The 57,671-nt window shown below is 64.5% G+C and carries 49 protein-coding genes and 2 pseudogenes (1 of these 51 running past the window's edge); 17 read left to right on the plus strand and 34 right to left on the minus strand.

The genetic code is table 11. From position 1 onward, the window contains the following. From GM910_RS13550 to bhcA, 9 genes are all read right to left on the minus strand, one after another. The coding region (locus tag GM910_RS13550; RefSeq protein WP_159588093.1) for a BapA prefix-like domain-containing protein at positions 1-690 on the minus strand (690 nt) is incomplete at its 3' end. Between the two features lie 348 nt (positions 691-1,038). Then, the gene (locus GM910_RS13555) at positions 1,039-2,247 is read right to left on the minus strand and encodes an HlyD family type I secretion periplasmic adaptor subunit (RefSeq protein WP_159588094.1); all 1,209 of its coding nucleotides are present in this window, start codon (positions 2,245-2,247) and stop codon (positions 1,039-1,041) included. Position 2,248: 1 nt separating this feature from the next. Further along, complete coding sequence (locus tag GM910_RS13560) at positions 2,249-4,447, minus strand: type I secretion system permease/ATPase (protein WP_159588095.1); 2,199 nt, start codon at positions 4,445-4,447, stop codon at positions 2,249-2,251. Beyond that, positions 4,444-5,808, minus strand: a complete 1,365-nt coding sequence (locus tag GM910_RS13565; RefSeq protein ID WP_159588096.1) for a TolC family protein — start codon at positions 5,806-5,808, stop codon at positions 4,444-4,446. Before GM910_RS13565 ends, GM910_RS13560 begins: the two co-directional genes overlap by 4 nt. Positions 5,809-6,463: 655 nt before the next feature. Then, positions 6,464-6,742 carry a hypothetical protein gene (locus tag GM910_RS13570; protein ID WP_159588097.1) on the minus strand — a complete coding sequence of 93 codons (279 nt, stop codon included), beginning with the start codon at positions 6,740-6,742 and terminating at the stop codon, positions 6,464-6,466. Positions 6,743-6,938: 196 nt separating this feature from the next. After that, positions 6,939-7,904, minus strand: a complete 966-nt coding sequence (gene bhcD / locus GM910_RS13575; RefSeq protein ID WP_159588098.1) for an iminosuccinate reductase BhcD — start codon at positions 7,902-7,904, stop codon at positions 6,939-6,941. Between the two features lie 9 nt (positions 7,905-7,913). Further along, positions 7,914-9,068: a DSD1 family PLP-dependent enzyme gene (locus tag GM910_RS13580; RefSeq protein WP_159588099.1), complete on the minus strand. Its 1,155-nt coding sequence runs from the start codon at positions 9,066-9,068 to the stop codon at positions 7,914-7,916. Between the two features lie 31 nt (positions 9,069-9,099). Further along, entirely contained in the window at positions 9,100-10,053 is a 954-nt protein-coding gene (gene bhcB / locus GM910_RS13585; RefSeq protein ID WP_159588100.1) for a beta-hydroxyaspartate dehydratase BhcB, read from the minus strand. 15 nt (positions 10,054-10,068) lie between these two features. Then, positions 10,069-11,271, minus strand: coding sequence for an L-aspartate--glyoxylate aminotransferase BhcA (gene bhcA / locus GM910_RS13590; RefSeq protein ID WP_159588101.1), 1,203 nt, complete (start codon positions 11,269-11,271; stop codon positions 10,069-10,071). Between the two features lie 229 nt (positions 11,272-11,500). On the opposite strand from bhcA, the gene bhcR reads away from it, so the two are divergent. Beyond that, a complete protein-coding gene (bhcR, locus tag GM910_RS13595; protein ID WP_159588102.1) occupies positions 11,501-12,325 on the plus strand; it encodes an HTH-type transcriptional regulator BhcR in 825 nt (274 codons plus the stop codon). 33 nt (positions 12,326-12,358) lie between these two features. Here bhcR and GM910_RS13600 read toward each other — a convergent pair whose 3' ends face one another. The 6 genes from GM910_RS13600 to GM910_RS13625 form a co-directional block, all read right to left on the minus strand. Next, positions 12,359-13,651, minus strand: coding sequence for an NCS2 family permease (locus GM910_RS13600; protein WP_159588103.1), 1,293 nt, complete (start codon positions 13,649-13,651; stop codon positions 12,359-12,361). A gap of 552 nt (positions 13,652-14,203) precedes the next feature. Beyond that, a complete protein-coding gene (locus GM910_RS13605) occupies positions 14,204-15,058 on the minus strand; it encodes a sugar phosphate isomerase/epimerase family protein (RefSeq protein ID WP_159588104.1) in 855 nt (284 codons plus the stop codon). A gap of 2 nt (positions 15,059-15,060) precedes the next feature. Continuing rightward, positions 15,061-15,834, minus strand: coding sequence for an ATP-binding cassette domain-containing protein (locus GM910_RS13610; RefSeq protein WP_159588105.1), 774 nt, complete (start codon positions 15,832-15,834; stop codon positions 15,061-15,063). Then, positions 15,831-16,823, minus strand: a complete 993-nt coding sequence (locus GM910_RS13615) for an ABC transporter permease (RefSeq protein ID WP_159588106.1) — start codon at positions 16,821-16,823, stop codon at positions 15,831-15,833. Before GM910_RS13615 ends, GM910_RS13610 begins: the two co-directional genes overlap by 4 nt. 57 nt (positions 16,824-16,880) lie before the next feature. After that, the gene (locus GM910_RS13620; RefSeq protein ID WP_246226102.1) at positions 16,881-17,846 is read right to left on the minus strand and encodes a sugar ABC transporter substrate-binding protein; all 966 of its coding nucleotides are present in this window, start codon (positions 17,844-17,846) and stop codon (positions 16,881-16,883) included. 43 nt (positions 17,847-17,889) lie between these two features. Beyond that, on the minus strand, positions 17,890-18,990 hold the full coding sequence (locus GM910_RS13625) for a LacI family DNA-binding transcriptional regulator (protein WP_246226104.1): 1,101 nt from the start codon (positions 18,988-18,990) through the stop codon (positions 17,890-17,892). Positions 18,991-19,113: 123 nt separating this feature from the next. On the opposite strand from GM910_RS13625, the gene GM910_RS13630 reads away from it, so the two are divergent. Both GM910_RS13630 and GM910_RS13635 read left to right on the plus strand, forming a co-directional pair. Next, complete coding sequence (locus tag GM910_RS13630; RefSeq protein WP_159588108.1) at positions 19,114-20,145, plus strand: hydroxyacid dehydrogenase; 1,032 nt, start codon at positions 19,114-19,116, stop codon at positions 20,143-20,145. Between the two features lie 237 nt (positions 20,146-20,382). Beyond that, complete coding sequence (locus GM910_RS13635) at positions 20,383-21,492, plus strand: NAD(P)/FAD-dependent oxidoreductase (RefSeq protein WP_159588109.1); 1,110 nt, start codon at positions 20,383-20,385, stop codon at positions 21,490-21,492. 117 nt (positions 21,493-21,609) lie between these two features. On the opposite strand, the gene GM910_RS13640 is transcribed toward GM910_RS13635, so the two are convergent. The 3 genes and pseudogenes from GM910_RS13640 to GM910_RS13650 all read right to left on the minus strand — a co-directional run bounded on the left by GM910_RS13640 (position 21,610) and on the right by GM910_RS13650 (position 25,384). Beyond that, the gene (locus GM910_RS13640) at positions 21,610-22,689 is read right to left on the minus strand and encodes an ABC transporter ATP-binding protein (RefSeq protein WP_159588110.1); all 1,080 of its coding nucleotides are present in this window, start codon (positions 22,687-22,689) and stop codon (positions 21,610-21,612) included. Then, positions 22,677-24,380: an ABC transporter permease gene (locus GM910_RS13645; RefSeq protein WP_159588111.1), complete on the minus strand. Its 1,704-nt coding sequence runs from the start codon at positions 24,378-24,380 to the stop codon at positions 22,677-22,679. Before GM910_RS13645 ends, GM910_RS13640 begins: the two co-directional genes overlap by 13 nt. 12 nt (positions 24,381-24,392) lie before the next feature. Next, positions 24,393-25,384, minus strand: a pseudogene (locus tag GM910_RS13650) (ABC transporter substrate-binding protein). A 208-nt stretch (positions 25,385-25,592) separates the two neighbouring features. On the opposite strand from GM910_RS13650, the gene GM910_RS13655 reads away from it, so the two are divergent. The 5 genes from GM910_RS13655 (at position 25,593) to GM910_RS13675 (ending at position 30,970) form a co-directional block, all read left to right on the plus strand. After that, positions 25,593-26,111 carry a MarR family winged helix-turn-helix transcriptional regulator gene (locus GM910_RS13655; protein WP_246226106.1) on the plus strand — a complete coding sequence of 173 codons (519 nt, stop codon included), beginning with the start codon at positions 25,593-25,595 and terminating at the stop codon, positions 26,109-26,111. Positions 26,112-26,121: 10 nt separating this feature from the next. Continuing rightward, positions 26,122-27,834 (plus strand): thiamine pyrophosphate-requiring protein, encoded by a 1,713-nt coding sequence (locus tag GM910_RS13660; RefSeq protein ID WP_159588112.1) that lies wholly within the window; start codon positions 26,122-26,124, stop codon positions 27,832-27,834. Between the two features lie 208 nt (positions 27,835-28,042). Next, entirely contained in the window at positions 28,043-29,080 is a 1,038-nt protein-coding gene (locus GM910_RS13665; RefSeq protein ID WP_159588113.1) for a TRAP transporter substrate-binding protein, read from the plus strand. After that, positions 29,077-29,643 (plus strand): TRAP transporter small permease, encoded by a 567-nt coding sequence (locus GM910_RS13670; RefSeq protein WP_246226108.1) that lies wholly within the window; start codon positions 29,077-29,079, stop codon positions 29,641-29,643. Before GM910_RS13665 ends, GM910_RS13670 begins: the two co-directional genes overlap by 4 nt. Positions 29,644-29,647: 4 nt before the next feature. Next, a complete protein-coding gene (locus GM910_RS13675) occupies positions 29,648-30,970 on the plus strand; it encodes a TRAP transporter large permease (protein WP_246226110.1) in 1,323 nt (440 codons plus the stop codon). Here GM910_RS13675 and GM910_RS13680 read toward each other — a convergent pair. Then, positions 30,964-31,869 carry a LysR family transcriptional regulator gene (locus GM910_RS13680; protein WP_159588114.1) on the minus strand — a complete coding sequence of 302 codons (906 nt, stop codon included), beginning with the start codon at positions 31,867-31,869 and terminating at the stop codon, positions 30,964-30,966. The two genes, GM910_RS13675 and GM910_RS13680, sit on opposite strands and share 7 nt — an antisense overlap. 258 nt (positions 31,870-32,127) lie before the next feature. On the opposite strand from GM910_RS13680, the gene GM910_RS13685 reads away from it, so the two are divergent. Continuing rightward, positions 32,128-33,072, plus strand: coding sequence for a DMT family transporter (locus tag GM910_RS13685; protein ID WP_246226112.1), 945 nt, complete (start codon positions 32,128-32,130; stop codon positions 33,070-33,072). A 32-nt stretch (positions 33,073-33,104) separates the two neighbouring features. Next, entirely contained in the window at positions 33,105-33,743 is a 639-nt protein-coding gene (locus GM910_RS13690) for an NAD(P)-dependent oxidoreductase (RefSeq protein ID WP_159588115.1), read from the plus strand. A 16-nt stretch (positions 33,744-33,759) separates the two neighbouring features. Here the strand turns inward: GM910_RS13690 and GM910_RS13695 are convergent, their stop codons facing one another. Together GM910_RS13695 and rocF are read right to left on the minus strand one after the other, a co-directional pair. Next, positions 33,760-34,839, minus strand: coding sequence for an ornithine cyclodeaminase (locus GM910_RS13695; protein ID WP_159588116.1), 1,080 nt, complete (start codon positions 34,837-34,839; stop codon positions 33,760-33,762). A 5-nt stretch (positions 34,840-34,844) separates the two neighbouring features. Beyond that, complete coding sequence (gene rocF, locus GM910_RS13700) at positions 34,845-35,765, minus strand: arginase (RefSeq protein ID WP_159588117.1); 921 nt, start codon at positions 35,763-35,765, stop codon at positions 34,845-34,847. A gap of 132 nt (positions 35,766-35,897) precedes the next feature. On the opposite strand from rocF, the pseudogene GM910_RS13705 reads away from it, so the two are divergent. After that, positions 35,898-36,310, plus strand: a pseudogene (locus tag GM910_RS13705) (Lrp/AsnC family transcriptional regulator). 25 nt (positions 36,311-36,335) lie between these two features. After that, on the plus strand, positions 36,336-38,084 hold the full coding sequence (locus GM910_RS13710; RefSeq protein WP_159588153.1) for a M14 family metallopeptidase: 1,749 nt from the start codon (positions 36,336-36,338) through the stop codon (positions 38,082-38,084). A 21-nt stretch (positions 38,085-38,105) separates the two neighbouring features. Here GM910_RS13710 and xylB read toward each other — a convergent pair whose 3' ends face one another. From xylB to GM910_RS13740, 6 genes are all read right to left on the minus strand, one after another. Further along, positions 38,106-39,590 carry a xylulokinase gene (gene xylB / locus GM910_RS13715; protein ID WP_159588118.1) on the minus strand — a complete coding sequence of 495 codons (1,485 nt, stop codon included), beginning with the start codon at positions 39,588-39,590 and terminating at the stop codon, positions 38,106-38,108. Positions 39,591-39,597: 7 nt separating this feature from the next. Continuing rightward, entirely contained in the window at positions 39,598-40,587 is a 990-nt protein-coding gene (locus tag GM910_RS13720) for a sugar-binding transcriptional regulator (protein ID WP_159588119.1), read from the minus strand. Beyond that, on the minus strand, positions 40,584-41,381 hold the full coding sequence (locus GM910_RS13725; protein WP_159588155.1) for an HAD-IIB family hydrolase: 798 nt from the start codon (positions 41,379-41,381) through the stop codon (positions 40,584-40,586). Before GM910_RS13725 ends, GM910_RS13720 begins: the two co-directional genes overlap by 4 nt. Then, the gene (locus GM910_RS13730) at positions 41,381-42,211 is read right to left on the minus strand and encodes a carbohydrate ABC transporter permease (protein ID WP_159588120.1); all 831 of its coding nucleotides are present in this window, start codon (positions 42,209-42,211) and stop codon (positions 41,381-41,383) included. The genes GM910_RS13725 and GM910_RS13730 overlap by 1 nt, the downstream gene beginning before the upstream one ends. A 3-nt stretch (positions 42,212-42,214) precedes the next feature. After that, positions 42,215-43,141 carry a carbohydrate ABC transporter permease gene (locus GM910_RS13735; RefSeq protein ID WP_246226115.1) on the minus strand — a complete coding sequence of 309 codons (927 nt, stop codon included), beginning with the start codon at positions 43,139-43,141 and terminating at the stop codon, positions 42,215-42,217. Between the two features lie 245 nt (positions 43,142-43,386). Beyond that, positions 43,387-44,730, minus strand: a complete 1,344-nt coding sequence (locus GM910_RS13740; RefSeq protein ID WP_159588121.1) for an ABC transporter substrate-binding protein — start codon at positions 44,728-44,730, stop codon at positions 43,387-43,389. Between the two features lie 139 nt (positions 44,731-44,869). On the opposite strand from GM910_RS13740, the gene GM910_RS13745 reads away from it, so the two are divergent. Genes GM910_RS13745 through GM910_RS13760 form a run of 4 tightly spaced genes read left to right on the plus strand, consistent with a single transcriptional unit; the run spans position 44,870 to position 48,847 of the window. Then, positions 44,870-46,018, plus strand: coding sequence for an ABC transporter ATP-binding protein (locus tag GM910_RS13745; protein ID WP_201285498.1), 1,149 nt, complete (start codon positions 44,870-44,872; stop codon positions 46,016-46,018). 1 nt (position 46,019) lies between these two features. Continuing rightward, positions 46,020-47,435, plus strand: a complete 1,416-nt coding sequence (locus GM910_RS13750; RefSeq protein ID WP_159588123.1) for a sn-glycerol-1-phosphate dehydrogenase — start codon at positions 46,020-46,022, stop codon at positions 47,433-47,435. A 25-nt stretch (positions 47,436-47,460) separates the two neighbouring features. Next, positions 47,461-48,024: a 6-phospho-3-hexuloisomerase gene (gene hxlB / locus GM910_RS13755; RefSeq protein WP_246226116.1), complete on the plus strand. Its 564-nt coding sequence runs from the start codon at positions 47,461-47,463 to the stop codon at positions 48,022-48,024. A gap of 52 nt (positions 48,025-48,076) precedes the next feature. Next, on the plus strand, positions 48,077-48,847 hold the full coding sequence (locus GM910_RS13760) for an SDR family NAD(P)-dependent oxidoreductase (protein WP_159588124.1): 771 nt from the start codon (positions 48,077-48,079) through the stop codon (positions 48,845-48,847). A 92-nt stretch (positions 48,848-48,939) separates the two neighbouring features. Here the strand turns inward: GM910_RS13760 and GM910_RS13765 are convergent, their stop codons facing one another. Next, complete coding sequence (locus GM910_RS13765) at positions 48,940-49,857, minus strand: polysaccharide pyruvyl transferase family protein (protein WP_159588125.1); 918 nt, start codon at positions 49,855-49,857, stop codon at positions 48,940-48,942. Positions 49,858-50,125: 268 nt separating this feature from the next. Between GM910_RS13765 and GM910_RS13770 the strand changes: the two genes are divergently transcribed. Further along, positions 50,126-50,947 (plus strand): metallophosphoesterase, encoded by an 822-nt coding sequence (locus tag GM910_RS13770; protein ID WP_159588126.1) that lies wholly within the window; start codon positions 50,126-50,128, stop codon positions 50,945-50,947. Here the strand turns inward: GM910_RS13770 and GM910_RS13775 are convergent. From GM910_RS13775 to GM910_RS13800, 6 genes are all read right to left on the minus strand, one after another. After that, entirely contained in the window at positions 50,926-53,205 is a 2,280-nt protein-coding gene (locus GM910_RS13775) for a Wzz/FepE/Etk N-terminal domain-containing protein (RefSeq protein WP_343032989.1), read from the minus strand. The two genes, GM910_RS13770 and GM910_RS13775, sit on opposite strands and share 22 nt — an antisense overlap. Before the next feature lie 75 nt (positions 53,206-53,280). Next, a complete protein-coding gene (locus GM910_RS13780) occupies positions 53,281-54,177 on the minus strand; it encodes a UTP--glucose-1-phosphate uridylyltransferase (protein ID WP_159588128.1) in 897 nt (298 codons plus the stop codon). Between the two features lie 16 nt (positions 54,178-54,193). Then, positions 54,194-55,165, minus strand: coding sequence for a glycosyltransferase family 2 protein (locus GM910_RS13785; protein ID WP_159588129.1), 972 nt, complete (start codon positions 55,163-55,165; stop codon positions 54,194-54,196). Beyond that, the gene (locus GM910_RS13790; protein WP_159588161.1) at positions 55,155-56,099 is read right to left on the minus strand and encodes a glycosyltransferase family 2 protein; all 945 of its coding nucleotides are present in this window, start codon (positions 56,097-56,099) and stop codon (positions 55,155-55,157) included. The genes GM910_RS13785 and GM910_RS13790 overlap by 11 nt, the downstream gene beginning before the upstream one ends. A gap of 14 nt (positions 56,100-56,113) precedes the next feature. Continuing rightward, a complete protein-coding gene (locus tag GM910_RS13795) occupies positions 56,114-57,082 on the minus strand; it encodes a glycosyltransferase family 2 protein (RefSeq protein ID WP_281354898.1) in 969 nt (322 codons plus the stop codon). Between the two features lie 56 nt (positions 57,083-57,138). Then, positions 57,139-57,671, minus strand: the 3' portion of a protein-coding gene (locus tag GM910_RS13800) for a glycosyltransferase (protein ID WP_159588131.1). It continues 637 nt past the right edge of the window; the window shows 533 of its 1,170 coding nt (coding positions 638-1,170); its start codon lies off the right edge, out of view; the stop codon is at positions 57,139-57,141.

A 57,671-nucleotide genomic window follows, 5' to 3' on the forward strand; every position in this document is an offset into this window, starting at 1 on the left:
GCCGCCGCTCGTCCCGCCGCCGGTGTTGCCGCCGCTCGTGCCGCCGCCGGTGTTGCCACCGCTCGTGCCGCCGCCGGTGTTGCCGCCGCTCGTCCCGCCGCCGGTGTTGCCCCCGCTCGTGCCGCCACCGGTGTTGCCGCCGCCGCTGTTGCCGTCACCCGTGCCACTGCCGGTGTTGCCGTCGCCCGTGCCGCCGCCCGTGCCACTGCCGGTGTTGCCGCCGCCGGTAGAAGAACCATCGCCTCCAGATTTCTTGCCGTCGCCGGAACTGGCCACCGCGGCTCCGCCGACCACTGCGCCCGCGAGCGCCATCAGCCCCACCGCAGCCGACGCGCCCACCTGGCTCTGACCGGAAATGACGGGCTCGACGATCCCCTTGGGCGCGTTGTGAAACGACGCGTCGGCGAAGTGGACATCGCCGCCGCCCACGTGCCCCCCGTCAACGAACCTGAGATTAGGCTCGCCGTCCGCATCGCTTCGGAAGAAGTCCTCGAGGCGGATCTTGCTGCCATCCGCCAGTGTCAGGACCAAGTCGTCGCCTAGCCTCTCGTAAACGACAACATCGGCCTCCGGAATGAGCAGCGTGATACGCGCGGCGTCACCCGCTTTCAGGAGAGAGGACGGACCGGCAAGCACCGTCGCTTGAGGAGTGAAAGAACCGGTATGAATGACTTCAGCCTGGATATTCATGATAGTTCCTTAATAAAACTATTATATTTAAGTATGCCAGATAGTAAACGATGCGCCGGCAAAATCCCGGCCGCGAGCATATCCGCGGCGGCGCCGGGCGCATGAACAGCGCCCTCCCGCCTCGCGGTCACCGGAGCACCAAAAATTCCTTGCGCATTGCATATACATGACACATCCTACTGTATCCTCGCTCTCCCTGCCGAACCGCAGGAAAGCGCGGGAAGGGCGCAAAAGGTGTGCATCCCCCGGCTAGGCCACGACAAATCCTTCTTGTCAAGCATAATGTTTACATAATTTTGCCTGTATATGTATACACGCGCTACACAAGACAGATACTGGGCGATCCCCTCATCGCTCCCCCAGCGCCTCCTGGCCTTTCAGGAGCGGCTTCAGCAGATATTCGAGCACGGTCTTGCTCCCGGTCTGGATGTCCACCTCGGCGACCATGCCCGGCTTGATCGGCAACAGGCCCTCAGGGCCCTTCAGTGCGGCCGAATCGGTGAGCACCCGGACGCGGTAATAGGGTTCACCGTCGCGGCGGGTCTCGTCCCTGATAGTGTCGGCACTGATGAAGACAAGCTTGCCGCTCAGCGCGCCGTAGATCGTGTAATCATAAGCGGTGATCTTTACCGTTGCCGGCAGGCCCGGCCGTAGAAAGGCAACGTCCTGCGGGCGGATTTCCGCCTCCACGTAAAGCTGATCGTCAAGCGGCACAATTTCCATGATCGTCTCGCCAGGCGCGGCCACGCCGCCACGGGTCGTTACCTTCAGGTTCTTGACGATGCCTCGGACAGGCGACTTCAGCTCCGTGTGCTCCAGCGTGTCGCGTTTCTGGGCGAGCTGCTGTTCGAGGCTCGACAGCTCGGCGCCTTTCTGCGCGATCTCGCCGCTGATGTCCTGGGCGTAGCTGTTCTCCATTTCAGTCAGCTCGCCCTTCAAATCCGCGATGGTGCGCTCCAGCTGGATCTCGTCCACCGCGCTCACCGCGCCCCGCTCGGCCATCGGGTGGACGAGGTCGAGCTGGCTTTGGGCCAGCGACAGTCGCTCACGCAGGGAGGCGGTGGATTCGGCCAGCTTGCGCCGCCGGGCCTGGAAAAGCTCCCGCTCCGCTTCCACCACCTCCTTGTTGTCGGCTACCTCGGCATCGAATTCGACTGTTTCGGCACCGGCCTGTTCAGCATGCAGGCGGGTGAGGGTGGCGCGCAGCGTGATCGTCTGCCCCTTCAGATCCTGGAAAGCCGCGCGGAAGCGCGTGTCGTCCAGCACCGCCAGCGTCTGCCCGGCGGCAACCTCCTCGCCTTCCTGCACCTCGATGAACCTGACGATGCCGCCTTCCAGGCTCTGGATGATCTGCCCGTGGCTCAGCGGCGCGACCTTGCCCATGCCGCGGGTCACCTCCTCGAGAGGTGCATTCGCCGCCCAGACGAAGAAGGCGACAACCGTAAAGGCCGTCAGCCAGAGCACGGGGCGTTGCAGGCCGCGCGTTTGAAGGGGTCTGGTGACGAGCCGATTCTGATCCGGCCCGTCGCCCGCCACGTCCCTGAGACCGTCGGTCATCCTACGTTTCCTCGGCTGGTGCGACGGCGATCCGCGGCCGGTTGGAGGAAAGGGCGGCAAGAACGCCTTCCACCGGGCCGTCCGCCACCGGCCGTCCGTTCTTGACGACAATCGCCCGCCGCACGAGGGAGAGAACCGGCTGGCGGTGCGTGGCCACGACCAGCGTACGCCTGGTGAGCCACACGCGCATATTGTTGATGACACGCATTTCGAGCGTCTGGTCCATGGCCGCCGTCGGCTCGTCCAGGAGCACGATCCGCGGGTCGCGCAGCCATATGCGGGCAAGCCCGATCGACTGGCGCTGCCCGCCGGAAACGCCTGCTCCTCCTTCGCCGATCTGCCGGTCAAGGCCGAGCGGATGGTCCCGCACCAGGTTTTCCGCACCGACGAAGGCCAGCGCCTCCAGAAGCTCCTCGTCCCCGCGCGCCGTCAGCCCCAGATTCAGATTGTCGCGCAAGGTGCCGTAAAACAGCCGCACGTCCTGCGGCAGGTAGGCAATGGCTCGACGAGCGTCGGCCGGGTCGATCTGGCGGATATCTGTACCGTCGAGCAGAAGCTGCCCCTGCGCAGGCTGATAGAGCCCGGCCAAAAGCTTGAGCAGCGTCGATTTGCCGGAACCGTTGGCGCCGAGCAGCGCCGTCGCCGTGCCGGGCTCGAAGGCGAGGGCTGGGATCCGCAGAGCCGGCTCGCTGTCCTGATCGTAGCGGAACGCCATCTCCTCGAGCCGATAGGCACCGGCAAGACGGGGGCGATGAACGAACTTCCGCTCCGCCGGCCGGTCGATCGGCGCCTGCATGATCGCCTCCATCCCCTTGAGCGCCGCACGCATGTGCTGCCAGCGCGAGAAAATGCCGGCAAGCTGCGTCAGCGGTGCGGTCGTGCGCGAGGACAGGATCGCACAGGCCAACAGCCCGCCCGACGTCATGTGGCCGGCAGCGATCTGATAGACGCCGACGACCATGACCAAGACATAGGAGGCCTGCTGCACCGCCGTGGCCGAATAGGTGAGCGTGCTGGACAACGCTCGCATACGTGCACCGTTACCGGCGAGGAGCGCGGTGTACTCCTCCCAAAGCCGCTGGAAATGCCCCTCGCCCTGCAGCGTCTTGACCGTTTCGGCACCGGACATCGCCTCAATCAGCAGGCCGTTGCGGATCGAACCTTCCTTCAAGTGCATGCGCGACATGCGCGATAGCGGCCACTGCGCCAATAGGCCAGGAAGGACGATGCAGGGTACGGCGGCAACCAGAACCCAGGCCACCGGTCCGCCGATCATGGCGATGATGCCGATGAAGAGAAGGACGAAGGGAAAGTCGCTGAGTGCGCCGATCGTCGTCGAGGTGAAGAACTCGCGGACCGAGTCGAACTCGCGCACCTGGTTGGTGAAAGAGCCGGTCGACTTCGGCCGCGCCTCCAGCCGCATGCCGAGCGCCCTTTCGAAAACCCGCGACGAAAGCGCGAGATCGAGCCTGCGGCCGACGATATCCACCAGATGGCTGCGCACGATTCGCATCACGGCTTCGATGAAGATGGCAAGCCCGACGCCAATGGCAAGAACCCACAGGGTGGCGAAGGCCAGGTTGGGCACCACGCGGTCGTAGACCTGCATCGAAAAGAGCGAGGTAGTCACCGCAAGCAAGTTGGCGACGGCGGCTGCGAGGGCGACTTCCACCACGTTCCACTTGTAGCGCGCGAACTCTCCCCAGAACCAGTGCCGCCTCGGCTCCCCGGCAAAACCCTCCGCGCGACCGTCGGTACGCACCAGCGGCGCGGCAAGGACCACGAGGCCGGAATGCTCCTCCTCGAGGTCCTTGCGCGACACGACATGCTCGCGGCTTTCCATTTCCGGTAGCAGGATCGTGCAACGACCGTCTTCGATTTTCGACAGCACGCATACGGTCCCGTCCCGCTGGACCAGGAGAACGGGCAGCAGTTCCGCGGCGATGGAGCCGAGCCTCTTCTCGTGCTTTACCCGGACGTCGAGATCCGCCCGGGCACCGGCGCGCCGCAGGAGAGCCAGCGTCATACGGCCGTCCGCAAGCGGAAGGCCCGCGGTCAATTCGCCGGCCGTGGACGGGCGATCATAGAGCCGGCAAAGCAGCAAAAGGCCCTCGAGCAGATCGTCCTGCGGACCGCGGCCAGAGGCCACGAAACGCTCCGGCCGCCTCGCCGTCCAATCATGGCTTTCACCGGCGGTCATGGGGCCTCTCCCGGGACAGCCAGTTGCAGCGAACCGAGCAACGTGCCGACGGCCCCCGCCGCCGCGTACTGCAGATCGAGAATGTCGTAGCGCACGTTTACGCGGCTGCTCTCGATGCGGAAGATGTCCGCCTGCATATTGACGAGATCGGCAACTTTTCGCTCGCCGATCTTGAACTGATCCTCGTAAAGTGCGCGCAACGCGCGGGCTCTCTGGAGCTCGGCGCCGAGAATTCCCAGCCGGCTGCGCAGTGTCGGCTCCTGGTCCAAAAGCTGGCGCACCTGAAGGCTGGCACCGCGCCGCGCCGTCTCGGCAGCCCATTTCGCGCTATCGGCCTGCAGACGCGCCGCCTCGACTTTGTTGAAATTGCTCAACCCGACCACGGTCGGCCCGGTTATACGCAGGCCGAGCCCGGTGTCGGCTCCGCCGGAATTCTGGTCGCCGCGCACGAAAGCTTCCGCGCTCACCTTGGGCAGAAGGCCCGCCTGCTCCGACTTCACCGCCTGACGAGCCGCCGCCTCGCGGGCGCGCGCTGCCTTTACTGCCGGCGCTTCGGAAACTGCTGCATCGACGCCGGTATCCAGCGTCAACGGAAGCTCCGGCACCTCCGACAGACCATCGGCCTCGGCACCAACGCGCAGAAGGTAAACGCTGCGCGCCTTGCGCAGGGCGCCGCGGACATCCTCAAGGGCCGATTCCGCCTCTCCCTGCCGCACGCCGACGAGTTCAAGGTCTGTCGCATCGCCGACGCCGCCACTGGCACGCTGCTTGGCAAGCGCCGCAAAGCGGCGATAAACGGCGAGATTTCTTTCGGCCGCCGCGATCAGCCCCTCGCTGCGCTTTACCGCGATATGGGCGGCCGCCGCCTCCAGAGCCGCCGTTTCGCGGGCATCCGTATATTCCGCCAGCGCCCCCGCCTGACCGGCTTTGGCCTGATCGACCTGTGCGCCGGTGCGCCCCCAATCGTAAAGCGGCTGGGCGAGCGAGACGCGATAGTCATAGGAATCTCGTGTTCCCACGGCGGCGCTGCTTTGCAACGACGGCTGATAGCCGGAATAGGCGATCTTGACGTCGACATCGGCAACGGAAAGGTCGGCCTGTGCACGCCGTATGGTGGAGCTATGGCCAAGTGCGGAGATAACCGAGGCCCGCAAGCTTCCCGCCTCTGCCGCCGCGGCACCGCCGCGGTTTACCGCGGACCGTTGCATGGGCGTGGCAGCGGCATCGGGCGGCTCTGTCTGGGCGATGGCAGCCGAAGTGCTCGCCCGCCCGCTGGAGGGGCCGGGCTTCTGAGCCGCGGGCATGCCGCCGGCGCATGCCTGCAGCACCAAACCTGCCATGAGGGTGAACACTATGGGCATCGGACGCTCTCTTGAGCCGGAGTGGCTTCGTAGAGGGATCAAATTCTGCTCCTGCTTGATGACGGTATGCATGGCCAACGAGGAGAGGACGATGTCGCGGATGAGCCGACACGAACCCGGCACCACATCCCCACGATGAGGATGCGCTGCCGCTGTCATGAATGGCGCCAGCAGCCAGATCGTCTGAACCCGCTCGACGCGGAAAACCGAACTCTGTTGCTGTGACTGCCCGTTTACGGGAAAAACGGACCATACCTGCGAGGCGATTTTCGTTTATCTATGCGCCAACTCAGATACCCGCTCTTCATAGGGCCAAATGCGTTAAGATACCTATAATTTTCCATAATAGTTATGAGTTATACCGGGATTATATATACGTTTGCCATAAACGAAACATCTGCACTTGTCGAGTGCCCACGCAGTCAATTTTTGCTGGACGCTTCTATTTGGGTGCGAACGGACGCCCCGCCGCTCTTCCAGTGGGTTCGCAAACGGCCTGCCGCACGTCGTGACCCTCTGCCCCCTTTCCTCGGTCGCCTCGAATTGCTTCAGCTCAGGCTGACGGCATTGGGATTGAGCGGGCGGTCGTCCCGTTATAGCGGGATGTCCAACAACCTCACACGGCGGGGGAGGCGAACAGCGGTAGCGCTGTTTCTCACCCGGCTCCGCGAATGGGCCGAGCATCAACGAGGCTGTCTGCCAAGCCGGTGCTCGCATCCGTGTCGATGCCGGACCAACGCATCGGGTCGGCTTGCCGAACAAGGCGGAGCTGGCAGTGCGGGCAGAGCTGGCATTTTCGGGAGAACCGGGTTTCTCCGGGCCCTGATGTGATGACGATGGCGACGATCCGGTGCTCATCGATCTTACGAAGCGTTCGTTCGTCGCCGCATCCGTCGCAGCGCCAAACCTGTTTCGCCTTGGTATCCTCCGCCATCGCTTTCCTACGTGTCGGCCAGCCGCTTCGGGCGTTTCGCCACCCACAGGCTCAGGCACATAGGCTTGCAAAGCGCTCCGGTTTCACAGGCCCCCGCCCATGCATACACCCGGAAACAGTGCAGCCCCCAATTCCTGAATGTAAGGCAGGAACCTTGCGCGCGGCTTGCGCTTGGCAGAAAGCGCATTGGGTTTGGTTAGAGGGACAACTCGGTTGCAAGGCCTCTGCTGCGGGCGCCGGATGCGGCGACGGAGGCAAGGGCCAGATCCTGCAGACCGACGCCGGTGCCATCGAACAGGGTGATCTCGTCCGACGACGAGCGCCCGGGGTGCGTGCCGTTGACGACGGCACCGATAGGCGTGATCCGCGCTTCCTCGATCAGGCCGGCCTCTACCGCGTGCTGGCACTCGCCGATGCTGACCGCCTGGGCGACTTCATCAGTGAAGAGCTTTGCTGCGGCAACGAGTTCGGCGGCGACCTCCTGCTTGCCCCGGGTGTCGCTTCCCATGCAGGCCAAGTGCACGCCCGGCCGCACGTGATCGCGCATCAGGATCGGCGCAAAGCTCGAAGTGATGGTGATGATGACGTCGGCCTCCGCTCCAAGCCGCTCGAGCGGGACCGCCTTGAAGGGCAAACCCAGCTCCGCCGCGGTTTCCTCCAGCCGCGAGAGCATTTCGGGATGCGGGTTCCAGCCGATCACTTTCTCGAACTCCCGCTGCGCCGCTGCCGCCCGCATCTGGAAGGCGGACTGGAAGCCGGCGCCGACCATGCCGAGCACCCTGGCATCCGGGCGCGCCAGATAGCGGATGGAGACGGCAGAAGCCGCCGCGGTGCGCATGGCTGTCAGATAGTTGCCACCGACCATCGCCTGCGGTCGCCCGGTATCGGGATCGAAGAGGAAGACGGTCGACTGATGATTGGTCAGACCCCGCTTCTCGTTGCCCGGCCAATAGCCGCCCGACTTCAACCCCAGTACGCCATGCGCACGGTCGAAGCCGGACTTGAAGCCGTAGAGCGCGTCCGCATGGCCGATCGCCTCGCGGATGACCGGGAAGTTGCAGGCCTCGCCGCTGGCCATGGCGGCGAAAACACCCTCCACGGCCGCAAAGGCGTCCTCGCGTGTGATGACGTTGCGGCAGGTTTCCTCCGTGACGACCAGCATGGCGGCGCCTCAGTAGGCCATGCCGCGCGCGGTGACCGGCCACAGGCATTCCACCTTGCCGTCGCGGATACCGACATACCAGTCGTAGATATTGCAGGTGGGGTCGCTATGGCCGGGCACGAGCTTCAGCTTGTCATTGAGCTTCAGCACGTTGCCGGGATCGGCGATAACGCCGTGTTCGTCGGAGCATTTGACGTATTCGACATCGTCGCGCCCGTAGATGACCGGCAGGCCGGAATCCACGCTCTGCGCCTTGAGGCCGGCGTCGCAGATCGCCTTGTCGGTCTTGGTCTTGGACATGATCGACGTCCAGATGAACAAGCTGTTCTCGAACGCATGAATGAAATCGCCATCCTCGTCCCGCACCCTCTGGTAGTCGGCATCCATGAAAATGTAGGAGCCGCATTGCAGCTCGTTGTAGACGCCGGACGTGCCCTCGAAATAGTAGGAGCCCGTGCCGGCACCGCCGACGATCCCGCACTCCAGGCCTTCCAACTTCAGCATGGCGACGGTGGCAGCGACCTGGGAGATGGCGGCGTCGATCTTCGCCTTGCGCTCCCTGTAGTCGTGAACGTGCTGGGCCGCGCCCTGGTAGGCCTGCAGGCCGGAGAATTCCAGCCCGGCGGCGGCGGCGATCTTCTTTGCCAGGTCGACTACCGGCTCGCCCCACTGCACACCGCAGCGCCCTGCCCCGCAATCGATCTCGACCAGGCACTCGATCGTCGTGTCGTGCCTTTGTGCCGCCTTGGACAGGTCGTCGACATTGCCGAGATCGTCGACGCAAACGAGTGTGCGCGCCCGGCCTGCAAGCCGCGCCAGACGGTCGATCTTCCCGGAATCGACCACTTGGTTCGAGACAAGGACATCCCGCACACCGCCGGCGACGATCGCCTCGGCTTCCGACACCTTCTGGCAGCACACGCCGACCGCCCCGCCGAGTTCCATCTGAATGCGTGCGATATCGGCGGATTTATGCGTCTTGGCATGCGCTCGGTGGCGAACGCCCATCTCCTCGGCAAAGCGGCGCATGCGCTTCACATTGCGCTCGAAGGCGTCGAGGTCGATGATTAGTGCCGGCGTCTGCACCTCCTCCAGATTCATGCCGACGGCGGCCGGAACGTTCAGGCCGACGACGGGCGCGGCGGTCTTGTTGAGGGCGTTCATGGCATTCCTCCTTGTCCTTCAGGCGCGGTGCTCAGGCCGCCATCCAGGGCAGCTTGTCCAGGTCGACATTGCCGCCAGTGAGGACGACGCAGACCCGTTTTCCGGCAAAAATGTGCTTGTTCTTCAGGATTGCCGCCAAGGGGACGGCGCTCGATGGCTCGACGACGATCTTCATGCGCTGCCAGATGAGGCGCATCGCCTCGACGATTTCGTCTTCGGTGGCGAGGAGGATGTCTTCCACGTAGCGGGAGACGAAGTGCCAGGTAAGTTCCTTGAGCGGCACCTTCAGCCCGTCCGCCACCGTCTGCGGCGCGTCGTCGGCAATGATATGGCCTGCCTTGAGGGAGCGGTGTGCATCGTCGGCGTTCTTCGGCTCGGCCGCATAGATCTTCGCTTGCGAGGCGATGGCCGACAAGGTCAGGCAGCAGCCCGAGATCATGCCGCCGCCGCCGATGGGGGCGATGACGGCATCGAGCGGGCCCAGTTGCTCGACGATTTCCTTCGCGCAAGTGCCTTGGCCGGCAATCACGCGGGGGTCGTTGTACGGGTGCACGAACTCGGCACCGGTCTCGGCCACCACTTCGGCGAGCATGGCCTCGCGCGAGGACGTGCTGGGCTCGCATTCGACGATCCGACCGCCATAGCCGCGCACCGCCGCCTTCTTGGGCTCCGGCGCTGTTTTCGGCATGACCACGGTTACCGGAATTCCGCGCTTGCCGGCAGCATAGCTGAGCGATAGCGCGTGGTTGCCCGATGAATGGGTGGCAACGCCTGCCGCCGCCTTCTCCTCATCCAGGCCGAACACGGCGTTGGAGGCGCCACGCACCTTGAAGGCACCGGCCTTCTGGAAATTCTCGCACTTGAAGAACAGGCTGGCGCCGGTGAGACCGTCGAGGAACGTGCTGGTGAAGATCGGCGTGCGGTGGATGTGCGGCGCGATGCGCGCATGCGCGGACACGACATCGTCGTAGGTGGGGATTTCCATCCGTTCCGGCCCCCTTCACACTGCAGCGGGGACGGCCGAGGCGTCGTCCCCGCTGTGACCGGCACGATAGAACTCCTGCGCGGCACGTACGCCGGAGCCAAGTTTAATCGAAAGGCCCAGATCGGCCATGACCATTTCGGCGGTGGCGATGCCGGCGAGCGCCATGACGTCCGTCATGCTGCCCAGATGGCCGATGCGGAACACCTTGCCGGCCACCTCGCCGAGGCCGACGCCAAAAGCGACCCCGTATTTCTCGGCGGCGTGGGTGACGATCCTGGTAGCGTCGAAACCCGCAGGCACGATGACCGCGCTCACTGTGTCGGAGTAAAGGGAGGGCTCTCTTGCGCAGAGCGAGAGGCCCCACGCCTCCACCGCCTTGCGAACGCCCTCGGCGATCCTGCGATGGCGGCTGAAGACGCGAGGCAGCCCCTCCTCCTCCAGCATGGCGATCGACCGGCCGAGACCGCGAATGAGATTGACCGGTGGCGTGTAGGGAAAGCCGCCGGCGGCAGCGCTTTCCAACATATCGCGGAAATCGAGGAAGCAGCGGGGGCATTGCGCGGAGGCCATCACCTCCATGGCCTTCGGGCTGGCGCCGAGGATAGCCAGGCCCGCCGGCAGCATGAAGCCCTTCTGCGAGCCGGTGATGGCGATGTCGACGCCCCATTCGTCCATGCGGAAATCCATGGAGGCGATGGAACTGACGCCGTCGACATAAAGGAGTGCGGGATGCTTCGCGGCATCGATGGCGCGTCGCACGGCGGCGATGTCGCTTCGCACACCGGTGGCGGTTTCGTTGTGGCAGGCGAGCAATGCTTTGATCCGGTGCTCTCTGTCGGCCTTCAGCGCGCGCTCGATTTCCTCTGCCGGAGCGCCGGCACCCCACGGCGCCTCGATGACCTGGACATCGAGGCCGTGCCGCCGGCAGAGGTCGATCCAGCGGTGCGAGAACATGCCGTAGCGCGCAGCGAGAACCTTGTCGCCAGGAGAGAGCGTGTTGGTGACCGCCGCCTCCCACGCGCCGGTGCCGGTGGCGGGGAAAAGGATGATTTCCGCGCTCTCCGTCTTGAGGACGCGCCGCACACCCTCCAGCGCCGGCTTATACATCTCCGCGAAGGCGGGCGAGCGGTGGTCGATCGACGGATAGTCCACGGCACGGCGGAGCCTTTCGGGGATGTTCGTGGGGCCCGGAACGAAAATCGGGTTTTGTGTCGACATCGGCATTGTCTCCGAGACCTGGCCGCGAGCAGCGGCGTTTCAACAGGCAGATTAAGGCAGGCACTGGGGCGAAGGCAATTTTTTTGGAAAATATTTTCATTTTCTCGATTTACGGTTCAACCATCTGATTTCATTGGTATTTAATATTTTGCGCCCTGTGCAAATCATTTCTGAAATCTTGACGCCGCGGTGAGGACGCATAACTCTGTGCGGCAATAGGGAGAAGATCATGCCGCCCCATATCAGCCGCGCGCGGGGAAGGCCGCGCTCGTTCAACGACACATCGAAAAGCACGCTTATCCAATCGCTGGATCGCGCAATGGACGTGCTCAAGGTGGTGGCGAAGGGCCGCGGGATGTCGCTGACGGAGATCGCCGAGGCGTCCGGCCAGTCGGCGTCGACGGCTTACAGGATCCTGATTACGTTGGAGAAACATGGCATCGTCCAATTCGATGAGCCGGCGCAGCTCTGGCAGGTGGGATTGGAGGCATTCCGCATCGGCAGCAGCTTCCTTGGCCGCACGCACGTCGTCGAGCAAAGCCGGCCGGTCATGCAGCGGATCATGACGGCAACGGGGGAGACCGCAAATCTGGCCATCGTCGATCAAGGCGAGGTGATCTTCGTCAGCCAGGTCGAAACGCATGAGCCGATCCGCGCCTTCTTCCGGCCCGGCACGCGCGGCCCGATCCACGCCTCGGGCATCGGCAAGGCCTTGCTCGCCTTCTTTCCCGAGGCGCAGATCGAGGTGGTTCTCAAGAGGCGGGCGCTCACCGCCTTCACCGACAAGACGATCACCTCGAAAGAGGCGCTCCTTGCGGAACTCGAGCGCATCCGCGTCCGCGGCTGGTCGATCGACGACGAAGAGCGCACACCCGGAATGCGCTGCATCGCCGCCCCCATCTTCAACCAGTTTGGCGAGGCGACGGCCGGCATCTCGCTGTCCGGCCCGTCGGTGCGCGTCACGCCCGAGCGCGACGCCGAATACGGCGCCCTCGTGCGCAAGGCGGCCGACGAGATCACCCGCGCCATCGGCGGGAGCTGGCCGCAGCTCTAGCATATCCAGCCCCCGCTGTTCGGACAGGCTTCACTATTCGGATACGAAGGCGAACCGCAGGACGAAAAGTGCCGCGACGCTCCAGGTCGCCGGATGCACGGCGCGCGGGCGCCCCGCCAAGGTATTGATCACTGCGTAGCTGACGAAGCCGAAGGCCAGCCCGTTGGCAATCGAATAGGTGAACGGCATCATCATCGCCGTCAGCACGGCCGGCACCGCCTCGGTCGTCTCCTCCCACTCGATCTCGACCAGTTCACGCATCATCAGAGCGGCCACGTAAAGAAGCGCGGGCGCCGTCGCATAGGCGGGCACCGAACCGGCGAGTGGCGAGAACATCAAGGCCGCAAGGAACAGAACGGCAATCACCAGCGCCGTAAGCCCCGTGCGGCCGCCTGCCTGAACGCCCGAGGCGCTTTCGGCGTAGGCCGTCGTGCTGCTCGTTCCCAGCAGCGAGCCGGCAACGATCGCCGTACTGTCGGCCATCAGCGCGCGGCCGAGACGATTGGGCCGCTCGGGCTTCATGAGCCCGGCGCGTTTGGCCACGCCGATCAGCGTGCCCGTGGCGTCGAAAACCTCGACCAGAACGAAGACGAGGATGACATGCAGGAGCCCAGCGGAAAGCGCACCCCAGACGTCGAGCTGCATGAAGGTGGGCAGGATACTCGGCGGGGCCGAGACCACGCCCTGAAACTCGTTGATGCCCAGCAGCATCGACAGGACGGTCACCGCCAGAATGCCGATGAGGATGGCGCCGCGCACGTTGAGGGCGTCCAGCCCGGCGATGATGAAGAAGCCAAGAATGGCAAGCATGGGGCCAGCCTGGGAGAGATCGCCGAGGGTGACGAAAGTGGCCTCCGAGGCGACGACGATGCCGGAGCTCTTGAGCGCGATGATCGCCAGGAACAGCCCGATGCCGGCAACAATGGCGCAACGCATGGATTGCGGAATGCCCGAGATGAGCCAGCGCCGAACGCCGGTCACCGTCAGGATCAGGAAGATGACGCCGGAAACGAAAACCGCCCCCAGCGCCTGCTGCCAGGAAAACCCCATGGTGCCGACCACGGTGAAGGCGAAGAAGGCGTTTAGCCCCATGCCCGGCGCCATGCCGATCGGCCACTTCGCAAACAGCGCCATGATGAGAGTGCCGAGTGCGGCGGCAAGGCACGTCGCCACGAAGACGGCGCCGCGATCCATCCCCGTCGTGGAGAGGATCGCCGGATTGACGAAGATGATGTAGGCCATCGTCAGGAACGTGGTGACGCCGGCGATCACCTCGATGCGCACCGACGTGCCGTGGGCCCGCAGATCAAAGAGCTTTTCGAACATTTCTCCTCCCGCCTGCGCGCGGCGAACCGGCTGCAGCGTTTGCGTTGGTGATAGGCCTGCCTCTCGCTTGCGAAGCGGAACGCCGCTCCTCAGGCGCCTCACCTTTCCGGCTTCGTATCCTCATCTCCCGAAGCCGCATGAGCGACGCCCCGGACGACCTCCGGGGCATCATCGCGCCGGACAAACCTCCAAGGTTGCCAGCAGCGCGAAGCTAAAGCCGTTCGCGCAAACGGCAAGAGCGTGGAGGTGGAAGGAGTTTCAAAAAAAGATGGTGGGAGGCGGGGTGGTGGTGGGGAGGAAGCCTCTTGATCTGGGCGAGATGGAGATGCCGGCGCCCCTTCGCGCCCCCTCTGTCCTGCCGGACATCTCCCCCACGAGGGAGGAGATTACGTTGGCTGCTTGCCTCCGGCACCTAATCTGCAACGCCGATGATTGAAGAAAATCGTCGTGAAGGCTGATCTCCCCCCTCGTGAGGGAGATGTCCTGCAGGACAGAGGGGGCGCGAAGGGGCGCAGACATCTCCATTTTCCAGTTCGACCCCGGAGGCGAAGATCAGCCGAGCGTCAGCCCCGCCTGCCGCGCCGCGTTGCGCAGGAACGGCAGTCCGACGTCGATGACATCCTGCGGATTTTCCGCCACCGGCCGCCACACGGCGAGCCCTCTGGCGATGTCGGCATCGACGTGGTTCATGCTTTCAAGCGCGATCGGCCCCTCGTAGCCGATCGCGGCCATGGCCCCGAAAGCAGCCGGCCAGTTGACCATCCCGCGGCCGGGGACGCCGCGATTGGCTTCCGAGACGTGGACATATCCGAGATGGGGGGCGGCGGCGCGGAAGCCCGTTTCGAAACTCTCCTCCTCGATATGCATGTGGTAGGTGTCGAGATGGATGAACAGGTTCTCCGCACCCACGCGCTCGATGATCCGTGCCGCGTCGGCGCCCCTGTTGATCAGGTGCGTCTCGTAGCGGTTGCACGGCTCGATGCCAAGGCGCAGGCCGTGGGCGGCGGCCTGCGCGGCCGCGCGTTCGAGGAAGCGGCAGATGCCGTCGATCTCGACCTGCGTGGGAGCGCGGCCCGTGGTCTTGCCGATCGTGCCATAGGTAACGCCGCAAAGCGCGCCACTGCCCACGGCCCGCGTTGTGTGGAACGCGGCTTCCAGAAAGGCCAGCGCCTCGTCGGGCCGCTCCACCACGTCCAGGCCTGCCGGCAGGCCGAGCGAGCAGATGAGCTCGACGTCGTGCCGTGCCGCAAAGGCGGTCGCGGCGGCAACGTCGAGTTCCTCCGGTCTGAGCAAGGGGATCTCGAACAGACCGACGCCATGCGCCTTGAGCGCCTCCATCTGCGGTTCGATGTGCGCGACCTCCCATACGGGTGAGATCGCGAAGGTATGCAGTCCGAACGTGTTCATCGTTATCCTCTTGCTTCGTGGGAGGCAGCCGCGGCCATATCTCCGCCGCCGACGATCCGGCTCACCACCTCGCTCATGTTGGTCTTGCCGGTGACGAGATCGGCTTCGGCCCGTCCATGGCGCAGGACGACGATCCGGTCCGTCACCGAAAGCACGTCGTTGAGGCGGTGCGATATCAGGATGACCGCGATACCTTCCGATTTCAGCCGGCGGATCAGGTCGAGCACGCTCTGCACTTCGCGAACGGCAAGCGCGGCCGTCGGCTCGTCCATGATGACGAGCTTCGGGTTGAAGGTGAGCGCCCGGGCGATGGCGACTGTTTGCTGCTGGCCTCCCGAGAAGGAGCCGACAGCGCGGTTGATCGACGGCAGATGTGCGTTGAGCCGCTCGATCATCTGCGCCGCCTGGCGGTCCATCGCCGCCTTGTCGACGAAGGGGAAGAGACCGAAGAGCTTCCTTGTCGGCTCGCGGCCGAGGAAGATGTTGCTGGAGACGTCCTGTTGCCTCGCGAGCGATAGGTCCTGATAGATCATTTCGATACCCAGCCGCCGGCGCTCGCCGGGATCGAGATCGAGGATGCCCCGGCCGTCGAAGGTGATCGAGCCGGCGTCCGCCTGATAGATACCGGTGATCGTCTTCATCAGCGTGGACTTGCCGGCGCCGTTGTCGCCGACCAGCCCGACGACCTCGCCGGCTTTCACGGCGAGATCGACCCCGTGCAGCACGTCGATCGCGCCGAAGCTCTTGCGGATGCCCTCAAGCTTGAGAAGGGTCATACCCGGCTCTCCTTCCTCACTTGGTACTGGTCGATGAAGACGGCGAGGATAAGCACGGCGCCGATGGCCATCTGCTGGTAGTAGGACTGCACGGCGAGCAAGTTGAGGCCGTTCTGCAGCACGCCCATGATGAGGGCGCCGATCATGGTGCCGAGGATGGAGCCGCGCCCGCCGAACAGGTTCGTGCCGCCGATGATGGCCGCCGTGATCGCCGTCAGCTCGTAGTTGAGCCCGGCGGTCGGATCGCCCGAATTTATGCGCGCGGAAAAGAGTAGGCCGGCAAGGCCGGCGAGCGCCCCGGAGAGCGTGTAGAGCATGCGCCGCTGCCGCTCGACGCGGATGCCGGCTGCCCGCGCAGCCCCCTCGGAATCGCCCAGCGCCAGCGTGTGCCTGCCGAAGTGCGTATAGGCCAGGACGCAATGGGCGATGAACGCCGTGGCGACGAAGATGATGACCGGCATTGGTACGCCGAAGGGCCGGCCCTGGCCGAGATAGAGCATGAATTCCGGCAAGCCGTAGATGACGCGGCCGCCCGAGATGACGAGCGCCAACCCCCGCGCCAGCCCCAACATGCCGAGCGTGACAATGAAGGCCGGGACGAAGGCGCGCGTGACGAGCTGGCCGTTGATATAGCCGGCAATGCCGCCCGCCAGGATGCAGGCGATAACGCCCAGCACCGACGGTGCCCCGAGATTGACGGCGACGAAAGCGCCCACCACGCCCGAAAGCCCCATCACCGAACCGAGCGACAGGTCGAGACCGCCCGAGCCGATGACGAAGGTCGCGGCGATGGCCAGGATGCCGATCGTCGAGGTGGCGAGCAGGATGTTGAGGAGGTTGCTGAAGGACAGGAAATACGGGGACAGGACCGCCATAAGGGCGCTGAGGGCCACCAGCACCAGGAACGACTCGAGCCTGATGTGCAGGCGTTCGACCGAGGCGCGCTGGGCCCGCGTCCACACGCCCGGTGTTGCAAGATCAGAAGACATTGTGCCTCGACCGGAAAAGGGGCTGGCGCTTCCCGCGCCAGCCAGGTTTCGGGAGGATTATTTGACGTATTCGAGCAGCGGCTCGCTGCCGTCCTCGAGCACCTCTTGCGTGAGAACGAGGGTCGGCACGGCAATGTCCGCCGGCACCTCTTCGCCGGCCAGCGCCTTCTTGACGTTCTCGACCGCCTGCTTGCCGACGAGATAAGGGAGCTGAGCGACGGAAGCGTTGAGCCGCCCATCCTTGATCGACTTCACCGCGTCGGAGTTGCCGTCGACGCCGATGATGACGATCTGATCGCCCTTGCCGGCGGCATAGGCCGCCTCCACCGCACCCAGCGCCATACCGTCGTTGGCAGCGAAGATGGCGACGAGGTCTGGATTGCGGGTCAGGATGTCGTTGGTGATGGATGCCGCCTTACCGCGGTCCCAGTCGCCTGGCAGAGAGGCCACGATCTCCAGCCCCGGCGCCAGCTCGGCGAGCTTCCCGGCGAAGCCTTCCGCACGCATCTGGCCGGTGATGTTGCCCGACAGGCCCTCGATGACCAGCACTGCCCCCGTGGCATCGGCGCCGAGCTGGGAGACGAGATACTCCGCCCCTTGCGCGCCGGCCGCCACGTTGTCGGAGCCGATGCGGAACGTGATCTCGATCCCTTCCTTGTCGAGAATCGCCTGGTCGAGATTGCCGTCCAGGTCGACCACCTTGATGCCCTGTTCCTGCGCGGCCTTCAGGCACGGAAGCAGGTTGGTGGAGTTGATGGCGGCGGTGATCATCGCCACCGGCTGGCGCTCGAGCATCGTGTTGCACACGTTGAGCTGCGGCTCTGCCGCCTGGTCGCTCTCGACCGCCTGCACGAAATAGTCGACGCCTGCTTCCTTGGCACCGTCCTCGACGCCCTGCCCCATCGCGCCCCAGAAGGGGTTGGAAAGCGTCTTCATCAGGACACCGTACTGGCCATCCTGGGCGTGGGCCGCCAGCACGGAGAGCGACAGCACCGCCGCCGAAATCAAGTTCACTCTCAGCATTTTACCTATCATTGACTCCTCCACAGACTTGCGACGCCGCCTTTCAGGCCGAGTGCGGCGTCATTTCGGGTTCTGACAATCGGGGGCATTGTCCTGTTCCTCCCCCCGAGTGCGGACCGCTGCTCGGCGCTCCAACGGATTCCCGCACCAATAGCTGGCATCGTTCGAGCCGCGCCGTCGGCGGCCCGGTCTCGCCGTCTATGCGGCGAAAAAGCATATCCATGGCCTGGGCGGCGATCTGGCCGACCGGCTGCACGACGGCGGCGATCGTCGGCCACGTGACCGACATCCATTCCGCGTCGTCGAAGCCGACCAGCGAGATGTCGTCCGGGCAGTGCCAGCCGCGGCGGCGGAACTCGCTCAGGGCGACGAGGGTCCCTTTGAGAAACAGGGAAAAAACCGCGGTCGGCCGCTCGCCACGCGAGAAGTAGTCGCGGATCGAGGCGCGCAACGGCTCCACGTCGCTCTCGCACAGGATCACGTCGATCCGCACCTTCGGATCCAGCGCTTCCGCCGTTTTGCGGAACCCTTCGAGACGCGCCCGCACGCAGGCTCCCTGCTCTCCAAGCCCGACCACCAGCACATGGCGGTGGCCACGCCCGATGAGCTCGCGTGCAACCTCCGCGCTCGCCGAGAGGCTGTCGGCCGAAACCGTGTCGAAGGATTTGTCGGAGAGCACCCGGTCGATCATCACGCCGGTCATCCCGTGCGCCTGCATCAGCTCGCCGCCCCGGCCATGCTCGTCGCGCACGGGGGCCAGCACGACACCGGCCACGCGCCAGTCCTGCATGCGCCTCAGGATTTCCGCTTCGCGCTCCTCGGACTCGCCGCTCGACGCGGCCACCAGCGTGTAGCCGCGCAGTTCCGCAAGACGCTCCAGATGCGTGACCATGGAGCCGAAGAACTCGCTTTCGAATTCCGGCAGGATCGCTCCGATGATGCGGCGCTTGGCGCGCCTCAAGTCCGAGGCAAGCGGATCCGCCCGGTAGCCCAGCCGCTCCACCGCCTCGAAAACGCGCTGTGCGTTCTCCGGCTTCACGGTCGGCACGCCGTGCATGACCTTCGAGACGGTCGCCGCCGACACGCCCGCATGGTTCGCCACGTCGTGGATCGACGGCCGCTTGTGCACGGCACCGCTCGACAAACGCTCCTCCCAAAGCTCGCTTTCCAAGCCAAACTATTGATAAATCGATTTTTCAGTGCTGTAAATCGTTTTATCGTGGATGTACGCCTGATACTGTCCGCAAATCGCGCAGGGAGGAAAATTATGGCCGAGACACCGAGGCCGCTGGTCATCAGCGCACCGGAACCGCGCACACTGGACCTGATCTTCACGCCCGAGGCCCGACGTCGGCTGCATGAGGGCTACGACATCCGAGAGACCGACGCCGCGCAGCTGCACCGCCTTGAAGAGGAGGTGCTCGGCCTCGCACGCTATATCATCGGGCAGCCGCCGATCTCGCCGGAAACGCTCGGCCGGATGAAGAGCCTGCGCTGCGTCTTCAACGTCGAGACCAATCTCATCAACAACATGCCCTACGAGACGCTCTTCGAGCGCGGTATCCACGTGGTGACCACCGGAGCGGTGTTCGCAGAGCCGGTGGCGGAGATGGGGTTGGCGCTGGCGCTCAACCTTGCGCGCGGCATCGTCAACGCGGATCTCGACTTCCGTCGCGGCCGCGAGCTGTGGGGCGGTGACGGCAATGCCTCCGCACGCCTCGTCTCGGGCTCCGAGATCGGCATCGTCGGCTTCGGCGATCTCGGCCGCGCGCTCAATCGCGTGCTTGCCGGCTTTCGCGCCAGGGTCCGGGTTTTCGACCCGTGGCTGCCGCCCTCCATCCTGCGCGAAGCGGGCGTGGAGCCGGCCGCGCTCGACACCGTGCTTTCCGAAAGCGACTTCGTCTTCGTCGTCGCGGCGGTGACGACCGAGAACCGCGGCTTCCTCGGCGCCGAGGCCTTTCAGAAGATGCGGCCGGGCGCCGCCTTCATCCTGCTCAGCCGGGCCGACGTCGTGGATTTCGACGCCCTGATGGAGGCCGTGCGGCGTGGCCATATCGTGGCGGCGAGCGACGTCTTCCCCGAAGAGCCCCTGCCCGCCGATCATCCCGTGCGCTCCCTCGACGGCTTCCTGCGCTCCGCGCATCGCGCCGGCGCCCTCGACATCGCCTTCAAGCGCATGGGCGACATGGTGCTCGAAGACATGGCGCTGATGGACCGCGGACTGCCGCCGATGCGCTGCAAGCGCGCCGAGCGCGAGACAGTCTCGCGTATGCGCTCGAAGCCGGTCGAGAGGAACTAAGCGGCGAGCCGGGGTGCGTGCTATGCTCTACCTGAAGGGTGCCGACGCTCGGGCGCGCCGCGGCCCAACCGGAGGTTCCCGAGCGCGTGACGGTGACGACGGATGGCTTCGCGCGAATCGGCAAAGCCTGCGCCCACATCGGACTGCCGGCGGCGATCATCCAGGAAGGCGGCTATCTCTGCGACGCGCTTGGCGATAACCTGCGTGCCTTTCTCGGCGGCTTACAAGACGGATTCCATGAGCGAAGCGTATTCAACCGACATCGCCGTCATCGGAGCGGGGATCGCCGGAGCGGGCATCGCCGCCGCGCTGGCGTTGGAGCATGACGTCCTCCTTCTCGAGCAGGAAGACCAGCCGGGCTATCACTCGACAGGCCGATCGGCGGCGATCTTCATTCAGAACTATGGCAACGACGTCATACGGACGTTGAGCCGCGCCAGCGCACCGCTCTTTGCCGGCGCGGACGCCGTGCTCTTTCCGGCTCCGCTTCTGAAGCGGCGCGGCATCCTCTTCGTGACCGACGAGGCGGGGCGCGCCAAGCACGAGCAATTGCTCGAAATGGCGACCGGGCTGGAGGAGATAACAGCGGATAAGGCGGTCGCCCTCGTGCCGCTCCTGAAGCGCGAATGGATAGCGGCGGCGGCCTATGAGGCCGATGCCATGGACATCGACGTCGCGGCCCTGCACCAGGGGTGGCTGAAGGGTGCGAAACGCGACGGCGCGCGGCTTCTCACCGGTGCCGCGCCGGGCAAAGGCAAGCATTCCCACGGCAGATGGATGCTGGAGACGGCCGCGGGGGCGGTTACCGCGCGCATCGTCGTCAATGCGGCCGGCGCCTGGGCCGACCGCGTGGCGGCCGCCTGCGGTGTCGCGCCGCTGGGACTGGTGCCCATGCGCCGCTCGATGGCGGTGCTGCCGGCGCCCGAGGGTTTCGACATCCGCGATTGGCCGCTCGTCGCGGAGACGGCCGACAACTGGTACTTCAAGCCCGACGGCGGACGCCTGCTGGTGTCGCCGGCCGACGAGGACCCGGTCGAGCCGCATGACGCGTTCGTCGACGACATGGTGCTGGCGGAAGGGCTCTACCGCTACGAGCAGGCGGTGAGGAGCCCGGTCACGCGGGTCGAAACGAGCTGGGCGGGATTGCGCACCTTCGCGCCGGACGGCACGCCGGTGGTCGGCTTCGATGCCGGGGCCGAAGGTTTCTTCTGGCTCGCCGGGCAAGGCGGCTACGGCATACAGACCGCGCCGGCGCTTTCCCGGCTCGCCGCCGACATGCTCGGCGATACCACACCGCCCGAGCTTGCCACGGTCGCTGGGGCTATGTCGCCGTCCCGCTTGCGCTAGACCAATTCATCGTTTCATGGAATCGATGAATTGGTCTACTCTTTGTTTTGTCGCAATTCCGGACGGAAAACCGGTTCCCACTTTTCCTGGAATTACTCTCTAACGCGCCACATAGCATCAAGCGGCCTCGACCACCGGGATGAGCCATCCCGACGTCAGGGCGAGCCGCGCCCGGCTGCCGGCTGCGAAGGTGACGGGGTCCGGCTGCTCGAAATGCAGGCCGAGATGCGGCGTGCCGTCCGGCTCGAACTCGATGCGCGCCGCGCCGCCGCGATAGACGGCGCGCGTCACCGTGCCATCGAAGCCGGGTTTCCTGGCAGTGACGGCCGTCAACTGCGAGGCGCGGCAGCAGATGCGTGCGTCTTTGCGGGGGCGCTCGCCCTTGCGGCAGCGCACCACCAGCTCCTGACCGAGCACGCGCACGCGGCAATGGCCGTCGATCTCCGGGCTTTCCACAGTGGCCGGCAGGACCATGCCCTGGGAAATGAAGGAGGCGACCATCTCGTTGGCCGGCTCATGGTAGAGCGTCTGCGGGGTGGCGAGCTGCATGAGGCGACCGTGGTCGATCACGGCGATCCTGTCAGCCAGCGCCATGGCCTCCGCCTGGTCGTGGGTGATGTAGAGGATGGTGGTGCCGGTCCGTTTGTGGAAATCGGCGAACTCGTCCTCCATGGAAGCGCGCAGGTGGACGTCGAGATTGGCAAGCGGCTCGTCGAACAGCACCAGCCGCGGCTCGGCGACCAGACAGCGCGCGAGCGCCACGCGCTGCCGCTGGCCGCCGGAAAGACTGGCTGGCCGGCGTCCGCCATACTGCTCCATGTTGACCAGGGCCAGGGCGCGGCGGACGCGCTCTTCGCGCTCGGCGCGGCTGATACGCGCCACCTTCAGCGCGTAGTCGATGTTCTCCGCCACCGTCATGTGCGGCCACAGGGCGTAGTTCTGGAAGACGATGCCGACACGCCGCTTTTCTGGCGGCACGTTGACGTGCCGGGAGGAGACCTCGCGCTCGCCGATGCGGATGCATCCGCCGGTCAAGGTCTCGAACCCGGCGATGAGCCGCAAGAGCGTGGTCTTGCCGCAACCCGACGGCCCGAGAACGGCGAGGAACTCGCCGTCGGCCACGTCCATCGACACCCCGTCGAGCGCGCTGGCCCCGTCAAAGCGCTTGGTCACGTCCTTGATGCTCAGTCCCGCCATGGGAGCACTCCGCTGGGTAGTTTGCCTGCAAGAAGGTTGGCCAGAAGCATCAGGAGAAAGGTGCTGGCTACCATGATCGCGGAGACGGCCGCGGCATACTTGGAGTCCCCGCCCTGCTCGAAGGCGAAGATGATGACGCCGATGGTCTCCGCCCCGGATGACCACAGAAGCGCAGAGACCGTCAGCTCGCTCAACGCCGTCATGAAGATGAGCAGGCCGCCGGCAATGGCCGCCGGCGCGACCAGGGGGAAGACGATCGTGCGCAACCTTGTGAACAACGCCGCGCCCGCCACCTGCGCCGCCTCCTCCAGCGCCCGGTCGAGCTGCAGATAGCCACTGATCGTCGGCCGCACCGCCAGGACGAGGAAGCGCGCCAGATAGGCGTAGAGGATGATCCAGACGGTGTTGTAGATGTGGATGCCGGTGATCGGCATGGGCTTCAGGAATAGCAGAAGCGAGGCGATCGCCAGCACTACGCCGGGCAACGCATAAGGCAGTTCCACAGCCAGGTTGAGCACCTTGATCCAGCGGTTTTTGCCCCAGGCGATGGCGTAGCCGAGCGGGATCGCCGCGAAGACAGCGAAGGCGGCGGCACCGAACGACAGGCACAGGCTGTTAACGAAGGCGCGCCGGGCGGCGGCGTGCTCGAGAAGGACGAAGCGGTAGTTCTCGAACGTCGCCGTATCGGCGCTCAGCGTCACGCCGTAGCCGCGCACCAGCGACGTCAGGACCAACCCGACCAGCGGCAGAACAAGGATAACGACGATCAGCAACCACATGCCCAGCTCGACGGGGCGCCGCCAGCGGCCGAGCGAATAAGGCGTGGCGGGCAGCGATGTCGCGGTGATCCGGAAGTCGCGCCGGCTGCCGATCCTGTCCTGCAGGACGATGCCGACCATGGCGATCACGCCGACCAACACGGACAGGAACGCGACTTCAGAAAGCACCGCCGGCCCACCGCCGGCGAGGCGCTGATAGATGAGCGTCGGCAGCACCGGATAGTTGGCGGGAATGCCGAGAAAGGCGGGAATGCCGAAATTGCCGATGCAGGAAACGAAGGTGAGCGCCGCCGCACCGACGATGGACGGCGTCATCAGCGGCAGGATCACGGTGCGCAGCACGGTGAACCAGCCGGCGCCGGCCGACCGCGCCGCCTCGACCAACTCCCGCGGCAGCTTGCGCAGGCCGGCGCGCACGATGAGGAAGACCAGCGGCGCGTACTGGATGCCGAGCAGCAGAACGATGCCTTCGGGCGAATAGAGCGGGTTGGGTGCGCCGAGCGGCGGCGCCAGGCCGAGGAGATCGAGCAACGGGCTGGAAGGTCCGAAAAGCTGCAGCCAGGCAAGCGCGGTGACCTGCGGGGCGATCATCAGCGGGGTGACGAAGCACACGACGAACGCCTGGCGCCGCCGCACGTCGGTGAGCGAGACCAAAAGGGCCACCGCTACTCCGAGGACGAGCGCCAAGGCGGTGCCGCCCAGGCCCACGCAAAGCGTGTTCCAGCTGGCGCGCCACGTGGTGCTGCTGACAAGGCCGGCGTGGACAACGTCCAGGGAAAACCTGCCGCCGGGCAGCACGACCTCCTGCAGGAGCCGCGCCATGGGCAACAGCGAGAAGACCGCGATGATCGCGACAATCCCCACCGTCAGGGCCATATCCTGGCCCTGACGCTCCTCGCGCGTAATGGACATGTGGATGTGTCCTCAACCGCCGAACATGGCGGAGAATTCCTCCTTGTTGGCGTCGATCTCGTCGACCACCTCCTTCACGTCGACCGACATCACGTTGATCTCGATGCCCTCTGCAGCCAGTCGGGACGCCCGGCGGAAGGCTTGGCCGGCAGGTAGCCCTGGCTCAGGGCCAGCTTCTGGCCCTCGTCGGAAAGGATGAAGTCTACGAACGCCTTGGCCGCGTCGGGGTTCTTCGCCGTCGACATGATGGCCACCGGCTCGGTCACCGCCGTCACGCCCTCCTCGGGGAAGACGAACTCGATGGGCGATCCGTCCTTCTTGGCGTTCATCGCCATGAAATCGACGAGGATGCCGTAGACCTTCTCGCCGCTCGCCACCGATTTGAGCACGGCGCCGTTGCCGCGCACGCTGACCAGGCCGTTTTCCTGGAGCTTCTCGAAATAATCCCAGCCGAGATCGTCGCGCCCGACAAAGGCCGAAAGCATGTAGGCCGCGGCACCCGAATAAAGCGGGCTCGGCATGATCGCCAGGTCCTTGTAGGCGTCTCCTGCGAGATCGGACCAGTGCTCCGGCTTTTCGGCGGCGCGGGTGTTGTAGGCAATGCCGGTGGTGATGAGCTTTGAGCCGAAATAGGTCTTGTCGGCGTCGTGGGCGGCTTCTTCGAAACCTTCGAGGTTGGCCTCGGGATAGGCCATGAGACGGCCATCCTTCTTGAGCGTCTCCATGCTGACGGCGTCGGCGATCAACAGCACGTCGGGCTGCGGGCTGCCGGCCGCGAACTCGGCGGCCAGCTTGGTCAGAAGGTCGCTGGTGCCTGAGCGGAAGATTTCGACCTCGATGCCCGGATTGGCCGCCTTGAAGGCATCGACCGTCTGGGCGGCGTCCGCATCGGGCTGCGAGGTGTAGAGCACCAGGTTCTCGGCAGAAGCCGCCGGAGCGAAGGCGACCGACGCGAGCATCGCTGCCGCCAGGGCGGCCTTGCGGATCGTATAAGTGCGTTCCATAGGAATGACCCCTCTCGTTTGCATCTCCCGGCGATCGCATCGCCAGAACCCCTCCCGTGCATGCGCAGTATGACAACGAGGTAACAACCGCGCATGATTGGGGGGCGTTCAAACTGGTTTGATACAAAACTAAGTTGATGGATCTTGGCCTTTGCCATATAGTTCCCGCCGAGGCGTGGTTCGCCGCGAGGGAGGCGCGCGGTGGAGATTGTCCCCGCGCGAAACGTCGGGAGCGATGGACAAGGCGGAGATTTCCAAAGGTGGCAGCGCCCGAACCCGGGTGAAGGACGACGGCAGGCCGGTGCTGCTGGGAGAGCTGGAAAACTATGTCGGCTTTCACCTGCGGCTGGCGCAGAGCGCCTCCTTCAAGGCCTTCCGGCGGCTTACGGGTGAGAGCGACCTGCGGCCGGGCTGGTTTGCGGTACTGGCCATCATCCACAACAATCCGGGCATCACGCCGATGGCGCTCAGCCGCGCCAGCGGCCGCGACAAGTCGACCATCACACCGGTGCTGCGAGAGTTGCTGCGCGAAGAGCTCGTCCGGCGCAGCGCAAACCCCGCGGACAAGCGCAGCTACGCGCTGTTTCTGACGCCCCATGGCGAGGAGAAGCTGGCGCATCTGGCGGCCTGCGCGGCCGAGCACGACCGGGAACTGGACGAGATCGTCGGCGACAAGAAGCAGGAGCTGATCCGGCTTCTGCGCCGGATCGTCGCCGTACTGGATTGAGGACGGCAAGATGTACACGGCCAGCACAGCATTTCTCGAAGCGCTGAGTGAAGCAGGCGTCAGCCACATCTTCGCGAATTTCGGCAGCGACCACCCTGCCCTCATCGAGGCGATCGCCGAGGCACGCGCACAGGGGCGCAGGGTGCCGGCGATCGTCACCTGTCCCAACGAGATGGTCGGCATGAGCGCCGCACACGGCTTTGCTCAGGTTTCCGGCCAGGCGCAGGCCGTGCTTGTCCATGTGGAGTGCGGCACCCAGGCACTTGCCGGCGCCATCCACAACGCGGCCAAGGGGCGGGTGCCCATGCTCGTCTTCGCCGGCGCCTCGCCCTTCACCCAGGAAGGCGAAATGAAGGGCAGCCGCAACGAATTCATCCAATGGATCCAGGACGTGCACGACCAACGCGGCATCGTGCGCGGCTACATGAAATACGACAACGAGATCAGGACCGGCAGGAACATCAAGCAGCTCGTGCACAGGGCCCTGCAGATCGCCGGCTCGGATCCCAAAGGCCCGGCCTATCTTATGGGCGCGCGCGAGGTGATGGAGGAGACGCTTTCCTCGCCCGTCGAAATTAATCCCGAGGGGTGGCGTCCGCTCGCCCCTTCCCCGCTCCCCGAAGAGGCGGTGGAAACGCTGCTGACGGCGTTGGAAGGGGCGGCGCGCCCGCTCGTCGTCACCTCCTATCTCGGGCGCAATCCGAGGGCGGCGGAGCAACTCGTCCTGTTGTGCGAGGCGCTGGGTGTCGGCGTTCTGGAATCAGTGCCGAACGCGATGAACTTCCCGCACGACCATCCCCTCTACCAGGGCAACCAGTGGAACGAGCCGCACCAGAACACCACCCTCGCCGAGGCCGACTGCATCCTGGTGATCGACAGCGACGTGCCGTGGATCCCGACCGTCAGCCGCCCGCGCGAGGAGGCACAGATTTTCCACATCGACGTCGACCCGCTGAAAGAGAACATGCCTTTGTGGTACATCGGCGCGCGGGCGAGCTTTCGCGCCCACGCCGAGACGGCGCTGCGTCAGCTAAATGCGGCGCTGGCGCGCCGCAAGCCCGACGCGGAGCGGGTGCGCACCCGTGCCGAGCACTACCGGCGCACAAGCCGTGAGCGCGTAAAAGCGCTCAATGCCCTCGAGAAGGCCGACGGCGCCATCACACCGGAATTCCTGACCGCCTGTGTGCGCCGCCATATCGATGACGACACCATCGTGCTCAACGAGGGCATCACCAACTACCCGACGATCTTCAACCACCTGGCCATGCGCCGGCCTGGCTCGATCTTCACCGCCGGGGGCGGCTCGCTCGGCTGGAGCGGCGGGGCGGCGATCGGCACCAAGCTTGCAGCACCCGACAAGACCGTGGTCTCGCTGACGGGCGACGGCTCCTACATGTTCTCCGTGCCCTCCAGTGTTCATTGGATCGCCGCGAAGTACAACACGCCGTTCCTGCAGATCGTCTACAACAACCGCGGCTGGAAGGCGCCGCGCTTTTCCACGCTCGCCGTCCATCCCGACGGCTATGCGAGCCGTGCCAACGACATCGACGTCGCCTTCGATCCGCCGCCGGACTATGCCGGCATCGCTGCCGCCGCCGGCGCCGCCTATGCGCGCAAGGTGGAAAGGCCGGAAGAGGTGGAGGAGGCGGTGGGGGAAGCTTTCGAGACCGTGCGCAAGGGAGAGCGGGCGGCGGTGCTAGACGTCTGGCTTCCGCATTTGTGAGCCCGCATCTGTGGGGTTGAAAGAAGGAGGAACGGCTGAGGAGACACGACGAACGACAGGATGGAAAACCGGTGCGTCCTGTGGCAGCATAGTTTGTCCTAAAACAATTGCGGCCCGCGCGGCATCCGTGCGGGCGGCGACGAGAACCGGGCGCCAGGCCTAGCGGGAGGGGCGCCACTCGGCGCTGGAACAAAGGAGGAGGAGACACATGAAAAGGCGCGAATTCCTGATTACCACAGCTGGGGCTCTGGCAACGCCGGCGCTGTTGCGCCCCGGTTTCGCCCAGGAGGCGGAGGTGACGCTGAAGCTGCATCACCTGCTCGGCCCCCAGGCGCCCGCCCACACGCAGATGCTGGAACCGTGGGTGCGCTCCATCGAGGAGGATTCCGGCGGGCGCGTGAAGATCGATATCTATCCCTCGATGTCGCTCGGCGGCGCACCGCCGCAGCTCGTCCGTCAGGTAGCCGACGGCGTGGTGGACATCGTCTGGACGGTCAACGGCTATACGCCGGGTCTCTTCCCGCGCTCGGAGATCTTCGAGCTGCCGACCATCTTCACCAACAACATCGCGGCGACCAATCTGGCCATGCGCGAGCTGTTCGATGAATTCCTGGCGCCCGAATACGAGGCCATGCATGTGCTCTTCAACCATGTGCACGCCGGCCAGGCGCTGCACATGGCGCGGGAGCCGGTGCACACCATCGCCGACACACAGGGCAAGAAGCTGCGCGTGCCGGGACCGACCGGCAACGAGGTCGTGAAGGCGATGGGCGCCACCCCGGTCACCATGCCGGTGCCCGATCTGCCACAGGCACTTTCCACCAATGCGGTGGACGGAGCGCTGATCCCGTGGGAGATCATTCCCGCCCTGCAGCTTCAGGACGTGACGGACTACCAGATCGAAGGGCCGAACATGACACGCTTCGGCACCACGACGTTCCAGGTGTCGATGAACAGGGCCCGCTGGGAATCGCTCCCCGACGACCTGAAAGAGGTCTTCGCGAAGAACTCCGACGAGGAGTGGCTGCGGCAGGTGGCGCAGATCTGGCGCGATACGGATGACAAAGGCATCCAGATCGCCGTCGACGCGGGCAACGAGTACATCGTGCTCACCGAGGAGGAGATGGATACCTTCAACGAGGCGCTCGCCCCCGTGGTCGACAAGTGGATCGCCGACCACACGGACTTCGATGCCGCCGCCCTCGCCGAGGCCGCCAAGGCGGCGATAGCGAACAACGCATCTTGAGTGGCGAACGCCAGTATCGAGGCCCCGGCGGCGATGGGGCGAGGGTGATATTCCTCCTCGCCTCGCTTATCCGCTATTGGGCATTGCTCGGCGGGTTGATCACCGCCGGGCTTGCCGTGATGACCGCTGCGAGCGCGGCGTCGAACCTGCTCTTTGCGGCGCCCTTTCCGGCCGACTACGAGCTGGTGAAGCATTTCGTGGCGGTCGTCATCTTCATGTTCCTGCCCTATTGCCAGCTCACCGGTGCCAATGTGGCCGTCGACATTTTCACCGAAAATATGAGCGAGGGGAAAAAGGCGGCGATGGCCATGCTCTCGGCGCTCTTCGCCGCCGCGTTCGCGCTGCTTCTCCTCAGGCAGATGTGGCTCGGCTTTCTCGGCTATCTGCAATATCCGGAGATCACGCCGGTGCTTCGGCTGCCCCTGTGGACCGCCTTTCCGCCAATTCTCGTTTCGCTTGTCCTGCTCCTGGTGGCCGCGCTCATTACCTTGCTCAACGGCTGGCGGATGATGCGCAGAAGGCCGGCCTTGCCGCTTGGCGAACGCGGAAGGACGACCAAATAGCGCCATGATGGACAGTTTCGCCCTTGGACTTGCCGGCCTCCTTGCCCTTCTGGCCCTGATCGCCATCCGCGTGCCGGTCGCCTACACGATGATCCTCGTCGGCATCGTCGGCACCATGCTGCAGACGGGGCCGGCGATCGTGCTCAACCAGCTCAAGGATCTGGCCTACGCCCAGTTCTCCAACTACGACCTGACGGTGCTCCCCATGTTCATCCTGATGGGCGGGCTTGCGGCGCGTATTGGCCTTTCGAGCGACCTGTTCCGCGGGGCGAACGCCTGGCTTGGACGCTTTCCGGGCGGCGTGGCGATGGCGGCAGTCGCCGCCTGCGCCGGCTTCGGCGCGCTTTCCGGCTCCTCCACGGCCACCGCGTCGACCATGGGTCAGGTCGCCCTGCCCGAACTCAGGCGCTACAAATTCTCGCCGGCGCTCGCCACCGGCACGGTCGCCGCCGGCGGCACGCTGGGCATCCTCATCCCGCCGTCGGTGGTGCTGATCGTCTACGCCATCATCGTCGAGGCGAACATCGTCACCATGTTCGCCGCAGCCCTGCTGCCGGGCATCCTGGCAATGGTGCTGTTCATCGCCACCATCGCCGTCTACGTCTGGGCCGTACCGGGCGCCGGGCCTACCGGCCACAAAGTGCCGCGCGACGAGCTCCTGCAGGCGACCCTCGCTATCATTCCCGTGGTCGTCATTTTCGGTATCGTCATCGGCGGCATCTATGCCGGGATTTACAATCCGACGCCTGCCGCTGCCATCGGCGTCTTTCTGGTCGGCGCCTACGGCATCGTGCGCGGGCGGCTCGACTGGTCGGGATTCCGCGGAGCGCTCCTGGAGACGGCACGCACCAGCGGCATGATCTTCCTCATCCTGCTGGGCGCCGAACTATTGAAGATCTTCATGGCACGCGCCGGCGTTCCCCAGGCAGCGGCGGCGGCCTTGCACGACAGCGCGCTGCCGGCGCTCGCCATTCTCGTGATGATCATCGTCGCGTTCCTGATCCTCGGCTGCCTGATGGACAGCCTGTCGATGGTCATCCTGGCGATCCCTTTCTTCTGGCCCATCGTCTCAGGCCTCGAGTTCGGCCTCGGGCCGCAAGAGCTCAAGATCTGGTTCGGAATCATCATTCTCGTCGTGGTGGAGCTGGGGCTGATCACGCCGCCCGTCGGTCTCAACGTCTTCATCATCAACTCCCTGGCGCCGGATGTGCCGATGCGCGAGACCTTCAAGGGGGTCATGCCTTTCTTCGCGTCCGAAATCGTCCGCGTTACACTGCTCATCGCCTTTCCGGGGATTACGCTGCTGCTGCCGCGGCTTCTTCAATAGGCAGGGTTTGCTCCTTCGCCCAATTCCTCAACGAGAAAGTCGAGAAAAGCGCGCACCTTGGGAACGACGTAGCGTCTCGACGGATAGACGGCGTAGACGGAAAGCGCGACCGCCGACCACTCGCCGAGAACGGTACGCAGGCGCCCCTGCTCGATGTCTTCGCGGACGTAAGCCCAAGGGATCAGGCTGAGACCGAAGCCGGCGCGCAGGGCATCGCGAACGGCCAGGCTCGAAGTCACCTTGTAGCGACCGCTTATGGGGATGCGGATCTGGCGGTCAGCCTTCTCGAACGCCCATTCATCGGCATGGCCGGACAACGTGAACTGGATGCAGCTGTGGCGCTTGAGGTCCTCGGGGCTCATTGGTGTGCCGGAGCGTTCGAGATAGGACGGCGCGCCGCAGACGACATGCGGGATCGTGGTGAGTTTTCGCGCGATCAGGCTGGAGTCCTCAAGGCTGCCGCTGGCGCGGATGGCGATGTCGAAACCCTCCTCGACGATGTTGACCCGTCGATCATCGAGCCTCAGGTCGAGGGTGAGGTCGGGGTGGCGGCCGAGGAAGCCCGGCAGCGCCTGGGAGAGGCAGACCAACGTCAGCGTCACCGGCGCGCTGACCCGCAAAAGACCACTCGGGCTCTCCTGCAGCGGCCCAAGCGAGCTGTCCGCCTCCTCCAGCTCGTCCAGGATGCGCGCGACCTGATCATAATAAAGCGAGCCCGCCTCGGTGAGGCTCATGCGCCGGGTGGTGCGGTTGAGGAGCCGCACGGCGAGATGAGCCTCCAACTCGCCTACATTCTTGCTGACGGCCGCGGGCGAAAGACGGAGCTGCCGCGCAGCTTCCGCAAAGCTGCCAAGCTCCACCACTTGGCGAAAGACCTTCAATGCGGTCAAGCGATCCATCGTTCTTCACCTTAGGTGAATAGTCTGGAGGCTGGATCGCAGATTGCCGACCGAGTGGCAACAGTACGCTATTCCGGGTAGCTTTGGAGGGGCCTCTCCGTGCCCAAAGGTGCACTGGCCGAACTCTTCACCAATAGTGAACAGTCTCTGGACGCATCCACGTATTATCGCGTCGCGGAAGATCAATTAGCTTTGGAGTTGCGTTGGTTGGGAAATACCCGCCCTTGCAGCGCAAGGAAGCCAGGAAGGAAGCGCGTGATGACGGTGTCAGAGGTAACACAAGACGCACGCGGCACGCATGCCGGAATGCTCCTGTGGGCGCTGATCGTGGGTCTGTCGTTCCCGGCTGTCGGGCTGATGAGCGAGGGCCTGCCGCCGCTGCTTCTGACGGCGATCCGCTTCGCCATCGCGGCCCTCGCCATAGGCGCGCTCGTTTGGCGGACACCTGATCGCTGGCCGAGCCTTCCGGGGCTCACGCTCTATGCCGTCATGGGACTGTGCCTCGCCGGCTTCTTCGGTGCCATGTTCTGGGCCGCGCATCGCGCCACCGCGCTATCGATGGCGACCCTCTATGTCAGTGTCCCGCTGCTCGCCTATTGCCTCGGCCGCGGGCTTGGCGTGGAAAACCCGGCCGGGCGCCTGCTTGCCATCCTGGCCCTCGGCGCGATCGGCGCGCTGGGGCTCGCCCTTGCGGAAAGCGGCGCCACGCTCGACGGGCTGCAGTTCGGTATCGCCGAAGCGGCATTCTTTCTCGGCTGCGTGGCTTCCGCGCTGTACCCGGTCCTGACTAAGTGGGGACTGGCGCGCGGCTGGCTTTCGGATCGAGCGGCGCTGCGTACCTTCTGGAGCCTAGTTGCCGGCGGCGTGCTGATCGGCTTTCTAGGTCTGGCCATGGAGACGCCGCGGGCGCTCGCCGCCATGACGCTTTTCGATTTCCTGCTGGTAGCCTACCTGGGCGTGTTCTCCAGCGGCGTCACCTTCTGGCTGATGCAGCGGGCAACCGCCGTTCTGACCCCGGGCGCGGTCACGGCCTACACCTATCTCGTACCGTTCGTCTCCATGCTGCTCCTCTTTGCCGGCGAGCCCGAGCGCATAGGCTGGCAGTGGCTGCCGGGCGCCTTGATGGTGGTGCTGGCGATCGCGCTCCTGTTGCGCCGCGCACCTTCCACGCCGTCCCGATGGCGCGCGGCACCTTCTTCCTGAACAATCCAACCGATCCAAGAGGACCAAGACCGATGCGCATCACCGTCTTCGGAGCCACAGGCAGTGTCGGGCGTCGCGTCGTGACCGAGGCGATCGAGCGCGGCCACCACGTCACCGCCGTCGCACGCGATGCAGCCCGGTTTGCAGAGCTGCCCGCCGCGGCCACCGCACGCACGGGCAATGCCGCGAACGCCGACGATGTTGCCGCGCTGAGCGCCGGCCAGGATCTGGTGATCAGCACCACCCGCCCGGCGCCCGGCAGCGAACGCGATCTCGTGACCACGGCCGAGGCGCTCCTGGACGGGCTAGCCCGCACCGGCGTGCGGCTGCTGCTTGTCGGCGGTGCCGGCAGCCTGATCGTGCCCGATACGGGCTGCCACCTCGTGGATGATCCGCGCTACATGCCCGCCGCCTACCGGGACATCGCGCTTGCCTGCGGCGACCAACTCGAAGTCTGCCGCACTGACACGGCGGTCGACTGGACCTATCTGAGCCCGCCAGCCCAGCTGGAGCCGGGGGAGCGCACGGGACACTTTCGGCTGGGCGGCGACGAACTGCTTGTCGACGCAGCCGGCCACTCGCGGATTTCCCTGGCGGACCTGGCCGTGGCGCTGCTCGACGAAGCCGAGACGCCCAGGCACAGCCGGACCAGATTCACTGCCGCCTATTAGCCGAAGCCGAGGGCGTCTATGAGACCGGTCCTCTCTCCTTCTCCGCCAAGAGGGACGAGCCTGGGAAGCGCAGGAGCATGCCGAAGAGGTCGCGCGGCTCGTCGGGGTCGGCAAGGAGGTCGAGATCGGTGTAGAGGCCCGTCTGTTCGATCTTGTCGCGCACGTAGCGCAGTGCGGAAAAATCCTCTGTGGCGAAACCGACCGAATCGAACAAGGTGATCTGCCGTGCCTCGCGCCGGCCTACAGCCTTGCCGGCGATCAGGCGCCACAACTCCTCCACCGGATGATCCTTGTCGAGCTGCTGTATCTCGCCCTCGATGCGCGTTTGCGGCGGGTATTCGACGAAGATGTCGGAGCGCAGAAGGATGTCGCGGTGCAACTCGGTCTTGCCCGGGCAGTCGCCTCCCACGGCGTTGATGTGGACGCCGGCGCCCACCATGTTGTCGGTCAGGATCGTCGCGTACTGCTTGTCGGCCGTGGCAGTCGTGATGATCTGCGCCCCCTCCACCGCGTCCTCGCCACTGGCGCAGGCCGTCATCTCGAACCCCAGACCGGCCAGATTGCGCCGGCATTTTTCGGTCGCCCCGCGGTCGATGTCGTAGAGGCGCAGTTTCCGGATCCCGAGAAGCGCCTTGAATGCCATGGCCTGGAACTCGGCCTGCGCGCCATTGCCGATCAGCGCCATGCAGTCCGCCCCCTTCGGCGCCAGATATTTCGCTGCCAGCGCCGAGGTCGCCGCCGTGCGCAGCGCCGTCAGGATTGTCATTTCCGAGATCAGCAGCGGATAGCCGTTGCCGACATCGGCGAACACGCCGAAGGCTGTCACCGTCTGCCGCCCCTCGCGGGTGTTCTTCGGATGACCGTTCACGTATTTGAAGCCGTAGTGCCTGCCGTCGCTCGTCGGCATCAATTCGATGACGCCTTCGCGGCTGTGCGAGGCGACGCGCGGCGTCTTGTCGAATTTCTCCCAGCGGCGGAAGTCCTCCTCGATGTAGGCGGTAAGCTCACCCATAAAGCGCTCGACGCCAATCTCGAGAACGAGCTGCATCATGTGATGCACGCTGACGAAGGGAACGAGGTTGAGATGGTCGGCCATGGGGATCAGTGGCTCCTTGTGGGGCGATCCATGATGCGGCGACCCATCAGGCTTGCCGTGAGGTCGACGAGAAGGGTGGCGGTGCGCCCTCTTTCGTCGAGGAATGGGTTTAATTCGACGAGGTCGAGACTGGTGACGAGGCCGCTGTCGTGCAGCATCTCCATCGCCAGATGCGCCTCGCGGAAGGTGGCGCCGCCGGGGACCGTGGTGCCGACTGCCGGCGCGATCGAGGGGTCGAGGAAGTCGACGTCGAGGCTGACGTGCAGCAGGCCGTTCGCCGCCGACGCCCGCTCCAGGAAAGCGCGCAGCAAAGGCGCCACGCCGTGCTCGTCGATGGTGCGCATGTCGTGCACGGTGACACCGGCGGCGGCAAGCGCCTGGCGCTCGGCAGGGTCGACGCTGCGCAGGCCGAAAGTGCAGACATGGCGTGGATCGACGGGTGCAGGCAGTTCCGGGAAATAGCCCTCGAACCCCCTTCGGCCGCAGACATAGGCGAGCGACACGCCGTGCAGATTGCCGCTTGCCGTCGTCTCGAGCGTGTGGAAGTCGGGATGGGCGTCGAGCCACAGGACGAAGAGCGGCCGCCCGATCTCGGCCGCGCGCCGCGCGAGACCGGAGACGGATCCCGCGGAAATGCTGTGGTCGCCGCCCAGAAAGATGGGCGTCCCCTCGCCGCTCGCCGCGTAGGTCGCCTCGGCGATGGCGGTTGTCCAGGCGGCGATCTCCGGTAGCGCACGGAGCGCGGTGTTGCCGTGGGTAAGCGGTCGCCGCGGCGCCGGCGAGACGGTGCCGAGATCGCTCACTTCGTGTCCGAGATCGGTCAGCGCGGCGACGAGGCCCGCCGTGCGAAGCGCGCTTGGCCCCATCTCGCAGCCCATGCGGCCAGCCCCGTCTTGAACGGGTATGCCAAGGATCTTGCAGTGCATCGCCCAACTCCGCCAATGTCGCGAACGCCCGCTATTCGACCTCGATTCTACGACAGATTGAACAAGCCAATTTGACAGATATATCGAAACTATTTATCGATTTGGCCATAATTGCTACCATATCGGTCAATTATGGATCAGCTTGACGAACGTCTCATTACGCTTCTTCGCCACGACGCGCGGCGCGGCATCTCCGACCTGGCGCTCGATCTCGGCGTATCGCGCGCCTCGAGCAGTCAGGCGCCATCCTTGGCTACACCGTCGTGCTGCGTGCCGACGCGGTCGATTCGCCCGTGCGCGGCATCATGATGGTGGAGATCGAGGGACGCATGGCAGATCGGGTCGTCCACGCGCTCAGTGGACTTGCGGAGGTCTCGGCGATCCACACGACCAACGGGCGCTGGGACATCATCGTCGAACTCGGCACGGCGGCGCTTACCGATTTGGACGCCGTTCTGCGGCGCATCCGCCTCATTCCGGGTATCATGGCCAGCGAGACCAGCCTGCTCCTGGCCACACCCCACAGCACGAAGGCGCGGCTCTGATATTGGCGTTGCGAGCGATCGACCCCTGCCGATGATCCTGGACGAAACAATTCCGCGAACGCTGGAGACCCTCGTCTCCGAACTGACGCTGCCTGCCTATCGCGGGACACGGGTCGAAGCATGGTTGTTCGAGGATGAAGCCGCACGGCGCACGGCCGAAAGCCGTCTCGCGGCCGCCGATGTGGAAGCCCGTTTGCGCAGCGCCTACAAACCGCTTCTGCATTTCTTTCTGGAGGAGGTCGACCTTGCCACCTTGGCGAGCGTCACGATCCGCTATCCCCTTCATCCGAACGCACCGCGCCAGCGCTTTCTACTGGAAGCCTATCCCCTCGCCGCCCTCCTCAAGGAGGCGAAGACCATCTTCGAAGCCGGCGACCAGAAGGGGCCCGAATATTTCCTCACGCTGGTCCGGAAAGATGGAACGGTGGAGGAGCATCGCGTCTTCGCGCCGAACCGGCTTCATGCCGATCCGCTCGGACAAGCCCTGCTTTCCCCGACGGGTTGGCTCAAGATCGCGGGGCGAGCGGGCGGCGGCGGCGCGGACTGCCGTCTTGCAACCGATTACGAAAGCGCACTTGAGCGTGTGACCGCCGCCGTCAGCACCCATTCCTGGCCGGCGGACGAACCCTATTTCGAGGAGCTTCGCATCAGGATCGACCTGCCTGGGCAGGACCGGCCGCTTGGCTGCGGCGACGAGGCGGTGAGCCTTCATGAGGCGCTGCACGAGGATGTGTATTTTTCGCTCCTGGAGATTTTTCAGCATCGCGCCGGGCGCACGACCGGGGACAGGACGTTTCAGCCCGGACAGATCGTTCCCGATGTGCGCGGAGACGGTGACACGCTGCGGGTACGGGTAAGCGTCGAACCCTTAACGACCGAGGAGGCGGTCGTTCCCCCTCAGCCGCTCGCCACCGCATCCACTCCGCTTGGCACCGCGCAGATCCAGCGTGAGCTTACCGTGGTTGGCGGCACCAGCTTCGAGGCGCGCTCCCGTGGCGGACGGGCGGTTCAGGGGACTTATTGTCAGGGAACGGAAGCGGCCGTGCTGATCAGCGCCGGTCAACATGGCAACGAGACATCGGGTGTGGTGGGTGCGCTACGGGCAGCCGAAGCGCTTGCCGCGCGCCCCAGGGCCCATTTCGCCGTCATCCCACTCGAGAATCCAGACGGCTATGCCCTCCATCAGCGCCTGAGCGCGCATCAGCCGCGTCACATGCTCCACGCGGCCCGCTACACGGCCTTTGGAGACGATCTCGAATATCGGGTGAACGAGCCGTTGTACGAACTCGGCGCCCGAAGCGAAGCCTTGAGGCTGACGGGTGCGAAGCTCCACGTCAACCTGCACGGCTATCCGTCGCATGAATGGACCCGTCCGCTTTCAGGCTACATCCCGCGGAACTTCGAGATGTGGACGATTCCCAGGGGCTTCTTTCTCATCATGCGCCATCACGCGGCTTGGCGCGAACCTGCTTTAAGGCTCGTCGACGCCGTGACCGCGAGACTTGCGGCTCTTCCGGGGCTTATCGAACATAACCGGCAACAACTCTCCTTGTTCGAAACCCACACCGGCGGGACTGCGTTCACCATGGTCAACGACTTTCCCTGCTTGGTCGGCGAAGAGGATCGTCATGCCGTGCCGATGACGCTGATAACGGAGTTTCCCGACGAAACGATCTATGGAGAGGCGTTTGTCTTCGCCCATACGGCGCAGATGGAAGCTGTCCTCGCCGCTTATGGGGCCTACAATGGGCTTCGAGGCTCCGCCGCGGGTTGAGGCCGGTCTTGCATCGAGCGCTCAGGTGGCACGATCAAGTGCAATATCTCTGACTTTTTCATATTTTGCACGACGCTCGCTCAACAGGGCAGCGAGATCGGGTTCCGGCTCGATCATGCGATCGAGCTCCGGTTCGGCCGCCAGGAGGTCGAGCGGATCATCCAGCTGGTATGTGGCGGCCATCGCCAGCTTTGCGGCTCCCATTGCCGCCGCATGCGCGCGGCCCTTGGAGAGGATGATCGGTATACCGTACAAAGCGGCGATCATGCGTGGCCAGATACGCGATTGCGCCCCGCCGCCGACCACCTGCAACTGCGAGCAGGATATGCCGTGGTCGCGCTGAGTCTGAACCACTTCCGCGAAATGGAAGGCAACGCCCTCGAAGACCGCCCATGCCAGCATCTCCCGCGTTGTCGAGAGTGACAGCATATCCGCCAGTCCGCGCAGGCGCGCATTCTTGTGCGGTGTGCGCACGCCGTCGAGGTAAGGCAGGATCACCGGCGCGCCGGCGATCTGCCGGGCGCCATTCGGTGATGCAAGAAGCGCCTCGGCTTCAGCATCCAGCTCCGCTTCGTTCGTCCCCATCATCGCCGCCATCCAGTTGACGGCGCTCGTCGCGCTCATGACGACGCCTTGCGAGGAAAACTGGCCGGGGGCGGCGTGCGGCGGGGTTTGCACGCCTTTCCCGGGGATTGGCCGGAACGTCGGCGTCGAAACACACAGAACGCCCGAAGTGCCGATCGTCAGAACCCCGCGTCCGGGACGGGCCGCCCCAACGCCGATCTTGCAGGCCAGATTGTCGCCGGCACTCCCGGCAACGACGACGGGTCCGCGGATGCCCCACCGCTCACGCAGGTCGCACCGCAGTTCGCCCGCCGGCTCCCAGGCGTTGATGAGCCCCGGTAATTTTTCCATCGCCAAGCCGGCGGCCTCGGCGAGATCGCGCGCAAAGGCCATCCGGCGGTTGTCGAACAGAAGCGTGCCGCTGGCGTCGCTGGGTTCGCTGGCGCGCTCTCCCGTCAGTTTCAGCCGCACATAGTCTTTCGGCAAAAGCAGGCAGTCGGTTCTTTCGATCGTCTCCGGCTCGTGTTGTGCCAGCCACATCAGCTTTGGCGCGCCGAAGCCGGGATCGGGATCGATACATGAGCGCAGCCCCATGTCGGGCACGGCCGCCTGCAAGCGGCGGGCCTCCTCCACCGCTCGTCCATCGTTCCAGAGGATGGCGCGCCGGATCGGCCGATCGTCCTTATCGATGAGGACCGTGCCCAGCATCTGGCCCGAGAGGCCGATGCCGCGCAGCGCCAACATTTCGACGGGCCGCGCCGCGGCCAATTCGTCGAACGCCGCGCAAAAAGCTTCCCACCACTCGTCGGGATGCTGTTCGGACCAGCCATCGTTGAGGCGCGTGACGGACAGGTTTCTCGCCGCCGTCTGCAGCACCTCGTGCTCGTCGCTGACCAGGATCGCCTTGACGCCCGAAGTTCCGATGTCGATGCCCGCAAACATGGCTTGACTAGCCTTCTGTAGGCTCAAGGCCCGCCAACACGCCTTCCGCGGTCGCCTCATCGGTGACGAGGCCCTCGAAGGCACCCGTGAGCAGAGCGGCGCGGATGATCGGGATCTTGCCGGGTCCGCCGGCGGCAAGGATCGCATTGCCGAGGCGCCCGACATCGGCGAGCCCGATGCCGATGATGCGGTCGTTGATCGGGTGATCGACCAGCTCGCCCCGCGCATTGAGGAACTGCCCCTGAATGTCTCCGACGGCACCCGCCTCGATCAATTCCTCTATGCTGACATCGGAGGGAAGCGCATAGCGGATCAGCAGCGAATCCCGCGACATGTCGCCCGTGCCGAGGGCGCAGGCATCCACCGAGCGGATGCGCTCGAACACATCGTCGAAAAACTCGGTGTCGATGATCGCGTCGCGCGCCGCCTTCGACGGCGCATAGATCGGTGCGGTGAAGTAAGTGCGCTGCGCGTCGAACTGCGAGGCGAACGCCTTGACGATGTCGAAGGAGTTGACGTCGGAGCCTTGCGACAGGCCGCCGAGCAGCGAAACGAATTCAAGATCGGGCCGCGCGGTCGGGCGCAGGAAGCGCGATGCGTTGTAGATGGTCATGCCCCACGACAGGCCGAAACGCTTCACTCTGGTGTCGGCCAGGAGCGGAGACAGCTCCATGGCAAGTGCGGCGCCGACCGTCGTCTGCACCTTGGTCTTGTCCTTCGGGCTCGGCACAATCCGTACACGCTCCAGGCCGAAGCGCTCGCGCATCTGCGCCTCCAGCTCGACCGCGCGCAGGAAGGGCGACTCGATCGATATGCGCACGACCCCTTCCCTGCGCGCATCGCGCAGCGCCTGGTTGATGCGCAGCCTGTTGGTTGCCAGCCTGTCGGCCACCGCCTGCTGATTGATGCCCTCAACGTAATAATGCCAGGCGACGCGGGCCAGGAAATGCGCTTCCTCGTCGGGCGGGATGGCTTCCTCGACCATCAGATCTTTCATTCCCTGACCTCCAGCAGTGCCGCGGCAACCTCACGAAACCCAGTAGCGTTCTTGCTGGCGGTAATCCAGCGAGGAGGGGTTTCCAGCCGGAAGTCGCGCACGTTGGCAACGCCGATGCTGTTGCGGAAGAAGGCGAACATCGGCTGGTCATTGGGGCTGTCGCCGACGAAGACCACGCGTGCGTTCGTGTCTGGATCGTCGATAGAGACGCCGAAGTTCTCCTTGAGGCAGATGCGCGCCATGGAGAGCTTGTCATAGGCGCCGAACCAGCCGTTCACATGGATCGAAGACACCTTGGCGGTGGCGCCGGCCTCTTCGAAAAGCGCGACGATGCGTTCCACCGCCTTGTCATCGAGCGGGGCGACGTCCTCGCGAAAGTCGATGGCGAGGTCGGCAACCCGATAATCCTGATCCGACGCGATCCCGGTTCCCTCCACTTCGGAAAGGATACGGTGCCGCAGCGCCTTCAGACGCTCCCTGTCCGCCTGCCGCTCCGCATCCGTCTTGGCAAAGCCGCTGCGCATCGTCCGGCTCTCACGGTCATAGGAGAACCAGAATGCGCCATTCTCTCCCACCACGGCATCAACGGGCCACATACGCGCGATGTGGTCGCACCAGCCGGCGGGCCGGCCTGTAACGGGGATAATCCTGAGCCCCGCCCCCGACAGCGCTTCCAGGGCTGCAAGGCTGCTGCTCGGCAGAAGACCGTCCGTGGTCATCGTGTCGTCGATGTCGGTCAAGACAAAGCGCGCCGCGGCGCGTTCGGCGGCCGGAAATTCGCGCAACGGCCGCATCATTTCACGGCGCCCATCGTCAGCCCGCGCACAAGCTGTTTCGAGGCGATCAGCGCGAAGATGATGACCGGCACGACGATCAGCGTCGACGTGGCCATGATCTTGCCGTAGGGCAGCGAGTAGCCCTCCATGAAGGAGACGGCGACGGCGGGTGCCGTCTTGGCGACGTTGCGCGTCAGCACCAGCGCGTACATCAGCTCGTTCCACGAGAAAATGAAGGAGAAGATCGCCGACACGGCAATGCCCGGCGCGGCCAGCGGCAGGCACAGCGAGAAGAAGATGCGCCACTGCGAGGCGCCCTCCAGGATCGCCGCCTCGTCGATCTCGCGCGGGATGGAACGGAACTGATCGGTGCAGATCCATATGACGATCGGCAGGTTGAACGTCAGATAGATGAGGATCAGCACGATGTGCGTATCGAGCATGTCGAAGCTGCGCACGATCAGGAAAAAGGGCAGCGCCAGCACGATGGGGCTGACCATGCGGTTGGTGATGAACCAGAACCACAACTCCCTCTTGCCGCGAAACTCGAACCGCGCCAGCGCGTAGGCCGCAGGCGTGCCCAACAGGATCGCCAGGAAGGTGGTGCTGACGGCGACGACGAGCGAGTTGACGAGGCTCCTGGCGACCGCGTTCTCGAAAAGAACCTCGTAGTAGTTCGAGAAAGTCACGTCGAAGATCCATGCGGGCGGCGTCTGCAGCGCGACGATCTGCGTTTTCAGGCTCGTCAGCACCATCCAGTAGAACGGAAACAGGCAGAACAGGATGATTGCCGCCAGAAGGACCACCTGGGTGGCAAGGGATGGCGTGCTGGTCGTGTGTTCGCGCATCTCTCAGACCTCCCGGTAGAAGAAGTGGATATAAAGCCGGCTGAGAACGATCGTAATGACGAGCAGGATCATCGCCTGGGCGGAGGCCAACCCCTGATCGAAAGCACGGAAGCCGATGCGCTGAATAAGCAGGCTGATAAGTTCGGTGGAAGAGCCCGGCCCGCCGCGCGTCATGGTGAACACCATGTCGAACTGCTTGAGCGTGTCGGCGGTGCGCAGGATGAGAACCGCGGTGAGGCCGGGAACGAGAAACGGCAGTTGCACGTACCGCAGCACCGTCCACCAGCTTTTCGTTTCCAGCCGCGCAGCCTCCTCGATCTCTCCGGGCACGGTCGTCAACCCGGCCAGGAACACCAGCGCGCAAAACGGCGTCCATTGCCAGACGTCCCAGAAGACGATAGCCGCGAAAGCATTCGTCGGATCACCGATCCAGTTGACTGGCGTGATACCGATGAAGCCCAGAAGCTGGTTCACGACGCCGTATTTCAGATTGAACATGATCTGGCCGAGAAGGCCGACGACGGCGTATGTTGTCGCCATGGGGATGACCAGCGAGAGCCGCGCGATCGTCTTGAGAAACGTCAGCCCCGGGCGGTGCAGGATGAGGGCGATGCCAAGCCCCGCCGCGATCTGCACGGGCAGCGCGATGATGAGCAGCGTGAAGGTGCGCCCCATCGCATCCCAGAACACCGAATCGGTGAGCACGGTCGCATAATTTTCCAGACCGACGAAAGGCGTGCGCTGCAGCCGCGTCAGATTGTAGTCCCGCATCGAGGTCCAGATCGCGAAGGCGAGCGGAGCTATGCCGATAGCGGCCAGCGTCACCACGGCGGGGCTAAGGAAGCCGAGAAACGTGCCGCGAGGCACGGTGCCGGCGTTCATGCTCTCTTTTGGCACCGGTCGTTCAAGATCCTGTGTTTTCTGCAGCATCGATATCCTGACCTCCCGCGCAGCGCCGGGCATGGGCCCGCCTGCAGACCCCGCATCCCCGTTCGTCACCGGGTGTTGATCCCGTTCTTCCCCCAAGCCCGGCAATACCGTGCATATTACCGGAAGATGCGGTGCGTTCCGGCCGGCGATGCCGGCTTCCGGGAATGCTCAGCCGGCAAGGAGGAGAACCGGCTGAGCACCACGTCGCGGCACGGCGATCGCCGTGCTGGAGAGCCGTCGTGAGCCTACTGTACCAACGGCTTTTCACCGTCATAGTAGCCCGCTTCTTCCAGAACCGCTTCCATCCGGTCGCCGATTTGCTTGGCACCTTCTTCCGTGGAGACCTCGCCGAGCATCATCTTCGTACCCCACTCCTGCACGATCTCCGTGATCTCCGGCCATTCGGCAAAGCGCGGACGGAACTCCGGCACACCTTCCTGCCAGCTCTCCACCAGTGCCGGCACGAAGTCGTATTTCTCCGCAACGCCTTCCATCTTGTAGACGGACTGACGCGCCGGCACGCCGCCGAGCTCCAGATACTCCGCCGCATTCTCCTTCGAGGTGACCCACTGGATGAACAGCCAGGCGGCCGCCTGTTCGTTCTCATCGGCCTGCGAGGCGACGGCGAGCGAGAAACCGCCTAGCGCCGGCTTGCGACCGGCCGGACCTTCCGGCTCGGGCGCGACCGCGAGGCAATCGCCGATGGTCGAGGTCTCGGGGTCCTTCAGCGTCGAATAGAAGGACGACCACTCGGTGATCATCGCCACATCGCCCTGCGCCAGGGCGTTGACGGCCTCGGCGTGGTCATAAGCGACGATGTCTTCCGGCATGTACTGCATCAGGTCCTGCCGGAATTTGAGACCGGCCTGGCTTTCCTCCGACAGCAGGTTGGATCTGAATTCATCGTCAAGGAAGGAGCCGCCGAAGGGCCACAGCACCCGCGCGAAACTATCCGCCGACTGGGTCTCGTTGCGTTTCGACTGCAGCGCGAAGGCGTATTTGCCGTCCTTGGTCAACGCCGGGCCGTATTCGTCCTTCAGTTCGCCCCAGGTCTCCGGCGGACCATCGAAACCGGCCTCCTCCAGCATGCACTGGTTATAGAACAGAAGACCGGAATAGTTGTCGAAAGGCAGGCCGTAGAGCGTGCCGCCCCATGATCCGAAGGCATCTAGAACCAGCGGGAAGAAGTCTTCCAGATCGAGATCGGGGTCGGCGAGCGCCGGATCGTTGATGAACTTCTCGGCCGGCACGATCCACTCGTTCTCGGCGAAATTGCCGATCCACACGAGATCGACCAGCGCAATGTCGAAATCGCCGTTGGCGACGAAATCGCGCACCTGTTCGCCAAGCGCGTTCTCATAAGGCATGTCGGTAACGTTGACCTTGATGCCGGTCTTTTCCTCGAACTCCGGCAACATCTTCTTCGCTGCCTCATAACCGGGCCTAAGCAGGAAGACGACATCCACCGTCGTGCCCGCATAAGGCTGCGCGGCTTCCTCCAAGGACCAGGCGAAGGCGGTAACGGGCGAAAGCGCAAGCGCCAGGGCGGCACCCCCCGTCAGCCTCTTGATCGTTGACTTCATACTCATCTGTTTCCTCCCAGAAGCGTCATACCAATCGATCTTTACATTTACATTTTTTCATTTACATTTGTAAAAGTCAATCGCGGAAACGTCGTCGCGCCACTACGGCCGGGAGAAGCCGCAGTGGGCTGTTTCAGGCGCTCAAATGAGGGAGGAGGAGCGGGTGGCGTCCGTAAAGATGCGAAACATCAACAAGTACTACGGCGACTTCCATGCGCTGATCGGCATCGACCTGGACATTGCCGACGGCGAGTTCGTTGTCTTCGTCGGCCCTTCCGGCTGCGGAAAATCGACGCTCCTGAGAACGCTTGCTGGTTTGGAAGGCAGCTATACGGGCGCGATGGAAATCGGGGGGCAGGATATCAGCAAGGCCGCACCCTCGGACCGCGGTGTCGCGATGGTCTTTCAGTCCTACGCGCTCTATCCGCATATGAACGTGCATGACAACATGGACTTCGGCATGAAGGTCAACAACGTGCCCAGGGACGAGCGGGAAGAGCGCATCGCCAATGCCGCGCGCATCCTGCAACTCGAACCTTATCTCGATCGCAAGCCTGCGCATCTTTCCGGCGGCCAGCGCCAGCGTGTGGCCATCGGCCGAGCCATCGTGCGCCAGCCGAAGGTGTTCCTGTTCGACGAGCCCCTGTCCAATCTCGATGCCAAGCTGCGTGTGCAGATGCGCATCGAGTTGGAGAGCCTGCACAAGCAACTCGGCGCGACCATGATTTACGTCACGCACGACCAGGTGGAAGCCATGACCATGGCCGACAAGATCGTCGTCCTGAATGGCGGCCGCATCGAGCAGATCGGAACACCGATGCAGCTCTATCACACACCGGCAACACGCTTCGTCGCTGATTTCATCGGCTCGCCCTCCATGAACTTCCTGCCCGTTTTGCTGTGCGGTTCGGAAAACAGTGCTCCGGTCGGACGGTACGGCGAAACCGAGATCAGGCTTCCCGAGGGCGTGCGAGGCAAGGCTTCAGGAAATGTCACGCTCGGCGTCAGGCCGGAGCACCTGGATATTGCGCCTGCCGATGATGGACCGGGCCTTCGCACGAATGGCCGGGCACGGGTTTCGGCCGGTGCGTTGGGCGGCACGGTCGCCGTCAAGGAAACGCTTGGCGGCGAAACGATCCTCTATGTGGATACGCGCGAGGGCGATCGCGTGACCGTGAAGGTGGACGGTGATACGGCAATCGACCGAGGGGCCCCGGTGACCGTGTCCATCCCCTTTGAACGCATCCATCTGTTCGACGCCGATGGCACCACGCTGACCAACCGTGAAGGGTAAAATGAACGGACAGAGTTCCCAGCGGATTGAGCGAAAGGCGCGCGCGGAAGATGTGCGCGACCGGCGTTACGCGATCCCTGCGGTCGAACAATCGAAGGCGATAGAAACCGTAGTGGTGGGCCACAGGTGCCTGCAGGAGGTCGGGGCGGTATTTCGCCGGCATTTCGGCGCAGCGCCGGCGTTGATCGTTGCCGATGAGAACACCTATAGGGTCGCCGGTGAGGCCGTGCGCGCCACCCTTGCCGAAGCGAGCATCAACGCCGAAGCGGAGATATTGCCCGCCAGGCCACGTCTGGCACCCGATCGCCTGACTGCCGAGCGCATTGCGGCACGGATTGGAGAAATGGGCGCGGCGAACGACGGCGTTCAACCGGTCCCCCTGGCGGTCGGTTCGGGCGTTATCAACGATCTGACGCGCTACGCAGCTTTCTCCGCCGGGACCCGTTTCATGAGCGTCCCGACGGCGGCATCGATGGATGGCTACACGAGCGCCGGCGCTCCCCTGTCGGACGAGGGCTTCAAGATCACGATCCAGTGCGCCCCGCCCCGTGTCATCCTGGCGGACCTCGATGTCGTCGCCGGCGCACCGGCCAGGATGAGCGGCTGGGGCTACGGCGATCTTGCCGGCAAAGTGCCGGCAGGGGGGGACTGGCTCGTCGCCGACGCACTGGGCGTGGAAGCCCTCGATGACACGGCCTGGCCGATGGTGCAGAACGAGCTGCGCGGCTGGCTCTCGGACCCGGAGGGCGTGCGTCGTGGCGATGGCGCGGCCATCGCCGACCTGTTCATCGGGCTAGCGGTCTCGGGCGTGGCCATGGAGGTCTACGGCTCTTCGCGCCCCGCATCCGGTGCGGAGCACCAGATCGCCCATATATGGGAGATGGAGGATCTTTCTCACGAGGGGGAGAAGGTCTCCCATGGCGCCTGTGTCGCAATCGGCAGCCTGTCGATGCTGAGCCTATACGATTGGCTGCTTGACCAAGACGTTTCAGCCATAGACCCCGAGGTGGCGGCCTCTCGCGCTGCGGACTGGTCCGCCGTTGAAACGGCCATCGACGCAGCCTTCCCCAACGCCAACATCGCCCGGCGTGCCAAGGAGGAAATGCGCCAGAAATGGGTCGAGCGCGAAACCCTGGCTGGCCGCCTGGCAAGGCTGAGGGACGGCTGGCCGGCGTTGCGCGATGTACTGGCCTCCCATCTCATGCGCGAAATCGAGATGCGCGACCTTCTGGCGGCCGCCGGCGCACCGGTCACTACGCGTGAAATCGGACTTTCGCCGGAGCGGCATCGGGCGACCATACGCAATGCCCGCTGGATCCGCAGGCGCTACACCCTGCTCGACCTGCTCGCCGATGCCGGGCTTCTTGAACGCGCTGTCGAAGCCTGTTTTCCTGATGGGGCTCCGCTCTATTCCTGACTTCCGCGATTGAGGGAGGCGCATTTTGATCGATATCGCCGAGGCAGGGGCGAAAGCCACAAGTGAAATCGCGCGGTCGCTGGCGCAAATCGACGAAGACGCGGCGGCACGAGCTGTCGCCATGTGCGCCGATGCGCGGCGCATCGCACTCTACGGCGTCGGGCGCGAGGGGCTGATGATGAAGGGCTTTGCCATGCGGCTTTTCCATCTGGGCCTGGACGCGCATGTGGTGGGAGACATGACCACACCGCCGCTGGGCAGCGGCGATCTCCTAATCGTCAGCGCCGGACCCGGCTATTTCGCGACGGTCTCGGCGCTCGTGGCGACGGCGCGAGCAGCCGGCGCGAAGACCCTGTGCATCACCGCGCAGGCTGACGGTGAGAGCGCCCGCGCCTGCGATGCGGTTCTGGTCCTGCCGGCGCAGACGATGGCCGACGACACGGGCCGTGAGGCGGCCTCGGCCCTGCCCATGGGCAGCCTCTTCGAAGGCGTCGAGTATGTTGCCTTCGAACTTCTCGTCCTGGCGCTCAGGGAGCGGCTGGGCGAGAGTGCCGAAACGATGCGGGCGCGACACACGAACCTTGAATGACACACCGCCCGCCTATCCTGGTTTCGCGCCGGGCGAGGAGGTTCCTGCGCAGATGAACGAGTGGCGCAAACGTTTTTCCATCACCGGCAAGCATGCTCTCGTGACGGGCGCGAGCAAGGGTATCGGCGCGGAGATCGCGCGGGTCTTTCTCGATGCCGGCGCCGACATCGCCGCGGTCGGGCGCGACCGTGCCGGACTGGCCACGCTTAAGGAAGACGCCGCCTCTGCAGGCCGCGACCTCATCTGCATCGAAGCCGATCTTGCAGGCGCCGAGGGACCCGTTTCGGCGGCGCAAGAGGCACTGGCTCACTTCGGCACGATCGACATTCTCGTCAACTGTGCCGGCGTCGCGCATGTGGCTCCGATCTTCGATCTGTCCGTCGAGGATTGGAACACGACGATGAATGTGAACCTGCGCGCGCCTTTCCTGATCGCACGCACTGTCGCGCCTGCCATGATTGCCCAGCGCCAGGGTAAGATCGTCAACATCTCCTCGCAGACCGGCGTCGTGGCGCTGGAGGACCATGCTGCCTACGCCAGCTCAAAGGCGGCGCTCAACGCGCTGACAAAGTCCATGACCGCCGAATGGGCGCGCCACAACATCCAGATCAACGCCATATGCCCGACCGTGGTCATGACGCCCATGGGACGGCGCGTGTGGAGCCCGCCGGAAAAGAGCGGTCCCATGCTCGCCAGGACGCCGGCCGGAAGGTTCGGCGAGCCGGTCGAAATCGCCGACTGTGCCCTCTACCTGTCCTCCCCCGCTTCCGACCTGATCAACGGTGCGCTGATCATGATCGAGGGAGGCTACACCTCTCTTTGAGCAGCGCGCCGCGCCGGGTACCGTTCGGTTGCGAGACAATGCGCAGTTCGTGTGGCGGCGGAATGACGACCGGACCTTGATAAGGTCAACCTTCATCGTGAAACCGTCTGTGCAGCTTTTCGGGCCTTGAGATGCCGTAGCCTGATCGCCTCCACGGCGGCGACCGCGCGTTCGGTGGCGCGGGCGATGGTCGTATCGGCGCTCAATTGCGGTTCCTGTTCCGCAAGCCGCTGCAGACCACGAGCGGCGGCATGCTTCAGCGCCAGATTGAAGGGGCGCGCCACTGCTGAGCGGTCTAAGCTGCGGCTCCTGCGGCCGGTTCCCTGGCCACCCGAGAGTGCCGACCAGGCCTCGCGCGTCGTGGAGGGAAAGAGCTTGTGCGCTCTGAGCGGGACGTCCAGCGACTCGGCCCAGTCGGTCCACTTGAAGCGATGCACCTTTGCGATGGGTGTGACGGCCACCCACGGAGTTCGCATGGCGTCGGCCACAATCGCGCCGTGCATGGATTCGGTGATGACCAGGCGCGCGCCCTGTATCTCGCTGAGCACAGTCTCCACATCGCTCGACGGATCGACGAAGCGGATTCCAGCAAGTGCGCAGGTTTCCTTCCAATTGCCCCGGTCGAGACTCTGGAAATGCGGAATGAAAATTACAGGCGTTTCCGGCGCCGGCGGCGGAAGCTCCACCGCGCGCAAAAGCACCGCGCCATCGGTGATGACCCGGTCGCGCGGTATCTTCAGGATATCCGCCGAGCGCGGACCGCGCACGAAGGCGAACTCCCAAAAGCCGTCATGCACGTCGGGCGGGTCGGTATAACCGCCGTAGCCAGAGCCGACGACGATCTTGTGGGCCTGTCGCGGATAGTCGTCGTAGATGATCGAGCCAATGCCGACGAAAAGCTCGCGCTCATCGTCGTCGAAGAACCCCTCCTCCAGGAGCCGTGGCCAGATATAAGCGTTGAGATCGTCGCCGAAATTGGGGATCTTGCATTGGAAGTAGGTGAGCTTCATCCACGTCTCCTGTGAGATGTCGCGGCCGACAGCACACGCGCGGGCGTTTTCGGTGCCGTCGTCACACCCATGAAGACACCCCGGAAGGCGACGACAAGGCGCCCACCTTGTGCCGGTAGCGCGGAAGCTCGCCTTTCCGTTCGATACAGCGTCGCTCAGGCACTGATGCATGAAACCTCCGACCAGTCGCCCATCCGGCGCGCTTGGGATAAGAAGAAACCGGGTTCCGCGAAAAGGCGCATGCCACAACAGGCCCATGAGGATGCCGATGAATAAACTTGCCGGCCTTTTGAAGTTGAGCAGCCGTACGGCGCCGGAGCGACGTCCAAGGCTGCGGCTGAACGAGCCGGACACCGCGATTTATGCCATCGGCGACGTACATGGCTGCCTGGAGCAGCTTTTGGATTTGGAGCAAAAGATCGTTGCGGATGCGCAAGCGCTGCCGGGCAAAAAGCTGATCGTCATGCTGGGCGACTATGTCGACCGGGGGCCAGCCTCCTCGCAAGTACTCAACCATCTGGAGGCGCGGCCGCCGGCCGGATTCGAGCGCATCTGTCTTACGGGCAACCATGAACTGCTCATGCTCGCCTACCTCGAAGGGCGCTGCGCGCTTTCGCAGTGGTTGGAACTTGGAGCCGGCACCACGCTCCTGTCTTACGGCATCGATCATGGCCGTCTGTCGCACGTCTACCGCCAGCCAAGCGAGATCGATACGGTCATCCGCAAGGCAATACCGCGCTCGCATACCGCCTTCCTCCGGTCCCTGCCGGTATTGGTCGAGACGCCGAGGGTTGTTTTCGTGCATGCCGGCTTTCGTCCCGAGGTTCCGCTCGACCGTCAATCGGACGACCAGCTTGTTTCCGTTCGCTCGGCCTTCTACGAACGCGCGCATCTGCTCGAGCGAATTGTGGTACATGGGCACACCCCGGTCTCGAAGCCGCGCCTCGAAGGCAAGCGGTGCAATATCGATACCGGCGCCTGTCTCGGAGGGCCGCTTACGGCCTTGCGCATCTGGCGGGGCAAGGGACGCTTCCTGCAAAGCCGCGCGTCCGCATCCAGGACGTCTCCTCATTCGAAGCGATCCCCGTAGTAGGCGGTGTAGCGGCCCATGTAGCCTTCCGCCCCGCCCGGCGCGGCATAGCGCGAGAGTTTCTTCATATCGGCCTTGTTGAGGATGACGCCGATCGTCTTCGAAGCGATCCGGCGCTCCGACAAGAGCGTGGAGCGCAGCAGGGCGCGCGGCGTGGCACCCCATTCGGCCACGACGATGAAGCCGTCGGCCATCGGCTCGAATGCCTTGGCGTCGATCACCGGCCCCAGCGGCGGCAGGTCGATCACGATGTAGGTGAACATGCGACGCGCCTCCTCGATGAGCCGCTGCATGCCGGGGCCCGAAAGAAGCTCGCTGGTATGCGCGAAGTGCTTGCCGTTGGCGGGTAGAATGGCGAGGTGCATGCTGCGGTCTATACGCACGTAGCTCGGCCAGTGCTTCTCGCCCATCACGGCTTCGGCAAGCCCCCCGCCGGGTGTTCCCGACAGGCTTCGGCTCAGGCCGCGGTGGCGCAGGTCTCCATCGATCAGCAATGTCTTCGCCCCGCTAGCGGCCGCGAGACAGGCGAAGTTTGCCGCGGCCGTCGTCTTGCCCTCGTCGGGAAGAACCGAAACAAAGCCGATCACCTTGCTGCTTGTACCCTGCAGCACAAGATCGGCGGAAAGCCGCGCGTTGCGCATGGTCTCGGCGAAGGATGATCCCGGCGCGTCCTTGGTGACACGCAGAATGCCGGGCGAAACCGTGATCGCCTTGTCGCCCTCCGGTTTGCTCCGGGAGTTTTTTCCTCTCCGTGCGGCCCCTTGGAGAAGCGGCAGATATCCGAGGAACTTGAGGCCCAGTGCGTCCTTGACGTCCTCGCCGGTACGGAAGAAGCGCTCCCGAAACTCCTGCAGCACCGCCACACCGCCGCCGGCGAAAAGTCCTAGGACGAGCGACATGGCGAGCACCATGGTCTTGCTGGGGCTCGAAGACCCGACCGGGTTTTCGGCTTCCGAGATCACGCGCGCCTTTGCGATCGGCAGCGAACGCTGTTGCGAGGCTTCCTCGTAGCGCGCCAGGTAGGTCTGATAGAGATTGGAGAGGGTGGTCGATCTCTGCTCGAGTTCACGCAACCTGACCATGGCCCTGCCCGTTTGTGAACTTTCATCGGCCATGGTTCCGACATTGCCGCCCAACGATTCCTCGCGGGCAAGAGCCACGTTATATTCGTTGCGATAGGACTCGGTGAGCTGTTGGAGTTCGCTGAATATCTGCCGCTCAAGCTCGGCTTGTTCGCGGTGCAGGTTGATGAGCTGCGGATGCTCCTCGCCAAAGCGATCTTCGATGTCCTCCGCGCGGCTGCTAATCGTCAGATAGCGGGATTTCAACTCATTGATGAGGGCGCTGTTGGGCTGGTCCGGGGGGATGGTGGCGTTGCGCACGGCATTCTCGGGACCGCTTTCGATGATGGACTTGTATTGCTCGTAGCGCGCGCGCGCATTTGCCGTCTCGGCTCGCGCCAGGATCAGCTGGTTGTTCAGGTCTGATAATTGCTGTTCGGAGAGCAGTTCGCCGCTGGCTGCCGTCAGCCCGTTTTCGGCCCGGAACTTCTCGACCTCGAGCGCGGCGGCCTGCGAGCTTTGCTGCAATTCGTCGAGCCGGCTCTGCAGCCACACCATGGCACGCTGAGTGGCATCGAAATTGGCTTCGAGCTGGTCGGAAAGATAGGCGTTGGCATACGCACGCGCGATAGATCCGGCCAGTTTCGGGTCGTAGGCGGTTAAAGACACTTCGAGAGCGAAACTGCGCCCGACCCGCTCGGCCGACATATATCGCTGAAGGAGGGCAGCGGCCTTGCCGATGGCCGCCTCCTCTGCCGTCGCGCCCGTCTGTGCGGGCTTTGGCGGCGCCAATATGCTCAGCGCCGCCTTGACCCTTGACTTCAACCACGCCACGGGAGCCTGCGGCGGATTGAGGAACACCTCGTTCTCGTGCAGGCCCTCGGCGAGGACGACGGTGCGGGCGAGCCGTGCGGACCTGAGAATTTCCACTTCGCTCAGGATCATGGAATCGGTCCGCATGCTGTTGGCTACGGGCTGCTCCTCTTGCGTGAATTTCGCCAGCTCCTCGTCGATCAGGATGCGGGTGACGGCGGTATAGACGGGCGGCGTAATGAGCAGATAAGCAATACCGAGCGCCAGGCCCAGCGCGGTGATGAGCGCGATCAGCCAGGCGCGCCGCCGCAGGGCGGCAAACAGAACCTCCAGATCGATGAAATTCTCTTTCTGTTCATCGCTCTGGAAGAGACTGCTGTTCAATTGCTGACTTCTTTGATGCATCAATCACCCGCATTGCCCTGCTTCGGCAATTCGCCGCCCGTCAGTTCGCGATGTTCATGCCGCGTCGCTGCGGAGTTCCTGCGCCGACACCATCTCCGTGATCGGCTCGAGCACGAGATCGCGGATGTCCGAGCGGGCGAATGCGAAAGCCACATTCGCTTGAATGAAGCCATCCTTCGATCCGCAATCGAACATCCGGCCCTTGAACGGTGCTGCGTAGAATTTCTGCGCTACCATCAGGCGATGCATCGCATCCGTCAGCTGGATTTCGTTGCCCGCGCCCCGCTGCTGATTGCCCAGGAGCGAGAAGATGTCCGGCTGAAGAATGTAACGGCCGTTGATGTAGCTGTTCGAAGGCGCCACCGACGGGTCCGGCTTTTCCACCATTTCGGTGACCTCGAATCCTGTTCCGACGGGCTTTCCCTTGCCGACGATGCCGTATTTGTGGGTCAGGGCAGGGTCGCACTCCTCGACGGAGATCACATTGCCGCCGGTCTCGGCGTAAAGCTCCATCGCGCCGGCGAGGCATCCCCGCACGCCATAGGAGACCATGTCGGGCAAAAGGACGGCGAAGGGCTCGTCACCGACCAGGTCGCGTGCACACCAGATGGCGTGCCCCAATCCGTCCGGCGATTGCTGCCGCGTGAAGCTCACCGCGCCGGCGGGAAGCTGCAGTTCATCCAGCTCGGCAAGCTGCTTCGATTTGCCGGCTCTCTTCAGCGTCTCGCTGAGTTCAGGCTGAACATCGAAATAGTCTTCGATCGCGGTCTTGTTGCGTCCGGTCACGAAGACGATGTGCTCGATGCCGGCCTCCAGTGCCTCGTCGACCGCATATTGGACGACAGGCCGGTCGACGACCGTGAGCATTTCCTTTGGTACGGATTTGGTCGCCGGCAGGAACCTCGTGCCAAGTCCCGCCACGGGGATCACTGCTTTCCTTACCTTCCGCATTGGCCTTTTTCTCCGTTCAAGATTGGACTTCCCCGTGCCCTTGCGAATTTCCCCAGCTCAGTTGCGCTGCCATGCGGCGCAGCCTGACGCCGATGGGCATGCGCAAATAGCGCAGCGCCGCGGGATCGCGAACCGCGATCCGGGCCGCCTTCAGCAGCGCCTTTTCCTTCAGGTGATGAACGACTGACAGAAAGGACGCCGCCTGACGAAGGCTCCGACTGCGTTCCCGCAGCGCCTGCCGTGCCGCCGAATCCAGATCGTACGCCTGCTCAAAGCCGGCATCGGCAGCCAGCATCGCCTCCACATGCCGCATTTCGAGAACGCGGGAGATCGACCCACCGCACACGTTATAGACGTAGCCCGCCTGCGGCTCGACTGCGCAGCGCGCACCCTTGGCAAGGGCCGCCGCCAGGAAGAGATAGTCTTCGCCGATGCGCAGGTTCTCGTCATAGCGAAGACCGTGCGCTTCAAGGAACGAGCGTTGGAAGACCGGCTTCATGTAGCCGAAATTGTACTTCGCTTTGAAAATGCGGTTCGAGCGGATGAAGTCGGCGAGGGTGAGTTGCCCGAGCTTTGCGAGATCCGGCGGGGAAAACATCATCTCGTGGCGCGCTTGGTCCCGCTCCGCTACGAAAAGATTGTCGACAACCGCCTGCGCGTCGTCCCGCTTCGCCCGCTCGACCATCCGGACAAGCCTGTCCGGCTGCATTGTGTCATCGGAGTCCAGCACCGCAATCCAATTTCCCTGCGCCTGATCCAGGCCGACATTGCGCGCGCCGCCCGGGCCGCGATTCTTGGCAAGATCGATGAGCTTTACCGACGCGTCGAGAAACGAATGGGCGATTTCCGCCGTCCGGTCATCGGAAGCATCGTTGACGACGAGAATCTCGACGGCGATCTCGCGCTGGCCCAACGCGCTGCGGATCGCACCGGCAAGCGTCGCCTCGGCATTGAAGGCAGCGATGATGATGCTGACGTCAGGCTGCATTGCCATGCTCCGCTGCCGGAGAAACGCTGCCATATTGGCGGATCTCACGCAGGCCGAGCAGGCCGGCCACTACCCCGACATGCATGGTGCCGCGCAGGATGGATGGATTCCGCCGAGCCGGGAACGGGCAGAGGACGGAAGCGACAGCGAAACAATATCCGGCCTTCAGGCTTGCAAGCCCGACTTGAGCGAGCCGCGGCACCACCACCAATCTGCCGGCCAGGAGCCGCCCGTGTGTTTGGCCCGTACGAAAGCGGCGCTTGGCCAGCCATGAAAAGCGCGCACGGCTTTCCGGCACGATCTCCTCAACCCAGGCCTCGGGCGCATAGGCGATCTTGCCGCCAGCCTCGTGAAGCCGCGTGAAGAAATCGGTATCCTCGCCGCCAGAGCGTCCGAACGCCAGGACGAAGCGCCGCCCTTTCACGAACGGCGAAGAACCCGTCAAAAGGACGTTGCATGTATAGCCCGTACGGATTTCCCCCCTTACCCAGACGGGAAATGTCGAATGGCTGCCCGCCCGCCGCATCCATCCCGGCGCACCGGGACCGTAGATCGCCCTGACCGGGCCGAGCACTGCGTCGGCGCCTGTCGCCAGAGCCCTATCCAGAAGATGTCTCAACCAGGGACGCGTGACGGTTTCATCGTCATCGATGAAAGCCAGGAAATCCCCCCTACCCGCATCGAGGCAGGCATTGCGGGCGATGGAGATATTCTGGGCGGGCGCATGGATATAGAGGAGTTCGTGTGGAAAACCTTCGGCCATGGCGTCGACGCGGTCCCGCGCGCTCGGCGTCACGTCATTGTCCGCCACGATCACCCGCAGCCTGGCGCCATGCGGCACGTCGAGCCTCGCGACGGAGGCCAGCGTGTCTGCGAGCGCATGCCTGCGGAACGTGCAGATGCAGATGTCTATCAGCAGCGGCGACGGTGCCATGGCGGATGCGGTGCTCATGTCGTCCGCTTCCCTCGTTTGCGGGAATTGAACATCTGCAGCCAGAAGCCGACAGACCATGCGAAATGCATGATCATCACGGCGATGCTGGCAAGCAGTGCGCGCGGATCGCGCTGTCCGATGCCCAGCGCCACGCCGTATGCGAGACAGATGATAACCCATAGCGAGAGCGGCACGGCCGCCCACCAGCGAAACAGCGCGAGTAATGCGCCCGCGGCAAGCGGCAGGACCATCGCCGGCAGGAGCTGCCGCAGCTTCGGCATCGCACTGTGCTTGAGGATGTTGAGGGCACGGCCCTGCCCATAGTTCAGATATTGGAGGAAAAGGCCGGCAACCGTGTCGCGCGGATAGTAGGTCATCCTGGTCTTATCGGTCAGCCAGATGCGGTACCCGGACGCGCGCAAACGGTGATCCAACTCCGCGTCCTCGTTATAGCCGAAAGTCTCGTCATAACCGCCGACGGCGCGGAAGGGCTCGATACGCATGAGAGCGTGGTGGCCATGGTCCACCCACTGCCCCTTCGCGCCTTGGCGGTGTTTCGATCCACCATTTCCAAGCCTAGAGTTCTGCGCGATGGCCGCCGCCCGCTGGAATAGGCTGCGGCCCTCGGTGAGCATCGCGACGACGACGGAATCCGCGCCCGTCGTCTCGGCCTCGGCGATCAGGCGATCACAGAAATCGTCCGGGTAGTCCGCATGGGCATCGATGCGGATCAGGCAATCGACGTCGTCGCCGACCTGCTGAACGGCAAGATTGATCGCCGCACCCTGCCGCTTCCGTTCGTTATGAAGAACGATGACGCGCGGATTTGCCTCGGCGATGCGGGCAAGGATTTCGAGGGTGCTGTCAGTGCTGCCGCCATCGGCGACGACGATCCGCATTCCCTGCCGGGCAGCCGCTGCCTCCAGTCCGTGAAGCAGGCGCTCGATATGCGCCTCCTCATTGAGACACGGTATCACCACCATGGCACGCAGCCGGCTAACGGGCCCGGCTTTGCTTGCAATTACGGGTGCTTCACAATTCATGCTGCCGCCTCCAATAACGTATCCGCGGCCCCCGCCCGCTTAAGTCCCTCAAGCCGCGCTACCAGAGCACGGCAATCCTCAAGGCCGCAGACCCAGGTTTCACTAGGTTTTGCCGTCACGCGTGCGCGATGTTCGGCGAAGGACGTTGCGTCCATCGAGCCGAGCAAAGCTGCGAGCGCATCGGCGGAAGGTTCTGAAAGCAAGAGGCCAATTCCGTGTCGTTCGAGAAACCGGCCGGTCTCGGTGCCCTCTATGGCGATCGGCACCGCGCCATGGCGGCACCCCTCATAGAGCCGGTTTGGCAACAGCCATTTCGAGTTCAGCCCATCCTCGAAGAAATCGATGGCCCAGGCGAAGTGCATTGCGCTGTAAATCGCAGCGAGATCATCCGGGTTACGGTACGGCCCTTCGAAACGCAGGTACGGCTCGGCGGCGACTGTCGCTTCGAAGTCGTCGAACTCCGAATAGGCGGGCCGGCCGCGCAACACGATCTCGAACCGCCCCTGCATACACCGCGTGAAGGCTGACA

Origin of the sequence: Chelativorans xinjiangensis, assembly GCF_009812055.1 — a bacterium.
GTDB classification, from domain to species: domain Bacteria; phylum Pseudomonadota; class Alphaproteobacteria; order Rhizobiales; family Rhizobiaceae; genus Chelativorans; species Chelativorans xinjiangense.

Excerpts from the sequence above, each read along its gene's own strand:
- GM910_RS13555 (WP_159588094.1), bottom strand. The coding sequence starts at position 2,247 with ATGACCGACGGTCTCAGGGACGTGGCGGGCGACGGGCCGGATCAGAAT.
- GM910_RS13560 (WP_159588095.1), bottom strand. The coding sequence starts at position 4,447 with ATGACCGCCGGTGAAAGCCATGATTGGACGGCGAGGCGGCCGGAGCGT.
- GM910_RS13565 (WP_159588096.1), bottom strand. The coding sequence starts at position 5,808 with ATGCCCATAGTGTTCACCCTCATGGCAGGTTTGGTGCTGCAGGCATGC.
- GM910_RS13570 (WP_159588097.1), bottom strand. The coding sequence starts at position 6,742 with ATGGCGGAGGATACCAAGGCGAAACAGGTTTGGCGCTGCGACGGATGC.
- bhcD (WP_159588098.1), bottom strand. The coding sequence starts at position 7,904 with ATGCTGGTCGTCACGGAGGAAACCTGCCGCAACGTCATCACACGCGAG.
- GM910_RS13580 (WP_159588099.1), bottom strand. The coding sequence starts at position 9,068 with ATGAACGCCCTCAACAAGACCGCCGCGCCCGTCGTCGGCCTGAACGTT.
- bhcB (WP_159588100.1), bottom strand. The coding sequence starts at position 10,053 with ATGGAAATCCCCACCTACGACGATGTCGTGTCCGCGCATGCGCGCATC.
- bhcA (WP_159588101.1), bottom strand. The coding sequence starts at position 11,271 with ATGTCGACACAAAACCCGATTTTCGTTCCGGGCCCCACGAACATCCCC.
- bhcR (WP_159588102.1), top strand. The coding sequence starts at position 11,501 with ATGCCGCCCCATATCAGCCGCGCGCGGGGAAGGCCGCGCTCGTTCAAC.
- GM910_RS13600 (WP_159588103.1), bottom strand. The coding sequence starts at position 13,651 with ATGTTCGAAAAGCTCTTTGATCTGCGGGCCCACGGCACGTCGGTGCGC.
- GM910_RS13605 (WP_159588104.1), bottom strand. The coding sequence starts at position 15,058 with ATGAACACGTTCGGACTGCATACCTTCGCGATCTCACCCGTATGGGAG.
- GM910_RS13610 (WP_159588105.1), bottom strand. The coding sequence starts at position 15,834 with ATGACCCTTCTCAAGCTTGAGGGCATCCGCAAGAGCTTCGGCGCGATC.
- GM910_RS13615 (WP_159588106.1), bottom strand. The coding sequence starts at position 16,823 with ATGTCTTCTGATCTTGCAACACCGGGCGTGTGGACGCGGGCCCAGCGC.
- GM910_RS13620 (WP_246226102.1), bottom strand. The coding sequence starts at position 17,846 with ATGCTGAGAGTGAACTTGATTTCGGCGGCGGTGCTGTCGCTCTCCGTG.
- GM910_RS13630 (WP_159588108.1), top strand. The coding sequence starts at position 19,114 with ATGGCCGAGACACCGAGGCCGCTGGTCATCAGCGCACCGGAACCGCGC.
- GM910_RS13635 (WP_159588109.1), top strand. The coding sequence starts at position 20,383 with ATGAGCGAAGCGTATTCAACCGACATCGCCGTCATCGGAGCGGGGATC.
- GM910_RS13640 (WP_159588110.1), bottom strand. The coding sequence starts at position 22,689 with ATGGCGGGACTGAGCATCAAGGACGTGACCAAGCGCTTTGACGGGGCC.
- GM910_RS13645 (WP_159588111.1), bottom strand. The coding sequence starts at position 24,380 with ATGTCCATTACGCGCGAGGAGCGTCAGGGCCAGGATATGGCCCTGACG.
- GM910_RS13660 (WP_159588112.1), top strand. The coding sequence starts at position 26,122 with ATGTACACGGCCAGCACAGCATTTCTCGAAGCGCTGAGTGAAGCAGGC.
- GM910_RS13665 (WP_159588113.1), top strand. The coding sequence starts at position 28,043 with ATGAAAAGGCGCGAATTCCTGATTACCACAGCTGGGGCTCTGGCAACG.
- GM910_RS13675 (WP_246226110.1), top strand. The coding sequence starts at position 29,648 with ATGATGGACAGTTTCGCCCTTGGACTTGCCGGCCTCCTTGCCCTTCTG.
- GM910_RS13680 (WP_159588114.1), bottom strand. The coding sequence starts at position 31,869 with ATGGATCGCTTGACCGCATTGAAGGTCTTTCGCCAAGTGGTGGAGCTT.
- GM910_RS13685 (WP_246226112.1), top strand. The coding sequence starts at position 32,128 with ATGACGGTGTCAGAGGTAACACAAGACGCACGCGGCACGCATGCCGGA.
- GM910_RS13690 (WP_159588115.1), top strand. The coding sequence starts at position 33,105 with ATGCGCATCACCGTCTTCGGAGCCACAGGCAGTGTCGGGCGTCGCGTC.
- GM910_RS13695 (WP_159588116.1), bottom strand. The coding sequence starts at position 34,839 with ATGGCCGACCATCTCAACCTCGTTCCCTTCGTCAGCGTGCATCACATG.
- rocF (WP_159588117.1), bottom strand. The coding sequence starts at position 35,765 with ATGCACTGCAAGATCCTTGGCATACCCGTTCAAGACGGGGCTGGCCGC.
- xylB (WP_159588118.1), bottom strand. The coding sequence starts at position 39,590 with ATGTTTGCGGGCATCGACATCGGAACTTCGGGCGTCAAGGCGATCCTG.
- GM910_RS13720 (WP_159588119.1), bottom strand. The coding sequence starts at position 40,587 with ATGAAAGATCTGATGGTCGAGGAAGCCATCCCGCCCGACGAGGAAGCG.
- GM910_RS13725 (WP_159588155.1), bottom strand. The coding sequence starts at position 41,381 with ATGCGGCCGTTGCGCGAATTTCCGGCCGCCGAACGCGCCGCGGCGCGC.
- GM910_RS13730 (WP_159588120.1), bottom strand. The coding sequence starts at position 42,211 with ATGCGCGAACACACGACCAGCACGCCATCCCTTGCCACCCAGGTGGTC.
- GM910_RS13735 (WP_246226115.1), bottom strand. The coding sequence starts at position 43,141 with ATGCTGCAGAAAACACAGGATCTTGAACGACCGGTGCCAAAAGAGAGC.
- GM910_RS13740 (WP_159588121.1), bottom strand. The coding sequence starts at position 44,730 with ATGAGTATGAAGTCAACGATCAAGAGGCTGACGGGGGGTGCCGCCCTG.
- GM910_RS13745 (WP_201285498.1), top strand. The coding sequence starts at position 44,870 with ATGAGGGAGGAGGAGCGGGTGGCGTCCGTAAAGATGCGAAACATCAAC.
- GM910_RS13750 (WP_159588123.1), top strand. The coding sequence starts at position 46,020 with ATGAACGGACAGAGTTCCCAGCGGATTGAGCGAAAGGCGCGCGCGGAA.
- GM910_RS13760 (WP_159588124.1), top strand. The coding sequence starts at position 48,077 with ATGAACGAGTGGCGCAAACGTTTTTCCATCACCGGCAAGCATGCTCTC.
- GM910_RS13765 (WP_159588125.1), bottom strand. The coding sequence starts at position 49,857 with ATGAAGCTCACCTACTTCCAATGCAAGATCCCCAATTTCGGCGACGAT.
- GM910_RS13770 (WP_159588126.1), top strand. The coding sequence starts at position 50,126 with ATGAATAAACTTGCCGGCCTTTTGAAGTTGAGCAGCCGTACGGCGCCG.
- GM910_RS13780 (WP_159588128.1), bottom strand. The coding sequence starts at position 54,177 with ATGCGGAAGGTAAGGAAAGCAGTGATCCCCGTGGCGGGACTTGGCACG.
- GM910_RS13785 (WP_159588129.1), bottom strand. The coding sequence starts at position 55,165 with ATGCAGCCTGACGTCAGCATCATCATCGCTGCCTTCAATGCCGAGGCG.
- GM910_RS13790 (WP_159588161.1), bottom strand. The coding sequence starts at position 56,099 with ATGGCACCGTCGCCGCTGCTGATAGACATCTGCATCTGCACGTTCCGC.
- GM910_RS13795 (WP_281354898.1), bottom strand. The coding sequence starts at position 57,082 with ATGGTGGTGATACCGTGTCTCAATGAGGAGGCGCATATCGAGCGCCTG.